General features: G+C 51.9%; 45 protein-coding genes. 19 read left to right on the top strand and 26 right to left on the bottom strand.

The features are described from left to right. Window positions 1-362: hypothetical protein (locus BM123_RS24455; protein ID WP_217642176.1), on the top strand; the 362-nt coding region annotated here is incomplete at its 5' end. A gap of 382 nt (window positions 363-744) precedes the next feature. Here BM123_RS24455 and BM123_RS16060 read toward each other — a convergent pair. From BM123_RS16060 to BM123_RS16075, 4 genes are all read right to left on the bottom strand, one after another. Then, the gene (locus tag BM123_RS16060; RefSeq protein WP_090170380.1) at window positions 745-1,761 is read right to left on the bottom strand and encodes a glutamine synthetase beta-grasp domain-containing protein; all 1,017 of its coding nucleotides are present in this window, start codon (window positions 1,759-1,761) and stop codon (window positions 745-747) included. Window positions 1,762-1,887: 126 nt separating this feature from the next. Next, entirely contained in the window at window positions 1,888-3,030 is a 1,143-nt protein-coding gene (locus tag BM123_RS16065) for an outer membrane beta-barrel protein (protein WP_090170382.1), read from the bottom strand. A gap of 278 nt (window positions 3,031-3,308) precedes the next feature. After that, window positions 3,309-4,574, bottom strand: a complete 1,266-nt coding sequence (locus BM123_RS16070) for an ammonium transporter (RefSeq protein WP_090170384.1) — start codon at window positions 4,572-4,574, stop codon at window positions 3,309-3,311. Window positions 4,575-4,845: 271 nt separating this feature from the next. Further along, the gene (locus BM123_RS16075; RefSeq protein ID WP_090170385.1) at window positions 4,846-5,184 is read right to left on the bottom strand and encodes a P-II family nitrogen regulator; all 339 of its coding nucleotides are present in this window, start codon (window positions 5,182-5,184) and stop codon (window positions 4,846-4,848) included. 219 nt (window positions 5,185-5,403) lie between these two features. Here BM123_RS16075 and BM123_RS16080 point away from each other — a divergent pair, with 219 nt between their 5' ends. The 3 genes from BM123_RS16080 (at window position 5,404) to BM123_RS16090 (ending at window position 8,570) form a co-directional block, all read left to right on the top strand. Next, on the top strand, window positions 5,404-6,900 hold the full coding sequence (locus BM123_RS16080) for a hypothetical protein (protein WP_139211915.1): 1,497 nt from the start codon (window positions 5,404-5,406) through the stop codon (window positions 6,898-6,900). 207 nt (window positions 6,901-7,107) lie between these two features. Next, window positions 7,108-7,980 (top strand): choice-of-anchor V domain-containing protein, encoded by an 873-nt coding sequence (locus BM123_RS16085; RefSeq protein ID WP_175489425.1) that lies wholly within the window; start codon window positions 7,108-7,110, stop codon window positions 7,978-7,980. 110 nt (window positions 7,981-8,090) lie between these two features. Continuing rightward, on the top strand, window positions 8,091-8,570 hold the full coding sequence (locus tag BM123_RS16090; RefSeq protein ID WP_090170392.1) for a YbhB/YbcL family Raf kinase inhibitor-like protein: 480 nt from the start codon (window positions 8,091-8,093) through the stop codon (window positions 8,568-8,570). A 78-nt stretch (window positions 8,571-8,648) separates the two neighbouring features. Here the strand turns inward: BM123_RS16090 and BM123_RS16095 are convergent, their stop codons facing one another. Beyond that, on the bottom strand, window positions 8,649-9,170 hold the full coding sequence (locus tag BM123_RS16095) for a thioredoxin family protein (protein WP_090170394.1): 522 nt from the start codon (window positions 9,168-9,170) through the stop codon (window positions 8,649-8,651). 58 nt (window positions 9,171-9,228) lie between these two features. After that, window positions 9,229-10,287, bottom strand: coding sequence for a PorP/SprF family type IX secretion system membrane protein (locus BM123_RS16100; RefSeq protein ID WP_090170396.1), 1,059 nt, complete (start codon window positions 10,285-10,287; stop codon window positions 9,229-9,231). Between the two features lie 431 nt (window positions 10,288-10,718). Between BM123_RS16100 and BM123_RS16110 the strand changes: the two genes are divergently transcribed. Continuing rightward, window positions 10,719-11,579, top strand: coding sequence for a C40 family peptidase (locus BM123_RS16110; protein ID WP_090170400.1), 861 nt, complete (start codon window positions 10,719-10,721; stop codon window positions 11,577-11,579). Between the two features lie 74 nt (window positions 11,580-11,653). Here BM123_RS16110 and BM123_RS16115 read toward each other — a convergent pair whose 3' ends face one another. Continuing rightward, on the bottom strand, window positions 11,654-12,115 hold the full coding sequence (locus BM123_RS16115) for a nucleoside 2-deoxyribosyltransferase domain-containing protein (RefSeq protein WP_090170402.1): 462 nt from the start codon (window positions 12,113-12,115) through the stop codon (window positions 11,654-11,656). A 109-nt stretch (window positions 12,116-12,224) separates the two neighbouring features. On the opposite strand from BM123_RS16115, the gene BM123_RS16120 reads away from it, so the two are divergent. Both BM123_RS16120 and BM123_RS16125 read left to right on the top strand, forming a co-directional pair. Next, window positions 12,225-12,764: a DinB family protein gene (locus tag BM123_RS16120; RefSeq protein ID WP_090170403.1), complete on the top strand. Its 540-nt coding sequence runs from the start codon at window positions 12,225-12,227 to the stop codon at window positions 12,762-12,764. Beyond that, window positions 12,761-13,234: a GNAT family N-acetyltransferase gene (locus BM123_RS16125; protein WP_090170406.1), complete on the top strand. Its 474-nt coding sequence runs from the start codon at window positions 12,761-12,763 to the stop codon at window positions 13,232-13,234. The genes BM123_RS16120 and BM123_RS16125 overlap by 4 nt, the downstream gene beginning before the upstream one ends. A 74-nt stretch (window positions 13,235-13,308) precedes the next feature. Here BM123_RS16125 and BM123_RS16130 read toward each other — a convergent pair whose 3' ends face one another. After that, window positions 13,309-14,067, bottom strand: a complete 759-nt coding sequence (locus tag BM123_RS16130; RefSeq protein ID WP_090170577.1) for an NIPSNAP family protein — start codon at window positions 14,065-14,067, stop codon at window positions 13,309-13,311. Between the two features lie 93 nt (window positions 14,068-14,160). On the opposite strand from BM123_RS16130, the gene BM123_RS16135 reads away from it, so the two are divergent. The 5 genes from BM123_RS16135 (at window position 14,161) to rpmA (ending at window position 17,910) form a co-directional block, all read left to right on the top strand. Further along, window positions 14,161-14,622 carry a hypothetical protein gene (locus BM123_RS16135; protein WP_139211916.1) on the top strand — a complete coding sequence of 154 codons (462 nt, stop codon included), beginning with the start codon at window positions 14,161-14,163 and terminating at the stop codon, window positions 14,620-14,622. A 36-nt stretch (window positions 14,623-14,658) separates the two neighbouring features. Next, complete coding sequence (locus tag BM123_RS16140; RefSeq protein ID WP_090170410.1) at window positions 14,659-16,260, top strand: M64 family metallopeptidase; 1,602 nt, start codon at window positions 14,659-14,661, stop codon at window positions 16,258-16,260. A gap of 83 nt (window positions 16,261-16,343) precedes the next feature. Then, a complete protein-coding gene (locus BM123_RS24005) occupies window positions 16,344-16,493 on the top strand; it encodes an LPXTG cell wall anchor domain-containing protein (protein WP_139211917.1) in 150 nt (49 codons plus the stop codon). A gap of 141 nt (window positions 16,494-16,634) precedes the next feature. Then, complete coding sequence (gene rplU, locus BM123_RS16145) at window positions 16,635-16,946, top strand: 50S ribosomal protein L21 (protein WP_090170411.1); 312 nt, start codon at window positions 16,635-16,637, stop codon at window positions 16,944-16,946. A 55-nt stretch (window positions 16,947-17,001) separates the two neighbouring features. After that, window positions 17,002-17,910: a 50S ribosomal protein L27 gene (gene rpmA, locus BM123_RS24940; RefSeq protein WP_406603251.1), complete on the top strand. Its 909-nt coding sequence runs from the start codon at window positions 17,002-17,004 to the stop codon at window positions 17,908-17,910. Between the two features lie 274 nt (window positions 17,911-18,184). Here rpmA and BM123_RS16155 read toward each other — a convergent pair whose 3' ends face one another. After that, window positions 18,185-19,624: a DUF1501 domain-containing protein gene (locus tag BM123_RS16155; protein WP_090170413.1), complete on the bottom strand. Its 1,440-nt coding sequence runs from the start codon at window positions 19,622-19,624 to the stop codon at window positions 18,185-18,187. Window positions 19,625-19,651: 27 nt separating this feature from the next. Further along, entirely contained in the window at window positions 19,652-22,831 is a 3,180-nt protein-coding gene (locus BM123_RS16160; RefSeq protein WP_175489426.1) for a DUF1553 domain-containing protein, read from the bottom strand. Between the two features lie 448 nt (window positions 22,832-23,279). On the opposite strand from BM123_RS16160, the gene BM123_RS16165 reads away from it, so the two are divergent. Next, on the top strand, window positions 23,280-24,527 hold the full coding sequence (locus BM123_RS16165) for a DEAD/DEAH box helicase (RefSeq protein WP_090170415.1): 1,248 nt from the start codon (window positions 23,280-23,282) through the stop codon (window positions 24,525-24,527). Window positions 24,528-24,866: 339 nt separating this feature from the next. Here BM123_RS16165 and BM123_RS16170 read toward each other — a convergent pair whose 3' ends face one another. Together BM123_RS16170 and BM123_RS16175 are read right to left on the bottom strand one after the other, a co-directional pair. Further along, window positions 24,867-26,786 carry a DUF7133 domain-containing protein gene (locus tag BM123_RS16170; protein WP_090170417.1) on the bottom strand — a complete coding sequence of 640 codons (1,920 nt, stop codon included), beginning with the start codon at window positions 26,784-26,786 and terminating at the stop codon, window positions 24,867-24,869. A gap of 56 nt (window positions 26,787-26,842) precedes the next feature. Continuing rightward, complete coding sequence (locus BM123_RS16175) at window positions 26,843-28,528, bottom strand: PA14 domain-containing protein (RefSeq protein WP_090170419.1); 1,686 nt, start codon at window positions 28,526-28,528, stop codon at window positions 26,843-26,845. 454 nt (window positions 28,529-28,982) lie between these two features. On the opposite strand from BM123_RS16175, the gene BM123_RS16180 reads away from it, so the two are divergent. After that, window positions 28,983-29,435, top strand: a complete 453-nt coding sequence (locus BM123_RS16180) for a single-stranded DNA-binding protein (RefSeq protein ID WP_090170421.1) — start codon at window positions 28,983-28,985, stop codon at window positions 29,433-29,435. A gap of 105 nt (window positions 29,436-29,540) precedes the next feature. On the opposite strand, the gene BM123_RS16185 is transcribed toward BM123_RS16180, so the two are convergent. From BM123_RS16185 to BM123_RS16195, 3 genes are all read right to left on the bottom strand, one after another. Continuing rightward, entirely contained in the window at window positions 29,541-30,746 is a 1,206-nt protein-coding gene (locus BM123_RS16185; RefSeq protein ID WP_090170422.1) for a GlmU family protein, read from the bottom strand. A gap of 96 nt (window positions 30,747-30,842) precedes the next feature. Further along, complete coding sequence (locus tag BM123_RS16190; protein ID WP_090170425.1) at window positions 30,843-31,139, bottom strand: type B 50S ribosomal protein L31; 297 nt, start codon at window positions 31,137-31,139, stop codon at window positions 30,843-30,845. 75 nt (window positions 31,140-31,214) lie between these two features. Next, window positions 31,215-31,709 carry a DinB family protein gene (locus BM123_RS16195; protein ID WP_090170428.1) on the bottom strand — a complete coding sequence of 165 codons (495 nt, stop codon included), beginning with the start codon at window positions 31,707-31,709 and terminating at the stop codon, window positions 31,215-31,217. A gap of 136 nt (window positions 31,710-31,845) precedes the next feature. Between BM123_RS16195 and BM123_RS16200 the strand changes: the two genes are divergently transcribed. Then, a complete protein-coding gene (locus BM123_RS16200; protein WP_090170430.1) occupies window positions 31,846-33,153 on the top strand; it encodes an aspartate kinase in 1,308 nt (435 codons plus the stop codon). An 80-nt stretch (window positions 33,154-33,233) separates the two neighbouring features. Here the strand turns inward: BM123_RS16200 and BM123_RS16205 are convergent, their stop codons facing one another. Both BM123_RS16205 and BM123_RS16210 read right to left on the bottom strand, forming a co-directional pair. Continuing rightward, the gene (locus tag BM123_RS16205; protein WP_090170432.1) at window positions 33,234-33,599 is read right to left on the bottom strand and encodes a four helix bundle protein; all 366 of its coding nucleotides are present in this window, start codon (window positions 33,597-33,599) and stop codon (window positions 33,234-33,236) included. A 222-nt stretch (window positions 33,600-33,821) separates the two neighbouring features. Further along, complete coding sequence (locus BM123_RS16210) at window positions 33,822-34,925, bottom strand: putative type IX sorting system protein PorV2 (protein WP_245748595.1); 1,104 nt, start codon at window positions 34,923-34,925, stop codon at window positions 33,822-33,824. Between the two features lie 222 nt (window positions 34,926-35,147). Between BM123_RS16210 and BM123_RS16215 the strand changes: the two genes are divergently transcribed. After that, window positions 35,148-35,825, top strand: coding sequence for a cell division ATP-binding protein FtsE (locus BM123_RS16215; RefSeq protein ID WP_090170436.1), 678 nt, complete (start codon window positions 35,148-35,150; stop codon window positions 35,823-35,825). A gap of 62 nt (window positions 35,826-35,887) precedes the next feature. Further along, the gene (locus BM123_RS16220) at window positions 35,888-36,703 is read left to right on the top strand and encodes a hypothetical protein (protein ID WP_090170438.1); all 816 of its coding nucleotides are present in this window, start codon (window positions 35,888-35,890) and stop codon (window positions 36,701-36,703) included. 39 nt (window positions 36,704-36,742) lie between these two features. Here BM123_RS16220 and BM123_RS16225 read toward each other — a convergent pair whose 3' ends face one another. Both BM123_RS16225 and BM123_RS16230 read right to left on the bottom strand, forming a co-directional pair. Beyond that, complete coding sequence (locus BM123_RS16225) at window positions 36,743-38,473, bottom strand: serine hydrolase domain-containing protein (RefSeq protein WP_090170440.1); 1,731 nt, start codon at window positions 38,471-38,473, stop codon at window positions 36,743-36,745. Between the two features lie 74 nt (window positions 38,474-38,547). After that, window positions 38,548-39,354, bottom strand: a complete 807-nt coding sequence (locus BM123_RS16230; protein WP_090170442.1) for a helix-turn-helix domain-containing protein — start codon at window positions 39,352-39,354, stop codon at window positions 38,548-38,550. 273 nt (window positions 39,355-39,627) lie between these two features. On the opposite strand from BM123_RS16230, the gene BM123_RS16235 reads away from it, so the two are divergent. Next, a complete protein-coding gene (locus tag BM123_RS16235; RefSeq protein WP_090170445.1) occupies window positions 39,628-39,984 on the top strand; it encodes a hypothetical protein in 357 nt (118 codons plus the stop codon). Window positions 39,985-40,119: 135 nt separating this feature from the next. Here the strand turns inward: BM123_RS16235 and BM123_RS16240 are convergent, their stop codons facing one another. The 3 genes from BM123_RS16240 to BM123_RS16250 all read right to left on the bottom strand — a co-directional run bounded on the left by BM123_RS16240 (window position 40,120) and on the right by BM123_RS16250 (window position 47,254). Continuing rightward, a complete protein-coding gene (locus BM123_RS16240; protein WP_090170447.1) occupies window positions 40,120-41,784 on the bottom strand; it encodes a RagB/SusD family nutrient uptake outer membrane protein in 1,665 nt (554 codons plus the stop codon). Between the two features lie 113 nt (window positions 41,785-41,897). Next, on the bottom strand, window positions 41,898-45,020 hold the full coding sequence (locus BM123_RS16245; RefSeq protein WP_090170449.1) for a SusC/RagA family TonB-linked outer membrane protein: 3,123 nt from the start codon (window positions 45,018-45,020) through the stop codon (window positions 41,898-41,900). Between the two features lie 566 nt (window positions 45,021-45,586). Then, on the bottom strand, window positions 45,587-47,254 hold the full coding sequence (locus tag BM123_RS16250) for a CRTAC1 family protein (RefSeq protein WP_090170451.1): 1,668 nt from the start codon (window positions 47,252-47,254) through the stop codon (window positions 45,587-45,589). Between the two features lie 109 nt (window positions 47,255-47,363). On the opposite strand from BM123_RS16250, the gene BM123_RS16255 reads away from it, so the two are divergent. Beyond that, window positions 47,364-47,672, top strand: a complete 309-nt coding sequence (locus BM123_RS16255) for a hypothetical protein (protein WP_090170453.1) — start codon at window positions 47,364-47,366, stop codon at window positions 47,670-47,672. A 48-nt stretch (window positions 47,673-47,720) separates the two neighbouring features. Here BM123_RS16255 and BM123_RS16260 read toward each other — a convergent pair whose 3' ends face one another. From BM123_RS16260 to BM123_RS16275, 4 genes are all read right to left on the bottom strand, one after another. After that, a complete protein-coding gene (locus BM123_RS16260) occupies window positions 47,721-48,854 on the bottom strand; it encodes a vanadium-dependent haloperoxidase (protein WP_245748596.1) in 1,134 nt (377 codons plus the stop codon). A 338-nt stretch (window positions 48,855-49,192) separates the two neighbouring features. Then, window positions 49,193-52,204, bottom strand: coding sequence for a VCBS repeat-containing protein (locus BM123_RS16265; protein WP_090170457.1), 3,012 nt, complete (start codon window positions 52,202-52,204; stop codon window positions 49,193-49,195). Window positions 52,205-52,347: 143 nt separating this feature from the next. Next, a complete protein-coding gene (locus tag BM123_RS16270) occupies window positions 52,348-54,228 on the bottom strand; it encodes a RagB/SusD family nutrient uptake outer membrane protein (RefSeq protein ID WP_090170459.1) in 1,881 nt (626 codons plus the stop codon). Window positions 54,229-54,242: 14 nt separating this feature from the next. Continuing rightward, the gene (locus BM123_RS16275) at window positions 54,243-57,425 is read right to left on the bottom strand and encodes a SusC/RagA family TonB-linked outer membrane protein (protein WP_090170460.1); all 3,183 of its coding nucleotides are present in this window, start codon (window positions 57,423-57,425) and stop codon (window positions 54,243-54,245) included. Window positions 57,426-57,671: the final 246 nt, after the last annotated feature.

Consider the following 57,671-nt stretch of genomic DNA (forward strand, 5'->3'; position numbering starts at 1 on the left):
CTCTCATTAACCCCACTCGTTTGCGGGGCCGCAAAGGTACATCCACCTCTTTCATTCCTGCAACACTTTTGGAAAGTATTTTAAACTTTCTTTTCGTGGTTATGAGAAGGCAAGATAGTGGGTGTCAAACTTCAGGCTGGAAGCCTGATACGATGAGTCGTTTCTCATTCGCGGGATGCAAAGATACGTCGCCCCAAAAGACATATGCAAGCTATTCTTTGGTAGGATCTTTACTTTTTTTCTCGCTCCGCAGATTGTTTTGCGTCCGGGCAAAAACCACGAAGTTTGTAGTGAGTAAGGACAAAGAAGCAAGAGGGATGGGAAGAGAAAGTTTTAATTATTTTTTGTTTCCCTTAAATTAGCTCTGTAAGGCTGTCAAATGGAGCTACAGTGATAGACCTTACAAGGTACACGCCAGGCTGAAAACAGCTCTTCCCAGCCTTAGTCTGCCCCATTCGGCCTTACTCAGTGCATCGTCCGTGTCTGCGCCCCTACCCTTCCTTTTCAGTTGTACCATATATATAGGTCTCTAAAAGAAAAACCCGGGCCACCTTTCGGCAACCCGGGAAAATCGTGGCCTTCCCCCTGAGAGGGAAGAACCTGAGCTGATTTAACCTTCTTTACCAGGGTGCAAGATGCAGGGAGGTAAGGAAGCTTACGCCAGTTTAATGGTTGCAAGTTGCTGGTTGCAGGTTGTCTATTCAACTATTCCCTGCAACGTGCAACTTGCAACCTGTAACTCTTTTACACAGAAGCAGGCTTTACCGTCTTCACGATACGTGCAGCAACCTTGTAGGGGTCAGCAGCGGAGTTCGGGCGACGATCTTCGAGCCAGCCTTTCCAGCCACGCTCAACGGTAGCGATCGGAATACGGATAGATGCACCACGGTCGGAGATACCGAAGCTGAATTCGTCGATGCTCTGCGTTTCGTGCAGGCCGGTGAGGCGGAGGTGGTTGTCGTGTCCGTAAACGTCGATGTGCTCCTTGGTGTAGGGGCGGAAGGCCTCACATACTTTTTCGTAGTCCTCTTTCTTACCGCTTTCACGCAGGAAGGAGTTGGAGAAGTTAGCGTGCATACCTGAACCGTTCCAGTCGCCCTTAAGCGGCTTACAGTGGTATTCGATAGCAATGCCATACTGCTCGGCAACGCGCTCGAGGAAGTAACGGCCGAGCCAGATCTGGTCACCAGCTTCTTTAGCGCCTTTGTCAAAGGTTTGGAATTCCCACTGACCGGGAGCTACTTCACCGTTAATACCTTCAACGATTAGGCCGGCATCGAGACAAAGGTCGAGGTGCTCCTCGACGATCTCACGGCCGTAGGCGTTGGTTGCACCAACGGAACAGTAGTAAGGGCCTTGTGGGGCTGGGTCAGTGCCATCAGCGGGGAAGCCGAGGGGCTTGTTGGTTTCGGGGTCCCAGAGGAAGTATTCCTGCTCGAAGCCGAACCAGAAGTCACGGTCATCGTCGTCGATGGTAGCACGGGCGTTGGTGGGGTGTGGGGTTCCGTCAGCATTGAGCACCTCACAAAGTACCACATAGCCGTTCTTACGACCTGGGTCCGTGCAGATAGAAACTGGCTTAAGCAGACAGTCAGAGCTACCGCCTTCGGCCTGGTTGGTGGAAGATCCGTCGAAAGACCACATGGGGCAATCGTCCAGCTTGCCGCTGAAATCTTCAACGATTTTGGTTTTACAGCGGATGTGCTGCATGGGCTCGGTACCGTCGAGCCAGATGTATTCGAGTTTGTGCTTGGTAGCCATAATGGTAGAAAAGTTGTTTCTGTGGTTAAATCAGAGGTTATGTGGATTTGGGCGCGAACGCAGGTGCAAAATAATGCTCTTTGAAGAGCCATGTTTGCACCTGCGCTCCGGCGCCCGATTAATTTTTTAGAAGCTGTAAACGCCCGCCAGGAAGAAGGCAATAGCGCTATCGTCATCTTCACCGAAGCCGTGGAAGTCGTTACTTCCGCTGTCCAGGCGAACTTCAGGAATAATGCGCATGTCACCAACCTTGAAGTTACCACTCAGGGTGAGTGCCAGTACGCTGGGCTGATCAGTATCATCACCTTCAGCAGCCGTGCTTGCAAAGTACTCTCCACGGAAGCTAAGGTCTGCGGTTTCGCTCAGGCCGGCAGTAAGGTAGAGTGCCGTACCGAAGAAGCCACCTGCGGTGGTTCCGTCAACACTGGTAGCGTAGTTGCTGCTGTTGAGACCAATCATGAAAGATTCGCTCACCTGGTAGGTAGCCGTGAGGTCTACCTGAAATTCGTTGAGGTTGTCCTCACCAGACACGTCTTCTTCCTCCGTACCCGTAATGGCGTTGAGGTAAATGCCGAGATCATCATTGCTGTAGCTGAGCTGACCGCCGAAGTGCTTACCTTCGATGGCGTCGAACTTGGAGTCCGTATCATTGAATACACCAACCATGGCACCGAAGCCTTCGCCGAAGCTAAAGTCAACCTTAGCACCAGTGTGGTAAAACGGGCCATTGCTGAACAAGTGGCTCATAGAATAATTCATATTCGCGGGTGCGTCGATCACTTCGTATCCAACGAAGGTACCAAAATTACCCAGGCTGAAGGTTACGGATTCAGATGGAGAATAGGTCACGAATAACTGCTGTACGGTACTGGCGAAATTCAAGCCGCCAAGGCCCAGGTTAGAGTCGCTGTTAGCATCTACGGCACGTGGGCCGAAGCCAATCTGACCGACGAAGCTCACTTTACCCATTGTCTTTTCTGCCAGAAGGTTGACATTACCAATACCGAAAGTGTTGGTCAGGCCCGTGAAAGAACTGCCAAAGGGAATGTAAGATTTGTCATCACCCGCTCCGTCTACGCTGCTTAGGTTAGCCTGGTAGTAGGCGTCAACGTAGCCAGTAAGGCTGAAAGAAGGCTCTTCTTCCTCCTGCTCTTCCGTTTCGGGGGCAGAAATGGGGTCATTTACTGGCAAAGTAGCCATATCCTGAGCGTACAGGTTAAAGGAAGACAGTAAGAGTGCCGTGAGGCTGATTTTAAAGATAAGTTTCATGATTTGGGGAATTATAAAGTAGACTCGTTAGTTAATTTTGGTTGACCGAATACGAGTCTGCCCCGTGGTAGTTGGGCGATTTGGATCGCTTGCTTACCTTTGGTTTTCTGCTCTGATTGAAGAGTCAGAAAGATTCCTAGTCTGGGGGCGGTTCGTCCGTTTCCGGCCGGCCCGTTGGCGTTGCAGCGCTTTCGGGCTTTTTTTGAGGTTGCAGGGTTCAAGTTGCAGGGTTCAGGTTAAGCAACCCAAAAACCTGCAACTTGCAACTTGCAACCTGATTACCCTTCAGAGGTAAGCTGGAAGATTCCGTCCTCTTTACTCAGCGTGTAAGCGTGCATGTCATGCTCGCCGATGTCAAGACCTTTGATTTCTTCTTCTTCATCGACGCGAATGCCCATAACGGCTTTGAGAGCTCCCATGATACCGAATGCCGTAACAAAGGAGAAAGCTCCGATGGCAGCAACGCCAATCAGCTGCGTCACCAGCTGGCCACCGCCGGCCATATCGCCGAAGATGCCAACGGCCAGTGTTCCCCAGATACCACAGATACCGTGGACAGAGGTAGCACCAACGGGATCGTCGAGCTTGAGCGTTTTGTCGAAGAAGACAATGCTGAAAGGAATGATCACACCGGCAATGGCACCAATGAGGATGGCATCCATGCCGCTCATCTGGTCAGCACCAGCAGTGATGCCCACCAGGCCACCGAGGATGCCGTTGAGCACCATCGACAGGTCATAGGAGCGGAACATTGCGTAAGCAACGAAGAAGGCCGCAACACCACCAGCCGCAGCGGCCAGAGAGGTAGTAACGAATACGAGAGAGACGCCGTTGGGGTCTGCACTCAGGACGGAACCACCGTTAAAGCCGTACCAGCCGAACCACAGGAGGAATACACCAATGGCAGCCAGTGGCATACTGTGTCCTGGGATAGCCGTGATCTGACCGTTTTTCTTGTACTTACCGCGGCGAGCCCCCAGAAGGATGATAGCGGCAAGGGCAGCAAAGCCACCCGCAGCGTGTACGAGGGTAGAACCGGCGAAATCGTAGAAGCCCATTTCAGCGAGCCAGCCTCCACCCCAGTGCCACATACCGGTAATGGGATAAGACAGTGCAACGAAGATGGTAGCAAAAATCAGGAATGGGACCAGCTTGATACGCTCCGCCACGGCACCAGATACAATGGTAGCGCAGGTAGCGGCGAACATGCCCTGGAAGATGAAGTCCGAGTACCCGGTGTAGGTAGATCCGCCTTCAGCAGCAGCAGCATAATCAGCAACGGAGCCCGCTGCCCAATCCATAGGAGCGAAACGGCCGATAAAACCACCGGCAAAATCGTCTCCGGGGTACATCAGGTTATAACCTACGACGTAGTACGTCAGCAGGCCAATGCTGATGATCATGGAGTTTTTGAAGAGAATGTTGACAACGTTCTTACGCTGTACGAAACCAGCTTCGAGGCTGGCAAAACCCAGGTGCATGATGAAGACGAAACACGTCGCCACCAGAATCCAAAGGTTATTTACTGTAAACAATGCTTCCATGGGGAATCAATATTTTGTAGTTGTTAGTTTTCTAAAGGGGAGTTACTGGGAAGATCAGCTGACAATTGATCGTTCCTGGAAGCAAATGACCAGGAGGACGAAGCAATAGCAGCGTCAGCAATGGTCTTATTGTGGTTAGGAGCTAAGGGGCAGGAGATGCGCGTTCTGAGAAATACGAGTGTTTGCGCTTGTGTGTAAGTGAAAGTCCTGCTAAGAAGTGGTGTAGGGGGGAGTGGTTAAATCGCCCTTGGGTAATGGTGGCAGAGTGGTATTAGATAGCACTTTCGTTTTCTTCGCCGGTACGAATCCGAACGATGCGTTCCAGATCGTAAACGATGATCTTACCGTCACCAACTTTACCGGTACGCCCGGAAGCAGTGATGGCCTGTATGATGGAATCAACTTTTTCCGTTGGCGCCAAAATGTCAAGTTGTAGCCTTGCAATGTAGTCAGCGTCGTATACGCTACCACGATAGGTTAGCTGTTCGCCACGTTGAAGGCCGAAACCTTTTACCTCGGAGAGCGTGAAGAAGTTCACGTCGATCTCAGCCAAGGCATCCCGAATGGATTCGAAACGGGACAAACGGATGATGGCTTCTATTTTCTTCATTGAATGGGTGGTTAATTAGTGTTTCCGGTGCCCCGGAAATGGACGACTAGTACGTCAGCTCGATTTTGCGGAGATCGTCATCTTCGCTGTTGATGTGACAAATGTGACACGTCCTGACTTAGTGTGAAAGAGAAGATAAGGCACCTAATATGATATCCGATGCAAATAATTTAGATTTAAACTTCGGATTATCATACATTTACGAAAAGTATTAATCCCATGTCTGACACCAAATTGCAACGACTAATAAACTCAATGTCTCCTGCAGAAAAGCGAAATTTCAAAATATACGTCAATCGCTCCGCCTCTAATTCGGGTAGTAAGTTTGTTCTTCTATTTGATTTTCTCTCCGGAAAAAGGAAGATCACGGAGGAGTTGGTGATGAGAAAACTATCCCTTAACAAGGGGAGCTATGCGAACCTTCGCCAACACCTGTATAATGAAATTCTGACCAGCCTTCGATTGATCTACATTAGTAAAGAAATAGACATTGAGTTGCGGGAACAAATTGACTTCACCCGAATTCTCTACGGTAAGGGGCACTATCTGGATGCGCTTCAGTTGCTGGAACGGGCTAAGCTTAAAGCAGTCAAACACGGGCAAGACATTTTGCACCTCGAAATCATGGAGTTTCAGAAAATGATCGAAGCTCGCCACATCACCTATTCCAGAAAAGTCGTCAATAAAATGGATCTTCTCCTTAACGAATCCTCGACGATTAGCAGAAGTATGCTCAACACCAGTGAGCTGCTGAATATGAATATTCAGATTCATGGCCGCTACATTGAGAGAGGTCATAGCCGGAGCAGAGAAGATTTTTTGGAAAATGCAGCCTTCTGGCAAGAGATACAAACCAAACGGGCAGACTCAGAATCTACCGGCAGCACCTTCCATCAGCGGATTAACCGGATGCAGGCTACCATGTGGTACTACTACATACAACTTAACTTTCAGGACGCACTGGAAGCCGCCAGAGACACTGCGGGGCTTTTCAACATGAGCCAGCAAATGATCGTTAAAGATCCGGACCTCTACCTTCGGTGCCTGTATTACGTAGCCGTATTCAGCTATCTCACCCACATAAAAAAAGATCTCAAACGCTACGTTGATCGAATGGATAGCTTTCTGCACGATGGAAAGGTGAGGCTGAACGAAAATTCCCGGCAACTGGGGCTTACCTACCTTAATCTGAGTAAGTATAATTACTACTTTTCTTCCGAAGACTGGGAATCTGCCTACCAACTATCTACTGCCTTACACCGAGACTACGAATTGAATAATTTCCGTCCTAATAATCAGCGCTGGGGTCTGTTTCTATATAAAAGCGCCGTGGCTTGCTTTCTTACCTATCGATATGATGAGGCGATAGACTATCTTATTGAGGTTGACAACATCCAGGGAGGGATTCTCAGAGAAGATCTTTTGATCAACACCCGACTGCTCCACTCGATCTGTAATTTTGAATTAGGGAACTTCGACCTGGTAGACATCCGGCTCACGAATCTTAAACGTCTGCTAAAAAAAAGCAAGGAAAGTGCGGAAGTCCACCTTCTTACCGCAGCGACTTTACGCCGCTTACTAAAGGTACCTAAAGCGGAGCAGGAGCCCATTTTTGAGGATTTACGACAGGGCTTAGGGAAGTTCCGGAAAGACCCCTTTGAGCAAAAAGCGATTGTCTATTTTGACCCCAACTCATGGCTGGACAAACATTTATAGCCAGTAAGCAGACCATTTCGCCCTGGAAGCTATTCATCAAGTAGCACAACTATTTCTCGGCAAGCGCGGGTGAGGTTTTACTCCCCTAAAAGCAAAGGCCAAGACATTTAGATTAGCTTATTACGGCCTATCTTACCCAAAGTTTTCCGGGACATCTCCATGCGTGTCCTCTCATTCAGAACAAAGACCCCGCTCTCAACATCAACTATGAAGAACTTCTCCTCTTTTCGTTTCCTCGCCATATTCTTTACCATTGGTGCAACGGTACTCTTTCTGGCCAACTCCAGCGGCCCGGCGGCTAACAACAACTTTTTCACCGGCGCGCCGAGCGCCGGAGGTGGGATGGAATCCACCTGCAGCACCTGTCATAACTCCGGCAGCTTCGGAGAACCGCAGCTAGCCATTACCTTCTCTGATGAGAATGGTGATGAAGCTAACCCGACCAGTTACCGCCCCGGTCAGACCTATACCGTCACCGTGGCCGTAGGCCACACCATGACGGCTCCGGCAGCCACTGGGTTTCAGTCTCAGATACTGGATGCAAGCAACAACGTAGCCGGTGTAATGGGTTCTCCGGGAGCAGGCGTACAGATTAGTTCTGGCCCCGCGGGCTCGGGGCGGCAGTACGCTGAGCACAGCACCCCGAATGCAGACAGTACTTTCACCTTTGAGTGGACGGCACCAGAAGCCGGTGCCGGAGAAGTTAAGATGTACGTTGTCGGGAATCTCGTCAACCGTGCCGCCGGCACGAGTGGAGACAATGGCAGCACCTCCCCCACCATCCTGACCTTTGAAGAAGGTACGCCCGTGAGTACCCGTAACCCGGGCTTCAGCGAAACCCGCCTTTTTCCTAACCCTGCTGACAGCCCCGTAAGCCTGAGTGTCCGCCCCGACGTTGCCGGAGACTATACACTTCGCGTTCTGGACATTGCCGGCCGGGAACTGAACCGCAACAGCCTTCGCCTTACGGCGGGGAATGAGACCATTGCCGTACCTACCACCAGCTTGCAGCCGGGAATCTACCTGGTGGAGCTTTCCGGTGAAAATGGGCGTTTACTCGAGCGTTTGCTCGTTCGGTAATTACTTGCCTCTATATAAAGATTAACGAATAGCCGTGCCCTTTCCGGCACGGCTATTCGATTTTGAACCCCTTTCCGCTCTCCACGTTAATTCCAAAAACACAATCGACCATGGCAGGATTTACCCTCAGCAGTAAAGAATTCAGCGGGCAGGTGCCCAATCAGAACGTATACCACGACTTTGGCGCGGGCGGCGAAAATAAGAGTCCGCAGCTTTCATGGTCCGATGCTCCGGAAGGAACCAAGAGTTTTCTCATCACCCTTCATGATCCGGATGCCCCCGGCCCCGGAGGATGGTGGCACTGGTGTGCGTTTGACATCCCGGCCTCCGTCAATGAACTGGACAATAACGCCAGCCAAACCGGAATGCCCGGCTCCAGTATACAGGTAAACAACAGCTATGGCAGTAATGGGTACGGCGGAGCCTGCCCTCCTCCGGGAGATAAACCACACGCTTATCACCTGGAGATTTATGCTTTGAAGACGGATTCCCTGGGCCTTGACGCGAACGCCTCTCCGGCCATGGTACTATTTGTTGCGGCGGAGCATGTATTGGGCAAAGCAGGTATTACGGCTTACTATGCACGGTAGATATCGGGCAGGTAGCACACGGCTCTTCAACCCTTCCCTGCACCTGCGTGCGCGCCTCAACGCTTATTTACTCATTGCTTACTTCTTCCCTAAAGAAGTCAGAAATTCCTGATAGGTCTTGGTCCGATAGTGCCCGCCCTTAATGAAGTTTAACTCATTGATGAACTTGTCAGCGGGCTTGAAACCGGGGCTGATGCTGATCCGGTCGCGGTTTTCGTCCAGATAAACGATGCTTGGGTAGCTCATCCGGCCATCGAGCAGGGCATAAGCTAGTTCGTGAGAGCCCCGCCGACCGATTTCAGTATTAAAATTGAACGTGTGCCCGTCATACTTCAAGGTTTCCTTCTGTTCGGCATCAAATTTGACGGCATAGAAGTGTTCCTTCACGTAGGCGGCGATCACGGGGTCGGCGAAGACCTTTTTGTCCATTGTTTTACACCAACCACACCAGTCGGTATAAACATCAACGAGAATTTTTTTGGGCTGCTGCCGATTCTTCTTCACCGCTTCTTCCCAACTCAGCCATTCAATTTGAGCGGAGAGAGAACAAGAGACTAAGACAAAACAAGACAACAGAAAAAGGGTACGTAAACGGTTCATTTCAAGGGGATGCTTTCTGAAAACAAGGATAACTGACGACAATATAGAGAATGAGTCGTTAAAATTTCGGGCAAGGGACGGATTCGTCATCATCCGACTGCCCCAGGTAAGCAATATTGATTTCAAAAGCTCCCTGATGGCGGCGATTGGTTTGCAGGCCGTTCAGGCCAATGTCGTAACTGAAGCCGAGAAGGAAATTGGAGATTTCCAGTCCCATAGCCGCTACGGCGCTGTCGATGCCGAATTCCTCTTCGCTGCCGACCGTTCGGAGGTAGGCTCCGAGGTGGAAAGCGGCACCATTCGAATCATTCATCAGGAAACGGATATTGCTTCCTAGGTTAGCTACGGTATGCGGCCCCTGAGCAAAGGCATAGATGCGAGGGCTTAGCTCCACCTCACGCCCCACCGGCAGGCGAAAATTCAGGTAACCGCTGTAACGGCGGTCCAGGATGTTGGTTACTTCAATGTCCTCTCCTGCCGTAGCTTCGGCGTAGAAGCTCTGCTCTGGCTCATTGAAGTGATGCAGGGCAAGACCAACGAAAATGCCAGCAGCATTTTTAGGGGCGTAGGCGTAGTTAAGCCCGATCTGGTAATCACCAAAGGCATAATTATTAATGGGGAGTTCTTCTCCGCTCAGGCCGTCGACGTAGGTAGAGGTACCATCAAAGGAATCCTCAAACGACAGTTGGTCGTAGCTGACGTTACGCTGCACCACGCCCAGTTGAAAGCCCAGGCTCAGCGTTTGGTTGTTGCGGGGATCCAGCGATTTATGAAAAGCCCCACCCACCATAATCTGATTGACGCTGTAGTTGAACTCCGACAGCCGATCACTGGCAAAGACCACCCCGACGCCGAAAGCATCTTTGTATTGGCGCTTTTTCGGGTTGACGTAGTAGTGGAAGTCGGCCGCGAAAGCCGTCGTCGTAAAGGGCGTCTCCAGGGTTTGCCCCCACTGGCTGCGGTTGGCAAAAGACACCCGGTACCGGCCGGGGAAGAGCCCAATCAGGGAAGGATTGAGGGAGACCGGATTGGAGAAGAACTGGGAAAAATGGTAATCCTGAGCCGAAAGGCTACCGCCAAGGGTAAAGAGAAGGACCAGGGTAAAAATATGTTTCATGTAATGGCTTTGGGGCCGCAAAAATACGAGGGGTATCGGAGAACTGAACGGGGAAGTTGGGCGGCTTATTTTGTGGAGGGCGCGGACGCGGGTGCAAGGGGCGTTTTTTTGAGCAAGGGAAGGTGGGCAGGATCGCTGCGCAACTGGAGGGAATAACCTCAGGTTTGGAAGAGGGATCGCTGTGTGATTGGGGGGGGGTAACCACAGAGGTGCACAGAGGTAAGCACAGAGGTACACAGAGTATGGCGGGGGAGGATCGCTGCGCGATTGGGGGTTTAACCACAGATTTTCACAGAGAGACACAGATTGTAGAGAGGGATCGCTGCGCGAAGGAGGGGTTCTCCGGAGATTTTGCCTTGAGCAAGACGAGGGATAAATGAATTTAAATCTACAGGGAAAAATATCACTGTGGCTACTATCTTACGCCCGATATGTCAAGCCCCTACGCCATTGGCCGCTATACTGCGGCTGCCATCCGGGAAAAACCCCGGGTTAATGCTGCTATGAGTAGTCAATTACTACTCGGTGAGCCGGTTTCTTTGCTGGAAGCCGGCAAAACGTTTAGTCACATTCGTTGCTGCGATGATGACTTTGAGGGCTACGTGCGTACGGATCAGTTATTGGGCGTTGACGAGCGAACCTTTCGCTTGCAGCGCGACAAGCCCGCTTTTGCCCTGGAGCTGTACTCGACGATACTGGGCGAAAAGGCCGGGCTGCCCATTACCTTCGGTGCACGCTTACCGGAATACGATGGCATCCGGCTGCGTCACGGTGAGCAGGTGTTTTCTTATTCCGGGCAGGCGGCTTTGTCAGAAGATCTGCGGACGGACGCTGAGCTGCTCATCCGTTTTGCCCGTCGCTGGCTGTATGTGCCGCAGTTGAGTGGTGGGCGTACGCCCACCGGTATTGATGCCGCCGGGCTGATCCAACTGGTTACCCGCCTGATCAATGTCCGGCTGCCGCGTACCGCAGAGGCGATGAGCCATAGCGGGGAGATGGTCGACTTTGTCGTGCAGGCACAGCCCGCCGACCTGGCCTTTTTTGACAACCGCAAAGGGCAGATCGATCACGTTGGTCTGTTACTGCCGGATAGTCAGATCCTCCACGTTCACGATCGGGTTCGCATCGATGCCGTTGATCACTACGGCATTTTCAACTATGAGCTTGGGCGCTACACCCACCGCCTGAGGATCGTGAAGCGGCTGTTGCCCGACATGGACCTGCCAAACGTGCTGCTGAAGAAACGGCAGAAGCCGGACGAGGTGGATGAGAATCAGATGGCCATTTTTTAAGGGGCAGGCCAGCCCGTTAACCACAGAAATTCACGGAGAAAACAGAACCCTCCGGGAAGATTCCACTGGAATCTTCAATCCTCAAAGTGGCGCAGAAGTAAGTCCTCCAGCTTTTCATAGAGCGGGATGCCGTATCGTTCCGCCACAATCTCCACATTGCCCCGCCGCCAGAAACCTGGCGGACAACAGACAAGCAATTTCCCACTGTTGGCATGAAGCCCTAACTCCAGCAAGGAGATGGGAGACTTGGTCTCGGGAGCCAGAAAGAGGATGATGTGATCCGCCCGCTCGAGGCCATTGAGTTCCCAGTTGACCTGTTGGTAGAATTGGGGAGAGGCGAAGGATTGCTCCCAGCTGGCGTCCCATTCATCACGCCGGGGGTTCAGCAAAGTATAGGTGGTTTTGTCAGAGAAGAAAGCCTCTACTGTTTGCTGCCAGTTCTCAGCAACCCCCATTTCAATGGAGCCCGCCAAAAACACCAGCTCAGAGCGACGATGATTCAGGGCGATACTGTTTGGTGGTTTGATGACGGTCATAATAATTAGTTTAAAAACAAAGCTAACTATTATTTGGTAAATTTTCACCCGCCATTTTGTGCTTGGAGGTGAGGCGATTACTTTCGTCAGAAATCAGATGTAAAAGCTCATGACCCCTACCCTGCTCTCGGACAACCTACGTGGCATCCTGCGCACCGTCGCCCCTTTGCTTCGTCAGCTAACGGAGGCGGAACTAAGCCGTAAAGCCTCTCCGGAAAAATGGTCAGCCAAGGAAGTGTTGGGCCACCTGATCGATTCTGCCTACAACAATCATCGTCGCTTTTTACGCGCCTTAGACCAGGAGGACCTGATTTTTACGGGCTACGATCAGAAAGCCTGGGTGATGCTCAATGGTTATCAGGAACGGGAAGGAAGCGAAGTAATCGATACTTTCCTGCTCGTCCAGCAGCACCTTGCCGCCTTGCTCAGCCGCCTGCCCGCAGAACGGGTCAATGCCCTTACCACCCGCCATGAGTTCCACCGGATGGCGATGCGCAAGGTGGCGAAAAATACACCCAGCAGCCTTGGCTTTCTGATTGAAGATTACCTGTTTCATCTCGTGCATCACCTCCGGCAAATCTTCCCCGATTTCCAGTCGACCTGGTACGCAGGCTATCAGGAGGGCGCCGATAAATTTCGTCTGTCATGAAGATCCGTAAAGCCCTAGAAAACGACGCCACCAACATGGCGCTCATATTCAATACCTACATTGGTAAAAGCCACATGGTTGTTACTCCCCGGCAAGAGGCGGAATTCATAGAACTGATTCACCATCCACGAGTATGTACACTGATAGTGCTTGACATCTTTGGTGGCATTGTTGGCTACGCCTACGTCAAACCCTACAGTGATCGCGGCGGTTACGCCGGCGCGGGGGAAGTCTCCATTTTTTTATGGGAGGGCAGGACCGGTGAAGGTTTCGGCCAAAAGCTCTATGATCTGTTGCTACCCGCTGCGGAAGCGCTCGGCTACCACCACCTCACCGCTAAAATATGGACAGAAAATACCGGCAGCATCCGCTTTCACGAGCGCAATGGCTTTCGGACGGTAGGCATCCAACACGGCATTGGCAAGAGTGGAGGCCGGCGGGTTGACGTAACGATTATGGAGCGGGTTTAGCTTTTGGGTTCGTTGGTATTTTGGGCTGCCGCGAGGGATATAGTTTGGGCCTGAAAGACCAACGAACCAAATTACTACCCAATCGGCTCCAGAAACACCTTTCGGATATTGGATACGGAATTAGCATATTTCGGCTTAGCAGCCATCTCCTTCCATTCAGGAGAGTCGACAAATGTTTTCCAGTTAGCGTTGCGTTCTTCCATGTCTTTAAAATGCAGCATGTAGACCAGACTGGGGCGGTAGGGTCCGGCGATCATGTCCCCGAAAAAGACGGGATGCAGCCCGGTTCGATGAAAGAGCGGAATTTCTTCGTCGTTGAACATAGCGATTTTCCGGCGGGTCGCGTCCTCGCTATAGCCCTCGTAAGTGCGGAGTTCATAAAGAGCAGCTTCCCTGGAATCCGTGACCTGAGGCATGCCGGTAAAAGCCAATAAGAGGGAGGAAGTGTAGCGATTGAAGATGGGCTTCTCCGGGCCAAGAGCGTCGTAGTCTGCCGAGGCAGTGCGAAAATCGACGTTCCCGGACAAATCCTGAGCCTTGACGTAAGTGGTGGCGTCGGGGTAAGCAATCATGCACCATATTTTGGCGGGATCTGCGTCGCCGCGTTCTTTAAGCACTTTCACCCAGGGGCAGCCCATGCTGCGGAGAGTTGGGGCCAGAACTTCCAGGAGATAATCGAGCAGCCGCCCCTTGCCGCTTCCGCCAAATTTAATCTCGTAGGTTCTGAGTTCAATGAGTTGCCGGTCACCTTCGGCCAGTGGGTTATTAGCTGTAGCAGCTACTGCGGTAAAGGGAAGTGCCGCGGCGGCGGCGATGAATTTTCTGCGTTGCATGATGGAGTTGTGTTTGAGGTGAAGATAGCGATCAACCGCTGTTCGTTCATAACCCATTCTCCACCTCATCTTTACGGGAAATCTTTTGAGTCCATGCGCTATCTCCCACTACTCGTTTTCTGCTGGCTATTCGCTTGCCGCCCTGCCCCACAAGCATCAGCGCCTGCACCACCACCTGCGGGCAAAGTATTAACCATCATCATGAAAGTCTTTCCGGAACGGGACACGCTGGAAGTGGTAGACATTATTCAGGGCCCGGGCCGGCTGCGGACTGATTACCCCACTACCCTTAACGAAGTTCCCGAAGATCACCTGCTATTCACCTTTACCGATGAGGAAGGTAATGCCCTACGACAAACAAGCCTGCCCTACCCTGGTCCGGCTCAGTACGAAGTACCTTCAGAAAGTGGAACCATTGAAACGGTTACGGTATCTGAAGCCGATCGGGTGATCGACCTGAGGACCCAACTCAATCGTCGGCTTCGCTGGCTGGAGGTGGCAGGCATTAACCCTGCGGGAAAGGTTATTCGTCAGCAAATTGACCTGCAGAGATAAGGAATAACTATACCTTTAAGGCCCAACTCATATTCCATGATTCGACTTTTAGCACTTAGTGCAACCTTCCTGATAACCTCCTTTTCTCTTTTTGCCCAGGTAAACAAGATCAAAGATGCCGGCCCCGATGACAAGCGGATCAATTTTGTAATCCTGGGAGATGGCTACACCCAGTCTCAACTGACGGATTTCACGTCAGATGCCAGCAGTATCACCACTGATTTTTTCAACGAGCCTCCTTTTTTGCAGTACACCAACTTCTTCAACGTACATACCGTAGACGTTGTGAGCCAGGAAAGCGGTGCGGATCACCCGAACATTGAGAACAGTACAACCCATCCCGCTCTGGAGGTGAATACGGCCCTTGATGGCACTTTCGATGCTTTTGGTATTCATCGCTTATTGGTGGTAGACAACGCTAAAGTGCGTGCCCAACTGGCTACGCATTACCCTGTATACGACCAGGCCATTATTGTGGTTAACAGCCCGTTTTATGGTGGGTCCGGCGGGTCTACGGCCGTGAACAGTACGCATGTGAGCGCCAGTGACCTGGCCATTCATGAAACGGGGCATTCCTTTATGAACCTGGCGGACGAGTATGACTCCGGCAACAATAGTGAACGGGCCAATGTCACTTCTCAGGCGAATACAGGTAACGTAAGATGGCAGGACTGGATAGGGATGAACGGCGTGGGTGAGTTTAGCCGCAATGGTTTTACCTTCAAGCCCGTAGCCGGCACTTGTATGATGGAATTCCTCAACCAGGGATTCTGTTCGGTTTGCTCCGAACAGACCATTGAGACGATCTATAATCTGATCAGCCCGATCGAAACGACCTCACCGGCAACGACGGAGGTGGATTTCCAGGGCGCGGACCTTGACTTCAGCATTTCGACCATCAAGCCCATCCCGAATACCCTGACCTACGAGTGGGAGCTGGACGGGCAGGCCTTTGCTCAGGGAACGGAAGACATCACCCTGACGGCTGCTCAACTGACCGAAGAAAACCACACCCTGCTGGTGCGTGTCTCGGATGCCACGGAGCTCAGCATGAAAAACGCGAACTACGTTTTCACCTACGAGTGGTCCATCATGAAGAGCGCCCTGCCGGTAGAATGGGTTTCCTTTACCGCCCGGGCAGAAGACAAGCTCAACCGCCTTGACTGGGAAATTGCGGAGCCGGACGGCAGCAGTCACTTCCTGGTGGAAAGAAGCATTTTGGGAGGAAGCTGGCAGGTACTGGACCGGGTTGAGCTTACCGAGGCCAGTCAGTATCGGTATTACGATGAATTTCCGCTGGAAGGCAGTAACGTTTACCGGATCCGGGCCATTGATTTTGATGGTACCATTACGGACAGCCCGGTAAGGGAGGTAAGGCAGGTGGCCCGCACCTTCTTTAAGGTGTGGCCAACGGTAACGATCGGGCCGGTCAATTACGCCGTTTACGCAGATCGCCCAAATGAGACGGTTGTTTCCGTTTACGCAGCTGACGGCCGGGAGGTCTTGCGCGAGTTAAGGCAAGGTAACGAAGGGTGGACACAGCAACAGCTTAATTTGGGTCAGCTTCCATCGGGCAGCTATACGCTACGGGTGATGGCTGGAAAGGAGATTCACCAGCAAACGGTCGTTCTTCGGTAAAAAAGCAGCATTTGGGCGCTGCCGCAGGTGCAAAGTGAGTTGATGAACAGCCATGTTAAGCAGCCACTCGGTACTTTTGTGTTATGAGACAGCTATTCCTCAAATTCCCCTCTATCCTTGCCGGCAACGGAGACGCCACCTCTTACCTGGTGTTAGCGGGCATAATACTGCTGGTGGGTGCCATCTTTTACTTTGTCTACCGGACTATGCAGGCAGACCAAGGAGCGGACTGAGAGGGCGTTCGAACATTGCCCGGTAGACTTTGCCCGGCACCTGCGGCCCCGCGCCCAAACGTCTATAACTATATTTCCTCCCCCCCTTGCCTGAAAGAAAGAATCTGCTTACCTTTGCGCCCCAATTAAATACATTTTCTAATGTTTGCAATCGTAACCATAGCCGGTCAGCAATTCAAAGTAGAGGAAGGTCAGGAGATCTTCGTCCACCGGCTAGAAGCCAAAGCTGGCGACTCCGTTAGCTTCGATACGGTCCACCTCACGTCTGGTGACGCAGGAACTACCGTTGGCACGCCGAACGTAAGTGGCGCCGGAATTGGCGCTACCGTAATTGATCACGTGAAAGGCGACAAAGTCGTTATCTTCAAGAAGAAGCGCCGTAAGGGCTACCGTAAGAAGAACGGTCACCGTCAGCAGTTCACCAAGATTAAAATCGACAGCATCACGGTCTAGTCACGGCCACATTTCTAACTTTTCCCCTTAGTGGGAAAGCCAAAATTTTTATACCATGGCACACAAAAAAGGTGTAGGTAGTACCGATAACGGCCGCGACAGTAATAGTAAACGCCTTGGCGTTAAGCTGTTCGGAGGCCAGGCCGCAAAAGCCGGCAACATTATTATTCGTCAGCGTGGCACGAAGTACCACCCCGGTGAGAACGTTTACATGGGTCGGGATTATACCATCCACGCCAAAGTAGACGGCAAAGTAACTTTCAAGAAGAGTTACCGTAACCGTATGTACGTTAGCATTCTGCCTGAAGGTGAAGTAGCCGCTCCGGCTCCGAAGCCAGCTCCGGCAAAAGCTAAGAAAGCAGCTCCGGCTCCTAAGCCCGTAGAGGCCAAGAAGCCAGAACCAGCTCCGGCACCAGCTCCTAAGCCAGAGCCCGCAGCGGAAGTACAAAAAGCTGCTGCTATCCCGGCAGAAGCTCCGGCCAAGAAGGCTCCTGCGAAGAAATCCAGCAAGATCGAGCTGCCCAGCGGCAAGAAGATTAAGCAGGATGACCTCAAAGTAGTTGAAGGCATCGGTCCTAAGATCGAAGGTCTGCTGCACGCTATCGACACATCAAAACCTGGCGTGAACTCGCTGAGGCTCCTCTGGAAAAAGTACAGGCGATGCTCGATGAAGCTGGCCCACGCTACCGCATTCACAACCCCGCCACCTGGTCTGAGCAGGCACTGCTTGCTGCTGACGAGAAGTGGGCAGAACTGGAAAAGCTCCAGGACGAACTTGACGGCGGTAAGCCGAAGAAGTAATTCTTCCCCCCCTACCCTCGTTTGCAGGTTATACCTGATAAAGCCCGGTCGTGCATCCCGCACGGCCGGGCTTTTTGTTTCAGTACGATTCGTGACCAACTTTACAGCTGAACCATTTTCCGGTTCAGGTTCGACAACTAAAGCCTGCTTACTACGTTATTGAAATACCACACGACGTCCCCAACCATTGGTTGACCCTACAGTTTATTTAAATTGGGAAGTGACTTAGGACTGTCTAGGGCGGGCCTCAAAGCCTTTGACTTGTCAGGCTTCTGAAATCCGGTGAAGATCGGGTGTAGGACAAGGGGATTACCGAACCAGACCAGCTATCCCAACCATGTTTTTTTTGAGGAGTCAAACCACTCCGGCGGGCGCGTGTGGGATTTTACTTTCGCTTTTGCGATCGATGAATCAATACCCCGCACTTCAGTATTTACTTACACCAGCAAGTCCTTGACAACATGTCCGTGTACATCCGTGAGGCGATAGCGCCTTCCCTGATGCTTAAAGGTTAGCCGTTCGTGGTCAACGCCGAAGAGGTGCATTATCGTTGCGTGAAAGTCGTGAACGTGAACGGGATCCTTAACGATGTTGTAGCTCAGGTCGTCGGTTTCGCCGTAAGTGAAGCCCGGCTTTACACCGCCGCCAGCCATCCACATAGTAAAGCAGCGCGGGTGATGGTCCCGGCCGTAGTTAGTCTCCGTAAGTTTTCCCTGGGAGTATACCGTGCGGCCGAACTCTCCTCCCCAGATCACGAGCGTATCTTCGAGCAAGCCCCGCTGCTTAAGGTCTTTAACCAATGCTGCGGAGCCCTGGTCCGTATTCTTGGCCTGATTCTTGATTCCTCCGGGGAGGTAGACGTGTTGATCCCACCCCCGGTGATACAGAGCGACATAGCGCACATCCTTTTCGAGTAGCTTACGGGCCAGCAGACAGTTCGCGGCGTAGGTTCCGGGGTTTCGGCTGTCTGGGCCGTACATGTCGAAAATATGATCGGGCTCATCACTCATATCTGAGATTTCCGGAACGGAACTTTGCATCCGGTAGGCCATTTCATACTGGCTGATGCGCGCGTCAATTTCCGGATCGCCGTAGGCGGACTTTTGCACGCCGTTAAGTTCCTTTAGATAACCTAGCATCCGGTTACGGTCGCCGGCGTCATAGCCTTCCGGGTCGTTCAGGTAGAGCACCGGGTCTTTGCCCGAGGTAAACTGTACTCCCTGGTGTTGGGTAGGCAAAAACCCATTGCCCCACAGGCGCGCGTAAAGCGGCTGACCGCCGGCATTCTTGGACTGCAGAACGACAAAGGTAGGCAGGTTATCATTCAAAGAACCCAGCCCGTAGCTCATCCAGGAACCGATACTTGGCCGGCCCGGTAACTGGTGCCCCGTATGGAAAAAGGTGATGGCCGGGTCATGATTGATCTGCTCGGTATACAGAGACTTTACGAAACAAAGATCATCAACGATTCCGGCGGTATGTGGCATCAGCTCACTTACCCATGCACCGGATTCTCCGTGCCGCTTAAAGTCAAAGATCGACGGGGCGATGGGCAGACTGGCCTGATCCGCACTCATTCCCGTAAGGCGTTGTCCTTTACGAATAGAGGGGGGCAAATCCTGCCCGAACATATCCTTGAGCTTCGGTTTGTAATCAAAGGTCTCCAGCTGAGAAGGGCCACCACTCTGGAAGAGGAAAACAATCCGCTTGGCCCGGGGGGCGAAGTGCGGCAGCCCGGGGATTGCCTTAATAAGATCCTCCTGGCTTTCAGCCTTCATCAAATTACTGAGAGCCAAAGCACCGATACCAAGCGTAGCCTTCGTGAAGAAGTTTCGCCGGTCCATCCGCTGCTGCGCCTTAAAGAGTTCGTTGAGCATATTCGTTTATTGTAATCTTCAGGGAAATTAGCGCTTGGTAATCACGGCATCTGAGTTAATGATAACGCTGGCCAACACGGCATCGGTGGCAACTTCTACGCGGTCTAGTTCGGGGTTCACCCGGGAGAAACCAGCCGTCAGCCAACCATCTGCTTTGGCCGGATTTTCACTGAAGGCCAGCCGTTCGTTTTCTCTGATTTGCTGCAGCAGGCTTACTTCTTCCTCAACCGGAGGCCGGCCACTCAGGTGAGTAAATATTTTCGTAATGGCTTTGCCCTTGTCAGTAGATTCCGTGATCTGAGCGCCAAGCACCCTGGCGGCTTCCACAAAAGCAGGATCGTTCATCAGTACCAGAGCCTGCAAAGGGGTATTCGTCTCCTGCCGGCTTACCGTACACTCATTTCGGTTGGGTACATCAAAAGTTCCCAGCGTTGGATGAGGGACCGTTCTTTTCCAGAAGACATACAGACTACGTCGATAGAGCGCGTCTCCTTCATCCTGCACGTAAGTAGCATTATTCATTTTCCAAAGACCTTCTGGCTGGTAGGGTTTTACACTTTTGCCACCGATTTTGGCGGCCAGTAATCCACTTGCGGCCAGTGCATTGTCCCGGATCATCTCTGCCTCCAGTCGCCCGGAAGGGCCACGGGCGAGCCATACATTGTCTACATCCGCCAGTCGTTGTTCTTCACTTATGGGTTTAGAACTTTGCCGGTAGGCACGGCTCATCACGATTAGTTTCTGCAGGGCTTTTGTGTCCCAGCCATTATTTTCATATTCAATGGCCAGCCAGTCAAGTAGTTCCGGGTGGGTAGGCAACTCTCCCTGGTTACCAAAGTCAGCAGCTGTTTTTACGAGCCCGCGGCCAAAGAATTGCTGCCAGTAACGATTAATGGCTACCCGGGCCGTCAGCGGATGCCCGGGCTGAAAGAGCCATTTTGCCAGCCCAAGCCGGTTGGCCGGAGCGTCTTTAAGTGGTGGCATTAGCCAGTTCAGTGTTTGGGACTGAACGGGGTCAGTAGGAGAATCATACAGTCCCCGATCCAGAATATGAGATTGCCGGGGTTTATCCATCTCCTTCATCACCATGATTTCCTGTACGCCTTCCAGGCTATCAACCAGTTTTTGTCGTACAGCGTAGAGTTCCTTAAGCCCTTTGGTGTAGTTTTTCGATTGTGTTGCCAGGTAATAATCCGTTAAGTCCTCTCTTTCAGTCACTGACAATTGTCCGGGAGCTTTCGCCAATGTAGTTGCTAACCCGGCAGGATCCCCGAGTTGTTGTACTTCTACTGACGATAATTGACGGTCATAGACCATGACGTTATCAATAGCAGCTCCTTTAATTCCCCGGCCTCGCCAGCGGGCACCGATTTGCAAACCCGGTTCAATAGCGTCTTTGTAGATAGCATCCCGCATTTCATTAAAGATGATATCCCGGGTCAGGTCATCGTTCTTTACTTCCGTATCCAGTTCCCGTCCATTGAAATACAAGCGATATCCGGCTGCAGAACTCGAGCCGTCATAAGTGATCATCAGCTGAATCCACTCCTCTCGCGGCAGGTCAATTTCCGCGAACTCGACGATCGAATTACCTGGGTTTACGTGCGCCATCAGGAGCTGAAGCCCGGTACTGTCCAGATATAAATGATAGCCTCGTTCACCATGCAGGCGGGTGCCCTGCCCCTTATGGAAGATAAAGCCCGTTTGCAGCTCGGCAGGAATTTTTATGTCCAGGCCGATACTAAAGGGTTCGTGGCGACTGAATACACCGACGGGCTTGAGGTCAAGCCAGGCATCTCCATCCAGTGCCAGCCCCTTACCTGTTCTGCCTTTTGTCAGAACGGGCACTTCATTATTGGAAAATTTACGGTCCATTCGTCCTTTCTGTCCGGGCCGAACGGAGTTTTTCAACTGAGTATCGTCAAGGGCATAGTGCGCTACTTTACCAATGGGTTGCCCCAGCCGTTGGTAGGCTTTTCTTTCGATCCAGTTTTGCGCATCACTTTGTTCATCAGCAGTAATGCCCGCAATGGTACCTTCTGTCTTCTTTTCCAGTTGCTTTAAAAAAGTAATAATGCTGTCTTGCCGGGGTGTTGGAAGGTCAAGCCGTGGAGATGGGGTTGCTCCGTCCCAGGGAATCAAGCCTGCTTCATCAACGTTGTTGAAGTAGCTGTATATCTCATAGTAGTTTCGTTGGCTGATGGGGTCAAACTTATGATCATGGCACTTGGCACAAGACAGCGTAAGGCCCATGATTCCCGTCCCCAGCACATCTGCCCGATCCGCTACATAAGCGCTTCTGAACTCTTCCTCGATGATTCCACCTTCCAGGTTTTGTGGGTGCAGGCGGTTGAATCCCGTTGCCAGAATTTGCTCCCGGCTGGCGTCGGGCAGTAAATCACCGGCCAGTTGCCAGGTCACGAACTGGTCATAGGGCATGTTTTCATTAAAGCTTTTAATGACCCAATCCCGCCAGGGCGACATATCCCGATAGCGATCAACGGTGTAGCCGTGGGTATCTGCATAACGGGCCAGATCCATCCATTGCACCGCCATTCTTTCCCCGTACTGAGGGCTGGCCAGCAGTCTGTCCACCTGTTTTTCGTAGGCGTCCGGGCTATTGTCATTAACGAATGCCGCAATTTCCTCCGGTGTAGGAGGTAAGCCCGTGAGGTCAAAACTTACTCTGCGCAGCAGTAAGTCCCGGTCTGCCTCAGGAGCAAAGCCAAATTTCTTTTCCGATTGCTTCCGTCTTACAAATTGATCAATGGCGGTTTCATTCCATTCTGCTTCCGCTACTTGTGGCGGGGTCGGACGGCTGGGTGGGGAAAAAGCCCAGTGATCGGCGTAGGGCATTCCCTGGTCAATCCATTTAGCGATAACGGCTTTTTCGTATTCAGAGAGTGGAATTTTAGCGGATGCTGCCGGCATTACGAAATCAGGATCATCACTGAGAATTCGTGCCAGGATATCCTTTCCACTAGCATGTCCGGGTTCATCCAGCCGAAGACCAGCATCCCGCTTAGCTTCATCAGGCCCGTGGCAGAGGAAGCATTTGTCCGACAGTACCGGCTTGACGTGAATATTGAAATCCAACTCCTCCGGCAATTCATCATACGCGACGGACACTCCCTCTGGCAAACCGGGGCCACAACCGTAAAACAGAAGGGTAAACGACACAATAGCGGTAGTCAATAGAAATCTCATGCTTCCAAAGATAGCTGCTATAAGGCAGCGCAATTACCACAAATGGCCAATAGTATTATACGGATGAACTATCCCTGATATGGAGAACGCTTATAACCATATGTTAGGGCATAAGGTGATCATTAGGCGCTACCGCAGGTGCCGGGTTTGACTGAAGGGCAAAGAAAGTTAAGTATAGATATTTCCCTTCCTGCTAATGATTGAGATAGACGTAAAGAAAAATCGACACAAAATGTCTCAACCAAGAGGGGCCGCAATTCGTTACTTGGAATAGCAAAGAGCAGCAAACTAAAAATGTGTACCTTTGCGGTCAAATTCCGATGAGCGGGTCTTTAGCCCTGTGGATTACTGTCGGTCTCAGCGCAGTTAAGCGCCTTTTATCTTTCAACCTCGGATCCTGAGCGTGTTGTAATCCCGCTGATCTCAAGGTTCTCCCCTGAATTACCTTATGAGTAATAATCGTTCCGGTGGTGGCAATAGCCGCCCCAATAGCTCCCGTCGTAAAAAATCTAACGGCGGAGGCGCTAACCGTGGCCGTGGTGGCCGCCCTGACCGCCGCGGAAGCGGTGGTGGCCGATCTAAGCACAACTACAAGCCCATTGCGGCTGAACTGATGGTACACGAAGCGGTACCGATGAAAAAAGTAGAGTACATCTCTAAAACCGTCTATGACGATTGGGATCTTCACCCTAAGCTGAAGATTGCCATCCGTAATGCGGGCTGGACCCGCCCTACACAGATTCAGGAAGAAGCCTTTTCTGCTATCGTTGACCTGAGAGACGTAATGGGTATTGCCACTACGGGTACCGGTAAAACGGGTGCTTTTCTTATTCCCGTCATTGATGCCTTGCTGAAGGACGAGCCGTTCCAAACGCTTGTTCTCGCTCCTACCCGCGAGCTGGCCCTGCAGATTGAGCAAGAGTTTATCACCCTGACTAAGGGCATGACTTTCACCTCCATCACACTTATCGGTGGCCGTAACATCAACACTGACATCCAGAAGCTGCGTCGTGACTATGACCTGGTAGTCGCCACCCCCGGCCGACTTAAAGACCTCCACGGCCAGAAGAAGATTGACCTGAAGGAAGCTTCGGTTCTTATCCTTGATGAGTTCGACCGGATGCTCGATATGGGCTTCCAGAAGGACGTTATTTACCTTGCCGACCAGATGGGCGAACGGGACCAAACCATGCTCTTCTCCGCTACCCTGGACAAAACCCAGAAAAAGATCATCGATCATTTCCTGGACGACCCCGTAACGGTAGCCGTCAGTAGTGGTGAGGCTTCTGCGGAGCACATCAACCAAACGGTTCGCTACGTTAGCGGAGACGAGAAGTTCAACGAACTGATCTCCCTGCTGAAAGAGCCGGAACTGAAGCGCGTTTTGGTCTTCGCTGAAACCAAGCACCGCGTGAAGAAGATCACTAAGAAACTGAACCAGGCGGGTATTTCTGCCGACGAAATTCATGGTAACAAGAGCCAGAACTACCGGCAGAAGGCGCTCAAAGCCTTTAAGCACGGTAAGGTGAAAGCACTCTGTGCTACTGACGTTGCCGCTCGCGGCCTTGACATTGATGACATCACCCACGTGATCAACTTCGAAGCCCCAACGGACTACGACGTTTACATCCACCGGGTTGGCCGTACGGGCCGTGCTGGTAAGACGGGTGAGGCGATTACGTTTGTGGACGCTTAGGCAGTATGATCGTAATGGTAGTAGTCATAATATGATAGTAGCTACCGCACCTTGGAGGTTTTGCCTCCAATAAAATAACTTTGATAGAGCACAGGGCTGGAACCGGAAGGTTCTGGCCCTGTGTTTTTACATTTCAAAAGAATAACAGGCTCCGCCCGCCGCTTTAGCTGCCTTCTGGCACGCCAGTAGCGGTTCTGTCTAATAATGGTGCCTGGCGCCAAACTAGTGCAGTGTAAACTAAGTATTCGTTGGTTTTTCCCGTGAAGGGCTACCGTACTTACCCGCTCCGGGAGCCTTCGGCCCCGTTCGCCGCTGACGGCTGAAGCCGTCGCTACAGACCTACTCCACCTTTAGCACTCCTCTCATGGATTGATAGTGCCCCGGGACGGTGCAGATGTATTCGTATAGACCGGGTTTTTTGGGTGCTTCGAAGTAGATAACGTCATTGGTATCCGGCTCTACGAGCCGGGTGTGGACCAGTACCTCATCCATATCAGGGATATAGCCTTCTGCGAGGCCCTTAAGGCCGAGGCCTTCGGCGGCTTTACCGACGACGTTACCCTTTTTGCCGGAGGTGAGCAGGAAGTTGTGCTGCATGTCATCCGGGTTACGGAAAGTGAGTCGCACTTTAGCGCCAGCCTTAACGGTGAGGAAGGTTTGCTTAAACTTCATACCGGGAGTAGACTCCAGCAGCAGCTCGGTGTCCACCTTTCCGTTCCAGGAGGCGGGCATTTCGGTGGGCCGCTTGGCGGCCACGTATTCACCGGTCATTGCTTCTGAAGTATCGTCTGCACCTGCGTCCGCGCCCCCTCCTCCACCAGGAATGGCATTGAGGGTATAGTAGCCGAAGTCGTGTAGCAGGCCCGTACCATCAGCGGCGCGTATGTTTTTCAATTTAACTTCATAGATGAAGCCCGGACGGAAGCCGGCCAGTTCCAGGCGAACCGTTTTTCCATCGGGTAAGAGCGTAGCGGACCTGATGGCGTTGTCTTTAATGTCCACCACCGGCGAGCCATATGCCTTGCGGTACAGGTAGGTGAAGTTTTGGATCGTGAAGGCCGAAGCCCGTACGGTAGCCGGATTGACCGGCTGGGTGAACTCAACCTCCAGGCCATTTTCAGTTGCCTTGATCTGGTACATCTCGAAGGGAACTTTTCCCGTCCAGCGCAGGCGCTCTAAGGCGAATTCTTTTCCTCCCGTTGCGGACCAGCCACGCGCGGTCTGGCCAGCGTACAGCGTATTGTCTTTATTGAAGTTCATGCGGAGAAGCCCGGAAGCAAATCCTTCCCGGAAAGGAAAAACAGCTCCCTGATATTCCCCTTCTACTTTTTCGAGGCTTACCCGCATAATTTTACTCTGTCCCTGGTCACTAACCAGCATCTGCCCGGCGAAAGGGCCGAAGCCTCCTTCCGTCCGGTCGGTAATGATGGCGGCCGTAGAGATGCCCAGAATACCGTGAGGGAACCAAACGGCCGGGAGTTTTACCGTACCGAGTGCTTTGCGGGCGGCATACATAGTCTTATGGTCATCGTGGATGTCCTCCAGGCGCGTTTTCACCTTTGAGCCGGGCTGATCGGCCCAGACGAGACTCTCCCGGTGGCCGGCGAAATCGCCTTCGGCCAGGTGGGTAATGCGTCCGGAGCCAATCCAGTCGCCCTGGTTTTCAGCGACAAAAATGTCTCCCTGAGCGTTCGTGCCAAAACCTGCCGGGCTGCGGAGGCCCGCTGCGTAAGGCTTTAGTTCTTTTGCGTCAACGTCGTACCGCATCATCCAACCCCGCCACTTAACGCGACTAACTCCGCCGCCTTCCCAGCCGACGTTCATAGTCGCCATCATGGATCCATCGGGACGAAACAAGGGCCCGTAATGATACTCATGGTAATTGCCCGTAAGCGGTAGTTCATAGACGGTTTCGAAGCGGTCCGCCCGGTCGTCACCGTTGGTATCTTCCAGTTTAGTAACTTCTCCCCTTTGGGAAACATAGATGGCTCCGTCCCTGACGGCTAAGCCAAGAGGTTCGTGCAGGCCGCGGGCAAACTGTACGTAAGAGGCTTCCTTTTCCAGATCGCCAATCAACCAGATTTCGCCCCGGCGAGTACAGACGGCCAGGCGGCCGTCCGCCATAAAGTCCATTCCTCCGACTTCCAGCTCTACTCCTTTGGGAATGCTTACTTTTTCAATTTTATAATAGTCGTCTTCCCGTTGGGCAGACAAGGACAAGCAAAGTAAAACAGCCGTAATAGATAATAAATAACGCATCAGACAAAATTTAGGGAAGCTCTGAAAGCTCCCGATAGTTCAATAATAGAGAGTGCTTACCAATCAATACGGTAGCGAATATGCCCCTTGGCCGGTATCTGAGCGATGAGACGATCCATTCCTCCACCGCGTTGCAGTGACAGGCCTTTACCGTCATAACTTTCAATGGTGATCTTTAGTCCGGGCCCTCTTAGCGCATATTGGCCGGGGGCTGTTTCAGTAATCGTCCGTGCAGCGGCAACCTGGGTGAAGGCCTCCGGGTTCCCGCCGGCGGTGAAGGTGAGTTCGCGGAGTAATCCAGTACCGTCAGGGACAATTTTGTCCGACACTTCCCCCGGCCCGAAACTGTACAGGAAGGTAGGTCTGCCCGCTTCATCCAACTCGTGCGCCCGGTGGGCGAAGTCGTCTTCGTCCGGGTCATCGGGGAAGGCAGGCCAGGAACTGCTTGCGGAGGTTGCCCACTGCATCCGGCCGTCAAGGACAAGAGAATTACCTAATGGCTTCATTACCTGTGGCTCTCCGCGTCCGTCCCACATTTCGTGAACGTCGGCAAAGCCGCCGCGCCAAACCTGGAGTAAAGCCCCCGATTGAAGATCAAGCGAGTAGTGAGGCCCCTGCCCTTCTCCGACACTTATGACGTGAGTCCGCTTATCGGAAGCTTCATAGACTTTGGGAGCCGGGTAGTATAAAAAGCTGCGGAGCAAATAAGGATACTCATCCATTTCCACCTCAAGTGTACTCGTGCCGCCCGGGCGAGCAATTGCTTTGGGGCCATCCATGCTGTTGAAGGACATTTTCCCCTGATTGCCGACCAGATAACCGAGGTTGAAGGCATTCCACCCTCCTTTTTGTATGTAATCCACGCGAACATCATGTACGCCTTCGGACAGGCTAAGGGTCTCGTTTGCCCGCCAGGTAGATTGGTCACCTCCCCGATGAAGCCTTTCATCACCATCGACATAAAAGCGGCCTCTGGCGGGGTTGGAGGTCCACATCTGAAAAGTATACTCCTCCGTTTCAGGCACATGAAGCTTTCCAAAAAAGCGTAGCGCGAAAGCATTCTTCCCTTCCCGGAGGTAATTGATGTCAAAGCGGTTCGTATATCCCGTTACGACGGGTTCCATGGACGCCCAATCTTTTACGTCTTCGGTTCCGGGCTCCAGGTCATACAATTCGTACCGTAATAAAGGAACGTTCAAAATGATGTTACCGGCAGGGTCAACGGTTGAACCCCGGCCAGCACTTCTGCTATACTCTACGTCAGCAATTTCTACCTGACCAGAAACTAATTTAATGCTAAGGGGCCCGTCGGCCTTTTCTTTCAGGGGTTGCTGGTAGTAAAGCAAATTTCCGTTTAGATAAGCGGCAACGATTAGTGCGGGGTTGTCATCCGTTGCGGTTTTATAAGAAATCTCTATGTCCTGCCAGGAGTCGGGAGTGACTTCCATTTTTGTGCGAGCGGGCATATCCTTCAGGCGGGCCTGATCCAGGGAAAAAGCATATTGGCCCTCTAACAAAAGATCAGCCTTGCTTCCTTCGGTGAGGCGATAAGCAAATTTTATGGTCAGGTCTTCGTGCTCATCCAGCAAGGTCTGGTCCTCTGACATAGCTCCTTCAACTATTCCTTCTATAGTCTGAAGACCGGTTTCGGCGGTGGCCTCTTTGGTTTCTATTACTTCGAGAACCAGTGGGTCCCGCGAACAAGCAGCCAGTAAAAATATAAGTGGTAGGTATCGTAGCATGATCTGTGGGTATGCGATAAAAGTAAGCCGACAATATCAAACCCCTAACTACTTAGTTTTATAAAGAACATATGAAGTAAGGAAATCTACATGAGGCATCCAACACAGAAGCAGCGGTGCGAAAGGATGCCAAATGAGTTAGCGAGGAGCCAGACCGGCAAAAATTCGAAAAAACGGCTAATAAACGGTATAAATATTTTTCAACCAGGAAAAACACAACACACTGATTATCAACAAACTGAGCCGTATTTATACGTATAAAAACGTTTATAAACGTATATAAACGTAAGTATACGTATAAAAAACGGCTACGGCTATTGCTTGCCCCCACCTTTGCATCGTCACCGATTGAAAGGGATGTTATCACAGACTTGCCTTTCCTGACGTGGCTCATTTACCCACCCGGGTCGTGTTTTCAACAACCATACCAACGCGGTCCATTAACTATTATCTTATGCAAGTTCGCAATTCCATCACGCTCATTGGCAACCTTGGCAGCAACCCTAAAACGGCTACGCTACCGAGTGGCCGTCTGGCTACTGAGTTTAGCCTCGCCACGAATGATTATTACAAAGACAAAGACGGGAATCGCCAAACCCGTACGGAGTGGCACAAGATCAAAGCCTACGGTAAACTCGCCGAAGTATTTGACAAGCACCTCGTACAGGGAAGCCAGGTCTGCATTGCGGGTGCCCTGCGTTACAGCAAGTGGATCGATAAGCACGATCAGGTTCGGGTAACGGCAGAAATTGTTGCTGACAGCTTTACTTTTCTAAGTGGCGGCCGGCAGGCCGCTGCGGAGCAGGAACTGGAAGAGGAAGTTATTCAGCCTTCCACTAACAAGCCCGCCAAAAAGCGCTCCAGGAAAAAAGCAGTCGTTGCTACTGAAGATGTCATCCCGTTCTAGAAAAGAGGTAACACAAAATAACAGCAGTGTATATCCTTAACGCTATTAACACACCGCGGGGGCGTAGCCAATTGGCTGCGTCCCTGCCTTTAGTTGTGAGGCCCGTTACTTGTTCTTCTCCCGTAAGTGCTTACTCTGCTCGAAGATGTGCTCAAAAATGGCTTTATCATCTTCGCTTAGTGACCGATCACGGCGTTGCATCATGCGGTCTGCGGTAAGCATTGCCTTATCCACCCGATAGGAGGTCATTTTTTCTGCTCCTCCCCAACTAAAGGAAGGAATAAAAACGGGTGGAAAATCAGCTCCAAAGACATTAGCAGAAAAGCCGACTACCGTTCCGGTATTGAACATTGTATTAATACCTGCCTTAGAATGATCCCCCATGATAAGGCCATGAAACTGCCTTCCGGAGGCGACCCTTCTCTCTGCAGCATAAGACCAAACTTTGATGTCACTGTAGTCATTCTTCAGGTTAGAGGCGTTTGTGTCTGCGCCAATATTACACCATTCACCAATTACGGCATTACCGAGAAAGCCATCATGGCCCTTGTTGCTATTGGCCTGAAACACCACGTTGTTGATCTCTCCCCCCACTTTAACGGAAGGTCCGAGCGTAGTGGCGCCATAAATTTTTGCGCCCATCTTAACGACGCTCTTCTCATTAGCCCCAAAGGGCCCCCGGATCATACTTCCTTCCAGGACAACAGCGTCTTTTCCGAGATAGATCGGCCCGTTCTCTACGTTGAGAATACAAGCTTCTATTCTGGCCCCTTCTTCGATGAATAAGTTTTCCTGCGGTCCGATGAGGGTATTCGTAGCGGATAAGGGAGCTGACTTTCGGCCTGCGGTTAGCAACCTAAAGTCTTGCTGAATGGCCTCGCCATTGATCGCGAAAATATCTGCCGGTCGGTTGATTTTCAGCAGCGATATTGCTCCTGGGTTAATAAGCTCAAACTTGCCAAGGTCAGCGTCATTCTTAAAGGAGATAACAGATTCCTCATCAAGACAAGCAGCCAGTAGTTCCCCATCTTTCAAGCAGGCCTGGCCCGGAGAGAGTTGCCTGATCAGCTTAACGAACTCTTCGGTGGGAAGAATACTCCCGTTAATGAGCAGGTTAACTTTTCCTGATTGCAGCGGGAACAGGCCCTGCAGGTAATCCTGGGTTAAGAAAGAAGCAGGCATACCGAGGTGCCGTTCCCATTTCTCCCGGATGGTCAGGATTCCAACCCGGAGATCGGCTACCGGGCGGGCAAATGTCAAGGGTAGCAAATGGGTGCGCACTTCAGCGTCAAAAAGTATAATGTTTGCCATCTCGCGGGTATCGGGCCAATAAAAGAAATAGCGAAAGCCCGAAGTGAAAAAGGTTCACTTCGGGCTTTCGGCTAATCGAAAAAGCTGCGGGAAGGTTTAGCCTTCAGTCGTTGCTTCTTCGCTTCCGTCCATCTTCTTAGCGAAGCGGCTCTTGCCAAACTTCTTGTTGAACTTATCGATACGACCAGCCGTATCTACGAACTGCATCTTACCCGTAAAGAAAGGGTGAGAGGCGTTAGAGATTTCAAGCTTGAGCAGCGGGTACTCATTACCATCTTCGTAAGTGTCCGTGTCACGCGTTTTGGCGCAACTGCGTCCTAACCAGGATACGTTAGCGTTGATATCGCGGAAGATTACCGTGCGGTAAGTATCGGGGTGAAGATCTTTTTTCATTGCTTTGTTATTTTCGGAGCGCAAAGATACGGGTTGTGGTTTTGTTTACCAAACCTAAAGCAGAGAATATAGAACTCAACCTTTCTCGTTCAGGTCTACATCTCCGTAGAAGTCGAGATCTAAGTCACGGAGGGCCTTAGTCTGATAGATGATCTGGCCGGTGTGATAGCTCAGGTGTTCAACAACGTGCATTACGATAAAGGTTGCGTCGTGGACATAGGCCTGTACGGGGCGCTCCTGGGTCATTTCTTCCGGGCTCAGGGAACTAATGATGGTTTTGGCTTCCTGGATCACAGTGGACAGTTGATCGAGCAGTATGTCGGCGGTTGGTCCGTTGACCGCAGCAAACTCTGCATCGCGTACCCGCACGTCTTCTTGTTTCCCAAGACCAGCAACGATCCATTGGCGAATATTGCCCTCCAGGTGCAACAGTTGGTTGCCAATGCTGTTGGAGTTGGCGTTAGGGCGAGCCCATAGTTGGTCTTCCGTTAGTTCCTTCAAACAGCGTTCAATGCGTTCCAGGTTCCAGTCAAAGAAATAATGGGCGGAGGATTTGAAACTGGCTAACATTTGGACTGGTTTTATGATCTGCAAGATAATGTCTTAGTCAGCGTTCCCTATTGTTCCTGCAACAAATAATTGCACCTGCGTGCGCGCCCTTGTTATCTTTGCCCGCCAAAATTTTATTCCCCCCAATACTTCCTCTATGTTAAACGCTGATCTCAATATCTTCAAGTTTGGTGGTGCATCCATCAAGGATGCGGCATCCATTCGTAATGTGGCTAATATTTTACAGGAATATAAAGGTCAGCAGCTGGTAATTGTGGTTTCTGCAATGGGCAAAACAACCAATGCGCTGGAGGTGGTAGCCCGGGCCTATTATGAAGGAAATGTTGAGCTGGCTAATCAACGATTGACGGAGCTGCGCAACGCTACTTTCACCACTATTCAGGAGCTTTTCGGAGAAACGCCGGATAATCTGGCAGCGGCGGTCAATGATTTGGTCGTAACCATCGAATGGGTTTTCGACGATCCACCGAGTGAGAGCTACGACTACGACTATGACCAGATCGTCTCTCTCGGAGAACTCATCAGCAGCCACATTGTCACGGCCTATCTCCGTCATTCGGGCCTGCCGTCCGTTTGGCTGGATGCACGCGATTGCATCATTACTGACAATACCTATCGTGAAGGCTGGGTGCAGTGGCCCGAAACCCAGCAACGGGTGAAGCAACACGTGACGCCCATTCTGGAAGCCGGAAGTATGGTGGTTACGCAGGGTTTCATTGGTTCCACTACCGAGAACTTCACCACTACCCTTGGGCGGGAGGGCTCTGATTACTCCGCAGCGATCTTCAGCTTCTGTCTGGATGCCGGGAGTATGTCGATCTGGAAAGACGTTCCGGGCGTGCTTACCGCTGATCCGAGGATATTTGAGAACGTCACTAAGCTGGACCGCCTGAGCTATAAAGAAGCGATTGAAATGACGTATTACGGTGCCAGCGTCATTCACCCAAAGACGATCAAGCCGCTACAGAATAAGAGTATTCCCTTACACGTACGCAGCTTTGTAACGCCGGCGGAGCCTGGCACCGAGATTTCATCGGACGCCGGAGATGTCTACCCACCCATGGTTGCCGTTGAAAAGGAGCAAGCTCTGGTTAATATCAGCACGCGTGATTTCAGCTTCGTGGCCGAACACCACATCCGGGAACTTTTTGAGCACATCACCACCACCCGGCTTCAGGTAAATATGATGCAGAATACAGCCATTAGCTTCAACGTAGTCGTTAATGATATCGATGATCGCATCGAACGATTTTGCGCCCTTATCGAAGACGATTTTAAGACCACTGTCGACCGGGGGCTGGAACTCATCACGATCCGCCACTATACGCCGGAGGTCCGGGAAAGCATGCGCCGTGGGAAAGTTACCTTGCTGGAAGGGCGGCTACCGCTGACGATTCAGATGGCGGTGAAGGAGGTGGCGGTGATTGCGCGGAAGGAGGGGTAGTTTAGTCTGGTGGTCTGGTAGTCTTGTAGGCTACCGCATTTTGAAGGTGTTGGAGTGACTCTGGTTATAGGATCCCGCTTTTAATACCTATCTGGATGTTTGCTCATGTAGGATAATAGCATGCCTACTTCTTCAGAAGCTGACAAATATCTGTCATAAACCTCTTTCTCAAAGTAACCACAGTCGAGGGCTGCATCCAGCCATGCCTGGGTTTCATAGTTTTCTCCGCTGGCATCGGTCAGCTTTGCCTGAAAATGTTTGGGGTAACGCCTCTTTGCAAAGCTTTCTGCAAGGTTTGCACTCACTGATCTTGAGGAACGCCGGATTTGATCAATTAAACTGTATTTCTCCTCCTTGGGAAATTGAGCCGTAAGTCGGAAAATTGAAGCAGATAGTTTTCTGCTTTGTTCATATGCTTTCCAGGAGCGAAATTTCGAAGAACTCATAGTAGCTGATTTGTTTCCCGCAAACCTATGGGACTACCTTCTGGCTAGTCGTTCTTTAAACGAATACTTACGTTTATAAACGTTTAAATACGGCTAAGGAAGCCACTATATTCATCACTTTTCCACGCCCAACCTCATGCGGCATTCTCCCACGCCTACAACATGCGGTAGCCTCCAGCACCTACAACATGCGGTAGCCTACAAGACTACAAGGCCACAAGACTACCTCTCCCCCCCAGGCTTCAGCCCCAACTTCAAAGAAACGATATGGCTGTAAGTAGACCGCCCGTCGTCCTCTCCGAGGTCGGTGTAGGCATAGTCTACGTTCAGTTGACCAACCTTGAGGCCAAGACCGATGGAAGGGCGTGAATTGAGCCGTTCCTGCATATCGAAGTCTTCGATGCGCTGCAACTGAGAAACGCCGGCACGGAGGTAGATGAACTCGCCGTAATCAGCTTCCAGGCCGAAGGCCGGGTCTACGCTGACGGGATCAGCGGAAAGCAAGGTGTTTCGCTTACCATCGGTGGTGGCGATGAGGTCGAGCTCGGCCGTCAGGTTGATATTATCCGTGACGGAGAACTTGCGGGCAGCAGCGAGTACGAAGGTTGGGCTGGTGCTTTCCAGACTGTTAATGGGTACGAGATTATCCGTGATTTGCAGTGTTTCTTTTTCGCTTTCGGTAAAGCTGAAAGACCAAAAATTAAAGGTGGAGGTGATGTCCCGGCCTAAGAGCGCGAAGGTCCAGTTTTTCTTTTCCAGCTGTGCGCCCAGGTCGAGACCGAAGCCCCAGCTGTTGGCAAATTCCCCGATGGTACGGTGTACAACCTTGACGTTACCGCCAAGGTGGAGGGTACCGTTGGCCTTCGGGTACGCCCGGGCGTAAGTACCCAGAAAGGCGTAGTCAGCCGCCGAAAACTCGGTTACATTATCGAAGTTGATCGTTCCGTCCGCTTCGTAGAGCGACAGGGTATTGGGGATATTATCGATCCCAAAACGGATGAGGCTGAAGCCGATTCGCTGGTTTTTGCCGGAGAGCGGCAGCGTAAAGCCCAGGTAATCGTAGTTGCCTACGCCACCGAACCATTCGGCGTGCATGGCGCCGATCTCCAGGCCGGCATCCGGAGAAAGGCCCGCCAGGCCGGCGGGGTTCCAGGCCGGCGCGTAGACATCCTGCTGGCTGGCCGTGACGGCAGTGCCCATACCGTGGGCCCGGGCGCCCACGCCGATGGTCAGGAATTCATTGCTGTATTTCTGGGACATGGCATCCTGCGGAAGCGCCCAGATCATTATGATTAGCAGGCTTGGATATAGTAGTCTTAAAGTCATGCTGTCAATAGTGAGGATAGTCTTGTAGTAGTGATAGTCTGATAGTAGTGGTCGTATGGTAGTAGCGAGGTTCCAATGTGCGGTAGCTACTATCAAACTACCATTACCATCACTACTATCATACTAATAAACGGCGCGGACGCAGGTGCAAGGTACGTTTGCACAGCAAAATGATACCACCGAAAGCCATTTCGTTATCTTGCGGACACTAAAGTTATACCTATGGCAACGGCAATTGTGGAATTGCGGGGCGCAAACATCCGGCAGGGTGAGCGCAATATTCTGGAGAAGGTTGACCTCACCATCGCCGAAGGCGAGTTCGTTTATCTGGTCGGGAAAACGGGTGCGGGGAAGTCGAGTCTTCTCAAAACGCTCTACGCCGCCCTTCCCCTGGCTGCCGGATCGGGTACCGTCAGTGGCTTCCATCTACACAAAATAGGCCGACGAAAAATCCCGCAACTCCGCCGTCAACTGGGAATTGTCTTTCAGGATTTCAACCTGCTGATGGACCGCAGCGTAGAAGACAACCTCCGCTTCGCCCTGCGCGCCACGGGCTGGAAGAAAGGCGCTGATACCGAAAAACGGATCGACGAGGTGCTTACCGCCGTCGGCCTGGCTGACCGCCGCCGCTCCATGCCCCACACCCTGAGCGGTGGCGAGCGGCAGCGGGTCGCTTTTGCCCGTGCCCTGCTCAACAAACCTGCCTTGCTCATTGCCGATGAAGTTACCGGCAACCTAGACCCCGAAACCAGCCGCGAAATCCTCACCCTGATGCGGCAACTAGCTACAGAAAACGGCTCCGCCGTTCTTTTCGCTACTCATGACTACCGGCTGCTGGACACCTTCCAGGCCCGGGTGGTGAGATGTGAGGCGGGGCGGGTTTTTAATGCAGAAAATTAAGCTTATATTAGTGTTAGTTTAGTAGCAGCCAAGTGTATATCACCAACCTAAAATCCAAAAGAATGAAATACCTCCACCTCCAGGTTTTTAGCATCCTTGCACTCCTCTTCTTCACCAACTGTGAGCAAGAGGAAATTATACCACAGGCCAGTCCGGTTCCGCTTTCGGGAATTGTTCCCGTAAGAATTGATCACCTCGGTGGTGTGATCCGTTATAGTACTCAACTTAAATACGTAGACTGTGTACTTTGGCAGTACAACGTACGTCCATTTGAAGAGGATACTATTTTAAGTGAATTTGAAGATATTTATACGACCGATCAATTTAAGTACGGCAATGAAAAGATCACTACAATCACTGCCGACCAAAACGATTATGAAATCTTCATTTACGACGATGGAGGGCAAATAGAAAAATCTACCCGATTCCGCAGAGATACCGCTACAGGAGAGTTCTTAACGGTAATGAACCGCGTGTATACGTTTGAGAGGGAAAAAATCGTCCGAATCGAAGATAGCATAAACGACCGCATTGAAACTTTTTCCTATTTCGAAGAAAGTGGAAATCTGCAATCTGTGTTAACTCACAACACGGCAGGCGTACTGCTGAGGGAAGAACAATTCCTTAGCTACGACACGATGAACAACCCTAATAAGAACCTACCGCTCATCCATTTAGACATTTCAAAATGGATCCGTGAGAGAACGCCTAATAATAATCTGGAAAGAAGAGTAACCACCTATGGCCGTTCTGAGAATACCTATACCACCCGGTATCGATATACCTATACCGATTCTGGCTACCCATTGGTACGTAGTATCATCTCAGGGTCCCTTTTTTTAAACGACGTATATCATTACGCTTCGTGTGGAGAGTAGGGTAAATCGGTTCATTTTCCTGGCGAATAGTCTCCATCTTTACTCGGCGAAAACAGGTAGCAGATACTCCTCAATAATTACCTCCGGCTGCCAGTAGCGGCCATTGCGGTAATTCCCCGAAGTGATCACGATGACCAGTTCGAGATCAGGGATTACGCAGATGTACTGTCCGCCAGCCCCTCTGGCTTCGTAGGCCCTGACCTTTCGTTCCCCCACCTGATAGCTTCTGAGCCAGAACAGGTAGCCGTACCCATTTTTCTCGCTGGTGTTTTCCAGTATGCCGTATTGGGTAAAGGATTGTTCGATCCAGGAGGGGCTTAGTATTTGTTCTCCCTTCCATACCCCACCCTGCCGGTACAACTCTCCGAACTTAAGCATGTCCCGGGGTCCGAGGTAGGTCCCGCCACCAAAGTAGAACCGGCTATCCGGGTCGATCGGAATCGAGTAGTTTTCAATCCCCAGCGGACCGAAGAGTCGTTCGTGAAAGTAATCTTCCACTGGTTCTTCCAACGCATGATCAAGTACTACCCCGAGCAGGAAGGGATTAGCGGAGCCATAGTTACAGTGTTCCCCCGGCTCGTAAATCATGGGCGCGGTGAGAACGGTCTCGATCCAATCCCGGGTCATTTGGTAATTATCTTCCGTGGCCTGCCCTACCCGATCAATGCCAAAATCAATGGCATCGAGGCCGGAGCTCATCGTCAGAAGATGTTTGAGGGTAATCCGGGCCTTTTGCTCGTCTTTGGTGGCCTGATAGTCTTCCGGCAGATAGTCGTAGAGAGCATCATTTACGTCCTGAAACACTCCATCCTCCAGGGCAATACCGATTATGGCTGAGGCAAAGCTCTTGGCCGCCGACCGTTGATCGTGGGGAAGGTCAGGCTGAAAGCCGTTAAAATAGTTTTCGTAGACCAGGGTTCCCTGGTGTGCCATCAAGACGCTGTGTACGTGCGTAAGGGCTTCAGCCTCAATGCTATCGACCATACGATCAAGGGAAGCCTCACTATTCGAAACTTTAGCCAGGGGGCCGGTTGGCCAGCCATCATTTTCCAGGTCTGGATGGCGTGGCTCCTCCGGGCTGTAATCCGTAGTAGCTCCAATCTTCCAGTCTTCCGTAGATCTTGTAAAGGACATACCCCCGACTTTACCACCACCAATGTATACCTCCATCAGAATAGTATCTCCCCGCAGGAAGCCTTTAAACGAATAGCCGGTTCGCCGGTCAACAAAGCTGATCTCGTCCGCTGACTTCTGGAAATCATCGGCGTAGGTACCCCGGTAACGGTTATCGGGCAGAATGGGATAGGCCTCATAGTTATTTCCTTCCCCGTTTTCTATGGACAAGTATAATTTCGCCGGCTGAAGCTTAGGGACGTATAAACTGTTCCACTTACCCGAGTAGCCCCCTTTACCGTTATCGCGCAGGGTGAGTCGGAATTTAGTGTAGGTCGTTTGCAGAAAGCCTGAGAGTACCTTTTCATCTTCGCTCAACTCTCCTGAAAAACGTAAGACGTCGCCAAGCTCCAGGGCTACCTGTCCTTTCTCTCCCGAAGAACTAAGCAGTTGTTCATGTGAAAAGACTTTATTGCCCATCTTCACCCGCCATTGATTGCTGGCTTCCGGAGTGAACGTTAATTGGTGGCTGAAGGTCCGGGCAGAAAGCTCCGCTTCCCAATCTCCGTTGTAGGATTTCATGTCGTTTGGCTGAGCCGGTAAACAGCGTTGGAATAAGGCGAAGAGGATAAGCAGGGCGATGAAGTGTCTGATCATTAAGAGCTGGTTTGTTAATTCATGCCAAAAGTAGGTACGACCTGCTGCCCCTGATAGAACGAAATTAACGTGGGCTACACCCCGGCCTGCTTCCGAAACCGTGCCGGCGTTTTCCCGTAATAAAATTTGAATACTCTGTTGAAATGGCTCTGATCAGAGAAGCCGCTTTCAAAGGCAATCTGGGCCAAAGATGCCTCCTTGCTCAACAGGAGAGGTAGCGCCTTACTCACCCGGAGTTTGCGCCTGTACTCACCCAATGTACTGTCCAGAAAAACAGGTACCGTTCGGGAGATATGAACGGGATGAACACCCAGCTCAGTGGACAGTTCCTCCAGGCTGAGGTTTTCAGCACTGCCGTGTAGTATTTCTTTAAGCTGATCCATCCACAGAGGTGGATGCTTCAGCGGAACGATGAATTTATTGGTTAACAGACCACAAAGCTCCAGCACCAGTAATTCAATGGAAAGAATTGAAAAATTATCCGCCTGCCGGAACTCATAGTGAATCTTACTCAGCTGCAGGTGAAAGTCGGGGTGATTCAGGACCTGGCTCCCTTCCCAGAGGCCGGCATTTATTTCCTGAGCCTCCAACCATTTCCGCTCGATCTGCAAGTGGAAACCGCGGCCCCGGTTGGATTTTTTCTCTGTACGGTGCACCTCCTGCCAGTTAAGGAACATCAAGCTGCCCGGAGGCAATAAAGAAGCTCCCGATTTATTGACATCAACCATGTTCCCCGCGATCACGTACATGAAGTAGGGGTTCTCGTGGTAATGCATCGGCGTACCGGGATCAAAATAATCGTACTCCGAGAGGCTAATGCCCTTGTGGAACAACTCCCGGCGTTGCACGCCAAAATATTCGTTTTGGGTAAGAATTTGCAAGCCACGGAGAATTGAAGTAAGACGAAAAGCAGGCGATGTCAGGTCCGCCGACTTTGTACGATAGCGAAGGAATACCAATCACAGCATCCTGCGTTTGCGCCCTGTATTACAAAGATAATGACCTCGGGTTTAGTATACTTTCGGGGCGTTTTAGCGCTGCCATCGTTACTGAGCTTACCGAATGTGCAGGTGCAATGAAGAGACAAAAGCGCGGAAATTTCTACGCCGAAATTTAGGTCTATCTTCGCTGCCAATTATAACTCCCCCACGCCTATGCCCGAGTTTTGGACTAATCTTTCCTATACCACCAGGTTCTCCGCCATTGGTTTTGTGGCCACCTTCATCCTCGGTTTCATTAGCATGGGAATGCTGGGCGCGGTACTCTACTATCCGGTTTCGTTCGTCCTACGTGGCTATCCGTGGATCGACGACCTGCACGGTGACTGGATGTGGCCTGCGGTTATCATGATCGGTATGGGATGGTCCTTTAGCTTTTTATTCGCGGGCGCCGCCTGGCATTTTCTGGCACCAAGTATAGATTCGGTCGTGATTCTACGGATTATTTACGGCCTGATTCTCTGGGCCTGGGCCGCCTTTCTTTGGTGGTGGATTTTGTACAGTCAGGCTTAGAGCCACGCTCCGACTCTCTTAAGCACTACCTCAAAACCAAGCATCCCGAACTTTGACGACGTCAAAGTTCGGGATGGCTCAGTAATCTTCTATTAGAAGTACCCATTCAGATGGAACAGGTCGATCTATTCCTGATTAAGGGTTTTGGTCATCAGGCCCCAGATTCGGGTTGGTGTCCAACTCCCGTTGCGGGATTTTGAAGACCCAGGAAGGGTTGACGGAAGGCCGGTCCTGGAAGTATCCTTCCTGGTAAAGGACCTGAGAAGCACCGGAGCCGCCATCGGCTGCGTGATCGATGGGATCATCCCAACGAATTTTGTCCTGGAACAGGAATCCTTCTCCCCAAAGCTCAATGCCGCGCTGGAACTTAATGTGCTCCATAAACGACTCCTGAGTGTCAAAAGCCGTCACGTCGTAGGCGCTGTCACGCTCTTCGCCCAACGGGCGCAGGGCTTCCTGTGCGCCATCGATGTCACCCATCATTGCTTTCGCTTCCGCTTCGATCAGGTACATCTCTGAGGCACGCATGTAGATGATATCGTCTGGCTCAATTCCTCCTGGTACCTGCTGACGCAACTTCACGTGCATGTAAGGGTGAGCGTTATGACGAGAGGTCCACCCCCAGGTTGCTTCAAGTTCGGCTCTTGCCGCATTAAACTCCTCTTCTGTAGTATACAGCGGGTTGGTGTTATTGGCGAAGCCTCCCATGCCATTTGCTGCGGACAGGTTAGTGTTGGGCGCATCGATCAAAAACATATCTTTTCTGTAGTCAGTGTCAGGTACAGCGTCGATCAGTCTACGGTCCGCAATCTTAGGATTATTTCTTACCTGGCTACCATTAAAAGTGTTGGAAGCTAAGTAAAAGTAAGAACGGAAAAAGGTTGTTTCCGTGGTGATCACGTTACTTCCCCAGATTACTTCGGGGAGTAGTGTAGAGTTAAATCCGGCTTTCCAGTCATCTTCTCCCATGATCGGATAGTCCTGGCGGGCATTGACTGCTGCAGTAGCTGCGGTAGCCCAATCTCCGGTAGCAAGTGCGGTTCTGGCTTTCAGGCCCCACGCTACGTCGATGTTTAGATTCGCTTTGTCAAAGGCACTACCTGATGGTCTATCAGAAGCCTCTCCAAAAGCAGCGATGGCTGCATCGAGGTCACTGTTAATCTGGTCGTAAACGGCTTGTACGGTTTCTCTGGGGCCGCTGGCGAAAGGAGAATCTGAAGAAAACAGAATCGGCACACCCGGATCAGTGCTTGGGTTACCAATTAGATAGCCCTTAGCGTAGTGCTGAACCAGCGAGAGATAGGCATAAGCCCGGTAGGCATATGCCTGACCTTCAATCTCTTTCAAGCCCGGTGTTACCGGTAGTACACCTTCATTGATTCTATTAATCAGCGAATTAGCGTTCGCAATAATATTGTAACGGTGGTACCAAAGAACGTTGACGGTGTTTGACGTCTGCAGGGTATGAGAGTTCCATTGAGCCTCATCCCGCCATCCCAGGTTATTAGCATTTGCACTATGGATCAGGCCTCCGGCGAGGTTGTCCCCCATTGGCACCCAGTAGTGTTCGTTTGCTCTGGCGGTAGTAGCTACTGCACTACCACCGGGAAGAACCGTTTGTGACTGGGCGTACATTGTACGATGCATCCCGTTGATCACCAGGGCCATATTTGCCTCCGTTGCAAGTGCATCCGCTGAAGCGATGGCATCAGTCGGCGTGGTATCTAAAAATTCTTCTTCACAGGAAAAAGCTATTAATGCGACGAAGAGTAGAAACGAGTGTTTTATATATGATAACATCTTTATTGAATTTAGGTGATACATCAGCGGTAAAGCCGGCAACACTCCTGATTGTCAGTAAGTACTGACCGTTCAGAGGCTATTGACTCTACCGCTGATATACCAGCTGTTTTTTAAAAGTTTGCGTTCAGTCCGGCAGAAATAATCCGTGCAGGATTAAAGTCGTTACCTGCGCCAGTTCCGCCCAGGTTGTACTGTGGGTTCAAACCGCTTCTTTCGCTCTTCAGGAACAGGTTTTCTCCGGTAAGGGAAACTCTTAAGCCTCCGAGTCCGATTTTATCGGTTATTGCATTGCCGAAAGTATAGCCAATGTTCACGTTACGCAAAGCGACAAAGGAAGCATCGGTTAAGAACCGGGAAGATTGGGTCAGGACCAGGTTGGGGTTACCGTTTTCCAGTCTTGGCACATCCGTAATGTCACCGGGCTGACGCCATGCGTTAAGGATATCCGGGTGGAGCGAACGGCCGTAGGTACCGCTGTGCATCATGGCGGAGTATCCGTTGTCCAGAACCTTTCCTCCAATACCGTAATTCACCAGGATGTTCAACGAAATTCCTTTGTAGTTCAGACTGGTAGAAACCGATCCCAACAGGTCAGGAATAGAACTGTCTCCTGTGTAAACTCTTTCCGTTTCCTGCCAGTCATTAGTTGTTGCCTGGTTTCCGTCCCCGTCCATTACCGGAATACTGTTACCATCTTCATCAAACTCGTACATGTTGAACAACTGATCTCCTGTTTGTGGGTCAACGCCAGCAGTTTCGAGTAAGTAGAAATCAAATCTTGATTGACCTTCAGCCCAACGCTTAGAACCATTGATGATGGGGTCCGGCAGATTGGTAATTTCGTTTTTGAAGGTCGATGCTGTCGTTGACAGTGCCCATCTGAAATCAGCCGTCGTTACCAGGTTAGCGGTCAGGCCTAACTCGATACCAGAGTTATACATGTCTCCAATGTTCGCCGGGAAGGCGTCCGCACCGTTACTCAGTGCAATGGGCAGGTCATAGAGCAAGTCCGAAGAGTTTCTGCGGTAGTACTCAATGGAGCCATCCAGGAAGTTGTTGAACAAGGTGAATTCCAGCGCTACATCAAAGTTTTCGATGGTTTCCCACTGCAGCAATTGGTTACCAATCGTTGAGAAAAGGATGGCCGGGTTTCCTGCATTCGAAGACAGGGCGTAGCGAGGCTGTGAAAGGAAGAAATCTCCCAGATTATCGTTACCCACTTCACCGTAAGAAGCACGCAGTTTCAGGCGATCAACGAAGTCCACACTCTCCATGAACGCTTCGTTTGTAATCCGCCAGGATGCTCCGACAGAGTAGAAGGTACCCCACCGGGACCCCGGAGCGAAAACGGATGACCCATCTCTACGCGCAGACACGCTGAGGTAGTATTTCGTATCGTAGTTGTAATTCGCTCTGGCGAAGTATCCTTCAATTGTTTTAACGGTAGTTGACCCTCCTACGGATACGGGAGTAGCGAAGTTGGCGAATTCAAAAATTCCTTCTGCAGTCTGATCAACGGCCAGTGCATTATTACTGGTAAATGTCCGGTCGTAGCTCTCGTGCCCCAGCGTGAAGTCAAGGTTATGAATCCCCCCCAGGCTTTTCTGGTAAGTCAGCAGCTGGTTGAAGTTTTCTACCTGTCTTCTGAATCGCGTTTCGCTATACCGCCCGGTTGGCTGAGCGTCTCCGATAATGTTGTTCTCGTAGCCTTTATTCACGCCTTCATTGATGTCCCGACCGTAATTGAGCGTGAAATCAAGCCCTTCGATAAGATGGAAGGTGGAGTAAAATCTGAAGCCGTAGGTATTGTTGAAGTTTCGCTCATCGTTGAGAAGTAATTCCTGAAGCGCGTGTCTTCCCTGGTTGATGGGTCTTGAACCGACGTTGAACTCAGGGAAACCTTCCCCTGAATCAAACACCGGGTTGCCACCTGCGTCCCGAACCAGGTTACCGTCCTGATCGTTGACGAATACCGGGTAAATGGAACCGATGTTTTTGGCAAAACTGAAAGGGTTCACAATGCTACCGGTACCTCCCGAAGCGGGTCCGGCCTGATTAGCCACCGTAACGTTTGCACTACCACCAACAGAGAGCCAGTTGTTAGCGTCAAAATCTGCGTTTACCCGGGAAGTCAGACGGTCATACTCAGACGTTTTGACGTATCCACCTTCGTCCAGGTAGGAAGTAGAGAAAAATACGCGATGGTTGTCGCCTCCACTGGATACGTTCAGGTTGTAGTTCGTTCTCGTGTTACTTTGCTCCAGTTCATCATACCAGTTTAAGCTCTGGTAAATCAAATTTGCGTTAGGGTTCAGCATTCCATCCGTGCCGACAATCTGGTCGTTTGCTACATCGAAAGGGTTATAACCGAGGCTATTGAAGATATTGGCGGAAGCAAATTCGGCATCTCCATCGGCAGCGCTCGAATTTTTCAGCGCTTCCCACATCGTCTCGTAGTACTGGCCGGGGGTAACTTCATCATATAGCTGAATGCCTCTGCTTACCGTACCATGTTGCACAGATGCTGAAACCTGCGTTCCGTTTTTCGTGCCTCTTTTGGTTGTAATTAAAATAACCCCGTTGGCAGCTCTGGAGCCGTAGAGGGAAGTTGAGGAAGCATCCTTGAGAACCGTCAGCGACTCAATGTCTTCCTGGTTAATGTTGTTCAGGTTGCCTTCAAACTGCACACCATCAACAATGATCAGTGGGTCTGAGCTACCGTTAAGCGTACCTACACCCCGAATTACGATACCTGGTGAAGAGCCAGGTCCTCCGGAAGGAGAAGTAAACTGTACACCGGTAGCCTTACCTTCAATGGCCGCCAGCGGAGAAGTAACGTTTCGCAGTTCCAGATCTTTAGCACCAATAACATCGGCAGAACCCGAAAAGGCTTCTTTAGTCGTCACCCCGTAAGCAGTAACGATAACCTGCTCCAGAAGCTCAGCGGAAGTCTCCATCGTTATGTCAATGTTAGACCGATTGTTAATTTCAACAACCTGGTTAGCAAAGCCCGTATAGCTGAAAACCAGCACGTTACTCCCTTCCGGGACGCTAATGGTGTAGGTGCCATCAATATCTGATACCGTACCCGTCGTTGTTCCTTCAACAAGAATACTAACCCCAATCAGGGATTCCCCTTCTTCGTCGTTTACCGTTCCGGTAACGGTCCTTTGTGCCATGGTAACGCCCATAACAAAAAGCAGTAGCCCTAGGACTAGTGAGAATCGTCTCATACTGTAATGATTTTATGAATATATTTCAAGTGAACTGCTCAAAGGCATACCCCCACTACAATCAACAAACGGTCTGTTCCTCCTGGGGAGAAATTATATCAGTAACTACTGCAGTTACAGGATGGCTAAACGAATGGGTTATACTTTCAAGAAGAAATTAGTGAATGAAAAGTGTATTAGGCTACCTTCAACGGGCAGCTGGTATTTGTCTCGTGTATAGTTTTAGTCTAGTCAAAAAGGCTAAAATAAATGCCCAAAAGGGAAACGCAAACGGACGGCCAGGTCAAAAGTAAAGTTTGGTTAAGTGTAACTAAATGTGTTTGGCCATCGTAAAAACCGAACGAACACTCAGCGTCAAACGCTGCTCGCAAAGGTAAAAAAAATTTAGTATTCAGTTAAAGAGCTTTGTCTATTGCGCCCGCAAGCAAATGCACAACCGTCTGGCACCATTAGGTTTCCCCGTGCTTTCTCCAGAATATTGTAACCATTTCTCTTAGCTCAGCCAGAAAGGGCGCGAACGCAGGTGCAGGCAAATAAATAAGGAGCAATATCGCTTGTCTCAGTGGCTACCGCTGCCAACGTAAATAGCCCGAGCCCAGCAGGACTACAGCAATCAACCCTACCACCCACCAGGGAAATCCGCTTCGCGGTATACCTCCGGGAATTTCTTCCACCTCCAGCAACTGATTGGCGGGCACTTCGGTCAGTAACTGCTCCTTGCCCCCGTTCCAGGCGATCAGGACCGAGTCCGCTGTCTCCGATGTTCCAAGGCCAAAATGGACGATCGGAGAATTTTGGGACAAATGACTGCTGCCACCTCCATCGACCTCACGGATCATTTGTCGGCCATCGGAGAAAACAGTTACCCGACTGCCCAGTCCGTTCAGTTCAGAGGTTAGTCCTCTTAGCCGGACCTTCAGCCAGTTACCCGTTGCGCCGTCGTTGCGAAAAAGACGGGTAATCGATTCAACCGGATAATTGGGTAAAACCGCTTGCTGACCAACCACCAGCAAGTCCAGATCGCCGTCATTCTCCAGGTCAAAAGCCACCGAGCCCCGGCCAATGCCATAATCCCCCGTGCCGTTGGTTTTTGCGACATCTTCAAATTTACCTCCGCCGAGATTGTCAAAGAAATAGTTAGCCATCGGAACACAGTTAGGGTTCAGGTCACCGTTACTCACGAAGAGATCAAGGTCGCCGTCGTGGTCAAAGTCTGCCCAGTTAGCGCCCCAGCTGATGGAGACGAAGTTCATGTTCGCTTCCTTGACCTTGTTCTCAAAGGGCTCCCCTTTGCCTGCTTGCACCATGAAGCGATTAAAACGGATGTTGGTCATATAATAATCCAACAGCCCGTCCCCGTTTGGGTCGCCAACCGCGGAGCCCATGGCGTTGATCCGCAGATCAAGCTCCAGTTTCTCACTGACGTCGCGGAATTCCTTACGCGGGAACCGGTTTTCATAGACGATGCTCGGGATGGCTTTATAACCAAAGTCGTTGTTCACGATCAGATCCTGATCGCCGTCGTTATCGTAATCCGTAAACACCCCGCCGAAGCCGAAGCCCCGATGGTAGGCCTTGTAGTCTTTGGCGACGTCGACGAAGCGTTCGCCACCTTCATTCAGGTAGAGATAATCGTAAGCCGTTTGATTGGCCCCCACGATGGTCGCGTCACTGATCACGCTGAGTTCACCTTCGTAGCCGATGAAATAGTTGCCCACAAACAGGTCCGGCCAACCGTCAATATTAAAGTCTCCAAAACTGCCGCCGGTGCTGAAGCTGTAGCCATCCGTCAGCCCAAAAGCGTCCGTTCCGTCCCGGAAAGTGCCGTCGGCCTGGCCCAGAAACAAAAGGTTTCGGGCACGGGGAATGGTGCGCGCGCTGTCGCGGGCGGTAATGGTCGTCACCAGCAGGTCAATGTAACCATCCCGGTTCACGTCTGCTCCGCTTACCCCCTGGGTGACGAAGCGACGGGTCAGTTCCAGACCCGAGCCTTCGAAGACATTGGTCAGGGTTCCATCGCCGTTATTCCGCAGCAATTGGTCATCAACGGTGCCGCCGGTAACGTAGACGTCCTCAAAACCGTCCTGATTAAAATCTATCACGCAGGCACCGCCACCAAACATGCCTTCCAGGACCCGAAACTGGTGATTCAGACCGGCCGTGTCAGTTATGTCGGTAAACTGGGCGGAGAGACAAAGCGGAAAAAGCAGGAGGAGTAAAGAGAAATAGCGCATGACCCCGACAATATAGGCACAGCGACCATTTTGGGCGACGGTGCGCGGGTGCAATTTTTGGACTAAAGGCAAGGATGGCTATCTTATGCCCGGTCTAAAACTCAGCTAAATGCTTATCTACTCCATCGATCTCACAGGAATTTTAATTCTCTTGGCAATCCTAATCGGGTCGGGCGGATTCCTGGTGGCTTTCCTGAATTACATCTACGCATTATGGTCAGAGCCTGAAGCAAGCCCTGCCAACGAAGGTGAGCTAACCGGGTCAGCGGATCAGGTTCCTCCGCCAACCGCTGATGCCTCCTCGCCAACGTTTAGTTTCTGGAGCGGTATCTACTGGTTTATCACCCTGGCGTTTGTCGTAATACTCATCTTAATTTTTGTTACCACCATCAGGGCTTATGGGGAAAGTTGGGGGTAATTCCGCTTTTACTGCGCTTCGCTTGCTAGCAGGCGGCTGAAGCCGCCGCTACCACTTCATTGCAGTAACATTCGCCGCCACCTCCCTACCCTTCTCCAGGCCGCGTTCGTTGTCCTGCGGCGTGTGAATGCCGCCGTAGAAGCGGGAGTCGGCCGTTTCGAGGGCAACGTCCCAGAAGCGGGTAAAGGGGCGCTCCACGAAGCCCGTCTCCCGCACTTCGTCGTAGGGCCGGCCGACGTGGCTGCGGTCGGTGAAGGTGAACTCCGGGCCGTGCAGGTCCTCCAAAACGGCGGCGGCAGCCGCCGCCTGGATGGCATGCCCCGAAGGGAAGGCCGGGAATGGCGGGTCTGGCCAGAAGCTCTCCCATTCCTCATCGATGTAGGCGGGGATGAAGGTATTCGGCCGTTCCGTAAAGAACTGGTACTTCCACCGCCAGCAGAGGATAAAGGCATCAGCTACTGCTATCCCTACCCGAGCGTAAGTTTCGGCGCGGGTGATGAGCTCAGCGTCCTTTGCTCTTAAAAACTCGCTGGCGATGTAATAGGAGTGTCCCGGCGGTGTAAAAGTCTCATCCGGGTCATCCCCCCACCAGATGGCAATCTCTTTTTGCTCCTGCGTCAGCGCCGTATCCGCTTTATAGACCGCCAAAAATTGTTCGTAATACGGTGAACCCGGCGTTGTATCGTGAGGGATAATGGCAGGGGCCTGCATACGGTAATTGGCCGGAATGAAGGGGCGGTTTTGCCCCCAGAACGGATGCAGGGGGTGGTGGCTGAACGACTGCGCAAACAGCGGCGGCTTCCAGCCGCCCGGCCGGTCAGGGTGCACCATCCCTTTTTCAAAGTTACGCAAGTAGGCCCGGTGCCCGCCGTCGCTTTTAGACCACTCAAAAATGGCCCGCGCCATTCGCTGACCGAAGGAAACTGATCTTTTCCTGACCTCGGCCGGCACGTCTGCTGACAACATCAGCTCCAATTCCCTTTCCAGGGAATCAACGCTGGCCTTATTAAGGTCTGAGGTGTGGTTATACAGTTTGCGTAAAATTTCGGCCTGCCCTGCGTTCATGGCCAGGGCGTAGTTATAGCTTACTTCAGGGTCCGGTGCCGGCAGTATCGTCAATTCGCTCAACTGCCCCGCCAGACTGTTCCGCTCCGGGTAGCCCGGGGCTAGCGTTTCGTACATGGTCAACCCGATGTAGCCAAGGCACCGGGAGGCGTAGGTCGGACTGTTTCCGGGGGTGTACTGGGTGAGTCTCAGCGTCATGTCCGCCCACTGGGAGGCCATCTCGGCTTCGGAGTGGGGCGTTTTTCCACAGCTCAGTAGAGTAAGGAAAAAGCATAGCCCTAAAATCCGGACACACACAGGAACGCAGGACTTCGCTGCGCTCCGCACTGCGTACCCTCGAGGCCCTGAACAAGACCAATTGTGCCAGGCCCCCCGAAGCGTTTTCAGCCGTAAAGCCGGAGGCGAAACTGCTGAAGTCCTTTGAGCGTCCGGTTGGTAAGCAGCTGTCTTCATCATCAAAATTCCGTTCGTTGTTGTTGATAGGCCCGGGCTTTCTCTCCCCGAATACCAAATAAAAGCAAGTCATCCATTTTCACCACGCTACGCACATCGCCGCGCAGCCGGAAACCGGACTCGGCTTGTGGTACATACTCAAAGCCACCGGCGCCGTTGCCCCGCAGTAATATTCCTGCGTTGGCGTCCGACTTCCCCCACCGCTGTTTTTCCTGGCTGTCATTACCACAAAGCAGAAGGTCGGTATTGCCATCGCCATTGTAGTCCAGTTCCGTGATGGTGTGTACCGGAGCGTACTGCACTTCCGCCGGCAGCGGAGCGAGGCCGTAGGTGCCGTCCGGCTGGCTGAGATAGAGCGTTGTTTCCAGTCGGTCCGCCCTCAGGTGAAGTGTCTCGTCCGGCCAGCTGGGAAAAACTTCGTCCAGGGTTTGGCTGGCGTAACGCTCGTAGTTCGGGTAACGTTTGCGCAGCCCCGCGAGCTGTCCGAGGAGCTCGTCCCGCGTAGCGTCCGGATAGCGTTTGCCATCCGCGGGGTCATAATAACTCAGGATCGGGTCGATGCTACCGTTTTGATCCAGATCTGCGGCGTGCAGCTCCACCGGCCGGGCTTTGCTGGCCGTGAAGGTGTTATTGAGGCCCTGGTTCCCCACCAGAATGTCGGGCCTGCCGTCACCGTTGAGGTCCGCCAGATGGAGGGCATTGTACCAGCCTGAAGGGCTATCGGGCAGGTATTTTTCTGTCCGGTCAATGAGCTTCCCTCCCACGTACTCATAAATAAGTACCGGCGTCCATTCTCCGGCAAGTATCAGTTCTTCCGCACCGTCGCCATTAAGATCGGCGCGGGCGGCAGCCTTAATTTTCCCGATCTTTTCCAGAGATTCGGGCAGTTCGCTCAGGGGCTTCCCATCAATGGAGACACTTAACTTGCCCAGACGGGGATAACTCGCGGGCACATATTCGTTGCCGGTGACAGCTACCGAAGGGCTGCCGCCAGCCAACACTTGCCGCCATAATTCTCTATTGCTTATCCGCCCATTTTCGTCCAGCCATGGTCCTGTATGGGTATAGGCTCTTGGCAGTAATAACTCCCCGTCAAAGTCTCGCTTTGCGGAGGCTTTGTGCTTAAAGTCAAGCGGAGATTTTACCTCCACAAAAACGGGCTCAATGCTCTTTTTTTCCGGCCGATCCATGGCTTCTGAACGGCGGAGAACGATGTCCTGGTTCGCCTCAATATTCTTCAGGCGCTGAACCGCGCCGTCCGGCCATCGGACGAGCAAACTTTGCACCTGCGCTGCGTCGCCCAAACCGAAATGCAACTCCGGCTCCACACTACTCAGGTAGCCGCGGTTGGGAAACTGTTCCCGTGTTTGGGTGACGCCCCCGGCCCTAATCTCCACCCGTGCCCCGATACCCGCCAAATTTCCTCCAGCACCTTCCAGACGGACCTTCAGGTAATGGTTTCCTTTGCCGTTATTCCTGTAAATAAAGGCGGATTGATCAAGGTTACTCACCACCAGGTCGAGGTCGCCGTCGTCGTCCAGATCAGCGTATACAGCACCGTTGCTGTTGGACGGACGGGCCAGCCCCCAGGCTTTCGTCTGGTCCGTAAAAGTACCGTCTCCACGGTTGCCGAAGGAGTAGTTATTCACATCAGAAGCGGGCATCTTTTCCAGCAGCCCCCTGAGATCAGCGCGTTGCAGCCGACCACGTTCGGCCACGAAATCTTCCATGTATTTAATAAAATCCATGTTGGTATAATCCTTAAGGTAGCCGTTGGTGACGTGTAAATCCTGCCAGCCATCATTATTAAAATCAGCCAGCAGAGCGGACCAACTCCAGTCCGTCATCGACACGCCCGCCAGGCGGCCGATTTCAGCAAAAGAGCCATCTCCCCGGTTGATCTGCAACATATTGCGCATTGTCTGGTGGTGAAAACCATTGGCCAGATTCAGGTCGAGTTTGGAGCGGTTATCATCAGCCATCAGCAGTTTGCTTCTTCGATTATCCGCCGGGAGCATATCAAGGGTTAAGATGTCCGGATGTCCATCATTATTAACGTCACCAATGTCGCTGCCCATCGAGAAATGGCTCGTATGCCCCATCTGTTGGCCAAGCCGGTCGGTGAAGGTTCCGTCACCGTTATTATAATAGAGGTAGTCAGGGACTTCATAATCATTCGAGACATAAAAGTCCGGATCACCGTCATTATCCAGATCCGAAATGGCCAGCCCCAGACCGTAGCTCAGCGCCGAGCCGTTGATCCCTGCTTTTTCGGTTACGTCCCGAAATTTGCCGCCATCGTTCCGGTACAGGCGAAGCCCGCGTTCCGGGTCTGGTTGGCCCAGCAGCTGTTTTGTTTTCACCGGATTTAAGATGGGCAGAGACTTGGGGTTATGATTAAGCAGTAAGCCGTCGAGATCACCATCCTGATCGTAGTCAAAGAAATAAAGCTGATTACTGAAGGCGGTGCTGGCCAGGCCATAGGCCGCGGCTTCGTCCTTGAAAAGAGGCACGCCATCGGGGTCGTTGCCCTGATTGATGAAAAGCTGATTGGCACGTTTCGCGGCGGGCAGAGCGCCCGAGTAACAGAGGTAGAGATCGAGTTTTCCGTCGGCGTTCACGTCGGCCATCGTTACCCCTGTCTTCCAGGGGCCAGGGCGCCCGCCGGCGCCGCTCAGGGTGGTTACGTCGCGAAAACTCAGGGCACCATCGTTTAGGTACAACTTGTTTTCGGCCATGTTAGCCGTGAAGTAGAGGTCTGTTTTCCCATCTCCATTCAGATCACCCGCTGCAACACCACCGCCGTTGTAGAAATATTCATACATCAGGATATTTGTGTTCGGCCCTTCGGTCAGTCGGTTCTCAAAATCCACGCCCGTTTCAGAGGTGGTCAGCAGCGTAAAAAGCATCTCTGCGTCGGCTTTTTCGGGCGCGGTCGCAGGTGCAGCGTCCGAACAACGGAGCAGGGTAAAAAGGCATAAAAGCGGGAGGAAACTTCTGATCGATACTGGCATGAATAGACTTGAGGGGCGGGCGTAATCCGCAGGTCCGCTAAAGTAAGAAAACCCGCCAGCTTCCAAAGAAGAAACTGGCGGGCGGTACCGCTGACTTCCGTCAGCGGGTTCTGGTTTTGCCGGCTAACGCCGGCGGCGAAAATTTAGTACCCGGGGTTCTGGATCAACAGCGAGTTCCGGTTAATCTCATCCCGGGAGATGGGCCGGTAGTACATCTTATTGACCCAGGTTCTCGTCTCGTTCTCCGTGTTTTCAACTACTGTGTACGTGTAGTCATAAACGTCGGTATCATAGCGATACGGAGTATGAGGAGTAGCTCCGGGTTTGAGAGTCGCCCTGATGTCAATCGTCTGGATAATCCGACCCAGCGTCTCCGGTGCGATCAGCCAGCGACGGGCATCGTGGTAGCGATGCTCTTCGTAGGCGAGTTCCACGCGGCGCTCGTTGCGATAACGCTCGCGCAGAGCATCTCCGGAGTCGGTTACGGCGGGCATGCCTACGCGATAGCGGAGCCTGCTGAGCCACTCTCTGGCAACGTCTTCTTCACCCAGCTCAATGCTGGCTTCCACGTAATTGAGCACCGCCTCGGTGTAGCGAATAAAAGGCCAGGGAACGGTCTGTGCATTCGACTGATTGTCTGGTAAAGCGGGGTCCGGATCGATGAATTTCCGATGGTAATAATGCGTCCGGCTACCGTTCCAGTTCTCGATGGAAGATTCGCGGGTATCGACACCGTTGATCGTTCCGCCGGCACCGTCATCGTAGTAGCCCGTCTGGATCTGATCCACCATATCAAAGCTTCTGGAGGCAGGGGGACGGGGTTTCCAGCTTGCGCCGTCGTGCATAACGGAAGCATATAAACGTGGGTCACGGTTATCGTAGGGCGCAGCAGCATGCTCGGCGTTGTCCCAGTCGAAGTAGGAACCGTCCATCATTTCATAGTCATCCACCATTTGCTGAATGGGGGTATTACCCGCCCAGTTGTTGTAGCCGTTCGGCCCGTTATTGATACCATGGTGAATACCACCCAGTGGCCAGTTATCCTCAACGGTGTAAAGAGGGGTCTTGGTCCGTTCGAAGATCAACTCGACGGCAGCCGATGCATCCCCTACGGCACTACCACCCCCCATGGCGATGGAGACGTAGTTTTGCTTACCTTCTTCAGCACTTACCGGTCCGCTCAGGTCCAGTTTGTAGCCCGTGGCTGCATCCACGACGAGCTTGGCCGCGTCGCGGGCACGACGCCACTTGGCCGCACGGTCGCCGGAAGGGGAGGCAACCAGCTCTATGTTGGAATAGCCGGAGAAAACACCCGTTACCAGATCAGATTGGTGCAGGTCCGACGCATCATAGAGCAGAACCCGTGATTTAAGTGCCTGAGCGGCCAGGTCAGTCGCCCGACCCGGCGTTACGGTTTTGCCGGCCAGCAAACGAGCCGCTTCATCCAGATCAGCGACAATGAAATCAACCGTTTCTGCCCAGGTACCTCGCTCAACGGAATAGTCCTCGTCAAGGCCGTAAGGCCGGTCAATCAAAGGTACACCGCCATAGAAGCGGGCGAGCTGGTGGTAGTAGTAAGCCCGCAGGAAGTGCGCTTCGCCAAGAAGCCGGTCCCGCAGCACATCGTCGGTAAAGGTGGAAGTAGGCAGGCGGTCAATGGCTACGTTGGCCTGGCGGATAGCCAGGTACATCTGGTCCCATTGGTAGGTGGCGCTCATCCAGGCGGTGTTGGTCGCATCTTCCGTTCCTTCATTGAAGGGACGGATGTTCCGCCCGGCGTGGGTAAACATAGCTTCATCGGTAAGAGAGGAAAGCCCCTGCTCTTCAAAGCCACCATATCCCAGGAAGGAGTAGACGTTAAAAATGAAGGCCTGAGCCAGCGGCCCGTCCGCCCAGGTTGCTTCGCTGGAAATGCTGTCCAGCGGCTCGGTGTTCAGGAAGTCTTCCTTACAGCCCGTAAGCAGCAGGAAGAACAGGGCCGAAGCAACGACACCCTTCCCCAGTATTTTAATGAATTTTTGCATGATAAAATGATAGTTTAGAATGAAACATTTAAGCCCAGATTAATGATCCGGGTTTGGGGGTAATAAACACCGCTACCAGCGGTTGATTCGGGGTCAAAGAACTCAAGGCTGTCGAAAGTGACCAGGTTAAGTCCGTTCACGTAGGCCCGCAGGCTACCAATCCCGATTCGATCCGTGATGTTGGTGGGAAGGGTGTACCCGACTTCGAGGTTCTTGAGTCGGATGTAGTCCTTGCTGAACTGGAAATAAGTATTCTGCCCATAGTTACCGCCCGTGTAATAAGTATCGCCACGGCTGGCCAGGCGCGGATGCTCCGAACTTGGGTTATCAATGCTCCAGCGGTTATCATGGCTCCATTTCAGGTAATTACCGATATCACCGGATTCTGTCTGAACGCGCAGGCTGGCTCCGGTAGCTCCCTGTAAAAGAGCGGTAATGTCGAATCCTTTGTAGCTGGCCGTAAAGTTGGCGCCGAAGTTGAACGTCGGCGTACCGTTATCGTCAATGCGCACCCGGTCATCTCCATCAATTCTGCCGTCACCATTTACGTCCTCGAACTTCATGTCACCGGGAAGCAAACGAGCTGTCACAGCGCTGTAGTCCAACTCTTCGGCATCGATTTCTGCCTGATCGAGGAATACCCCGTCGGATTGGTACACCAGGAAAGCGCCAATGGGCTTACCCTCCATGAGTTGATATTCAGGAGCTCCGGGAATTTCATCCATAAAGATGACCTTGTTTTTGGCGTAGCCACCATTGATACCAAAACGGAACTGGAAGGGGTTACCCGCTTTACCGTTATAGCCCAGATTAAATTCGAAGCCTTTGTTTTCCACCTCTCCGGCGTTGACCGGAGGGAGCAGGCTGTTGATGCCTGAAGAAGCAGGTGTAGAGCCTGTTTTCTGAATCAGGATCTGGTCGCGCCGGTTCACGAAGTACTCTACCGTAGCGTCAATCCGGTTATTGAACAAGATAGCGTCTACCCCAAAGTTGAGGTTATTGGCCCGCTCCCAGGTGAAGCTGGGGTTAGCCAGCAATTCCTCCCGCAGGGTGGTTTCCACTACGCTGTTGATCGGGTATTCCCCGAAGCCATAGGTAGACAGGTAGGCAAACTCCTGCAGCTGGTCGTTGAAGAACACCTGATCATTGCCCATTTGCCCGTAGCTGGCCCGTACTTTCAGGAAGTCGACACCGGAAACGTTGAAGAAGTCTTCATTGGTCACGTTCCAGCCGGCGAGTACACCGGGGAAAAAGCCGAAGCGATCTTGCTCGGGGAAGATGTAGGAGCCGTCATAACGGAAGATGAATTCCAACAGGTACTTCTCTTTATAGTCATACTGCGCCCGGCCGTAGTAACCGAGTCGGGCCCGTTCGTATCCGGAGCCTCCGGTTTCCTGTTGCAGAGAGCCACCTGCGAACAACTGATCAACGGCCGTAGAGATGTAGTTGCGGCGGAAGGCGAAGAAATTCTCCCCGGTAAAAGTCTCCCGCGTTACGCCGGCCATCAGGCCAATGGTATGATCACTACCGATACGGGTATCGTAGTTAATACGGGTAGAAAGGTTGGTATTGAGCGTAGAAGAGTTGCCCTGGGTTAAGCGGGGGTCCGTGAAGTTCGAGCGAACGGCAGGTTCCACTACCGGAGTCCCCTGAGCATCGCGGGTTACCCGATCCCAGTAGTACAGTTCCCAGGGTGTTTCCCAGCGCTTTAACTTAGTATTGGAAAGGTCAGCAGCACCGGAAAAAGTAATTCCCAGCCCCTTGATCCAGGGGTTAGTAACGGTCACTGAGCCATTGGCCTGCAGATAGTCCGTTGGGCTTTCTTCGTAACCGGTTGCATTGGTCGTGATAACAATCGGGTTCTGGCCATTCTCAATGTCAGGCCCCGGTAAACCATTAGGCCAAACGGCAGGCTCCGTTGGGCGGCCACGCATGAGCATCCGGAAAATTGCGTTTGCATCCTGGGTTGGGTAGCGACGGTCTTCGCGGCGGGCGGTGAATCCAAGTTGAGTGGTTACGTAGGGACTAACGTCCGCATCCAGATTAAGGCGCAGGCTGTACTGCTTGTACTTGGTAGCGGTGTTCTTATAAAAGGCTTCCTGGTTAACGTGCCCTAAAGAAGCAAAATAGCGTACGGCAGAAGTCCCCCCACGTACGGAAAGGTTATGCTGGCTTTGAGGTGCCCATGTACGGAAAGCGTCACCGAACCAGTCCGTATCCGGGAATCCCCATGGGTCATCACCTGCGGCGTGCTGCCGCACGGCGTCCGGGCTGAAGTTAGCATTAACCGTGCCTACACCCGCCGTTGGTGAGTCGTAAGTTCCGGAAGTGCGGATAGCTTGTGAAGCGGCGGACCATTCATTGACGGGTACCGTCTGATAAATCGGCAGCTCATTCATAATATTGGCGTACTCAACGGCGGAAGCCATCTCCGGCAGAACTGTCGGCTGAGACCAGCCCTGATTGAAGTCATAGCTGATCGTAGGCTTGCCCGTCGTGCCCCGCTTTGTCGTTACCAGAATAGCTCCGTTGGCAGCACGGGCTCCGTAGATGGCCGCCGAGGCATCCTTCAGTACAGAGATGGACTCAATATCCTGCGGGCTCAGGCGAGCCAGGCCTCCGGCCCGGTCCGGGATACCGTCAATAACCACCAGCGGGCTACTGTTTCCGAGTGTGTTCTGCCCACGAATATTAATCAGGGCGTTATCATTACCCGGCTCACCGCTGGGCTGAATAACAACTACGCCGGGCAAACGGCCGGCCAGAGAAGCCCCCAGGTTTACGGAAGGGGACTGCCTAAGCGCTCCACCTTCCACCCCCACAACGGCCCCCGTTACGGTCGCTTTCTTTTGCTTGCCGTAGGCTACAACGACGACTTCGTCGAGAATCTCACCGCCCGACATCTGCAGACTGTAGTTTGCATCAGGGCCAACGATTACCTCCTGTGAAGCATAGCCGGTGTATGAATAAATCAGGACGTCGCCCTCTGAGGCCTGGAGGGTATAGTTGCCGTCGAAGTCAGTAACGGTTCCGCTCGAGGTTCCCTTAACTAAGACGCTGGCTCCTATGAGCGGATCTCCGGTATCAGCGTCCACCAGGGTACCGCTAATCGTAGATTGTGCAAAGGTGAATGCACTACATAATAATAGTGCTGCGAAGGCCAGCAGGCCCCGCAAACTTAAATGGGTGTGTTTCATGATCAACTTCTGAATGAATAAACTAGTGGTAAAATGCTGAGTCCATTTGGACTCAGGGATCGATTAAGCCTTATGTATTCAGATAGTCTTTTGGGGGGTAAATAGCAATAATATACTCAAAACTTATAATCGTCAAAGTTAGATGTTTAATCTTGTCAAACCAAATTTGTTACAGGTATAAAGAGCAATTTCCCCAAAAAATGGAATCGATTGTTAAGCTAATTTTTCCGACCTTTCCCCTCCGAT

Source organism: Neolewinella agarilytica (assembly GCF_900110645.1).
GTDB classification, from domain to species: Bacteria; Bacteroidota; Bacteroidia; order Chitinophagales; family Saprospiraceae; genus Neolewinella; species Neolewinella agarilytica.

Bases quoted from the DNA above. Each gene is read 5' to 3' on its own strand.
- BM123_RS16060 (WP_090170380.1), bottom strand. From the start codon at position 1,761: ATGGCTACCAAGCACAAACTCGAATACATCTGGCTCGACGGTACCGAG.
- BM123_RS16065 (WP_090170382.1), bottom strand. From the start codon at position 3,030: ATGAAACTTATCTTTAAAATCAGCCTCACGGCACTCTTACTGTCTTCC.
- BM123_RS16070 (WP_090170384.1), bottom strand. From the start codon at position 4,574: ATGGAAGCATTGTTTACAGTAAATAACCTTTGGATTCTGGTGGCGACG.
- BM123_RS16075 (WP_090170385.1), bottom strand. From the start codon at position 5,184: ATGAAGAAAATAGAAGCCATCATCCGTTTGTCCCGTTTCGAATCCATT.
- BM123_RS16080 (WP_139211915.1), top strand. From the start codon at position 5,404: ATGTCTGACACCAAATTGCAACGACTAATAAACTCAATGTCTCCTGCA.
- BM123_RS16085 (WP_175489425.1), top strand. From the start codon at position 7,108: ATGAAGAACTTCTCCTCTTTTCGTTTCCTCGCCATATTCTTTACCATT.
- BM123_RS16090 (WP_090170392.1), top strand. From the start codon at position 8,091: ATGGCAGGATTTACCCTCAGCAGTAAAGAATTCAGCGGGCAGGTGCCC.
- BM123_RS16095 (WP_090170394.1), bottom strand. From the start codon at position 9,170: ATGAACCGTTTACGTACCCTTTTTCTGTTGTCTTGTTTTGTCTTAGTC.
- BM123_RS16100 (WP_090170396.1), bottom strand. From the start codon at position 10,287: ATGAAACATATTTTTACCCTGGTCCTTCTCTTTACCCTTGGCGGTAGC.
- BM123_RS16110 (WP_090170400.1), top strand. From the start codon at position 10,719: ATGTCAAGCCCCTACGCCATTGGCCGCTATACTGCGGCTGCCATCCGG.
- BM123_RS16115 (WP_090170402.1), bottom strand. From the start codon at position 12,115: ATGACCGTCATCAAACCACCAAACAGTATCGCCCTGAATCATCGTCGC.
- BM123_RS16120 (WP_090170403.1), top strand. From the start codon at position 12,225: ATGACCCCTACCCTGCTCTCGGACAACCTACGTGGCATCCTGCGCACC.
- BM123_RS16125 (WP_090170406.1), top strand. From the start codon at position 12,761: ATGAAGATCCGTAAAGCCCTAGAAAACGACGCCACCAACATGGCGCTC.
- BM123_RS16130 (WP_090170577.1), bottom strand. From the start codon at position 14,067: ATGCAACGCAGAAAATTCATCGCCGCCGCCGCGGCACTTCCCTTTACC.
- BM123_RS16135 (WP_139211916.1), top strand. From the start codon at position 14,161: ATGCGCTATCTCCCACTACTCGTTTTCTGCTGGCTATTCGCTTGCCGC.
- BM123_RS16140 (WP_090170410.1), top strand. From the start codon at position 14,659: ATGATTCGACTTTTAGCACTTAGTGCAACCTTCCTGATAACCTCCTTT.
- BM123_RS24005 (WP_139211917.1), top strand. From the start codon at position 16,344: ATGAGACAGCTATTCCTCAAATTCCCCTCTATCCTTGCCGGCAACGGA.
- rplU (WP_090170411.1), top strand. From the start codon at position 16,635: ATGTTTGCAATCGTAACCATAGCCGGTCAGCAATTCAAAGTAGAGGAA.
- rpmA (WP_406603251.1), top strand. From the start codon at position 17,002: ATGGCACACAAAAAAGGTGTAGGTAGTACCGATAACGGCCGCGACAGT.
- BM123_RS16155 (WP_090170413.1), bottom strand. From the start codon at position 19,624: ATGCTCAACGAACTCTTTAAGGCGCAGCAGCGGATGGACCGGCGAAAC.
- BM123_RS16160 (WP_175489426.1), bottom strand. From the start codon at position 22,831: ATGAGATTTCTATTGACTACCGCTATTGTGTCGTTTACCCTTCTGTTT.
- BM123_RS16165 (WP_090170415.1), top strand. From the start codon at position 23,280: ATGAGTAATAATCGTTCCGGTGGTGGCAATAGCCGCCCCAATAGCTCC.
- BM123_RS16170 (WP_090170417.1), bottom strand. From the start codon at position 26,786: ATGCGTTATTTATTATCTATTACGGCTGTTTTACTTTGCTTGTCCTTG.
- BM123_RS16175 (WP_090170419.1), bottom strand. From the start codon at position 28,528: ATGCTACGATACCTACCACTTATATTTTTACTGGCTGCTTGTTCGCGG.
- BM123_RS16180 (WP_090170421.1), top strand. From the start codon at position 28,983: ATGCAAGTTCGCAATTCCATCACGCTCATTGGCAACCTTGGCAGCAAC.
- BM123_RS16185 (WP_090170422.1), bottom strand. From the start codon at position 30,746: ATGGCAAACATTATACTTTTTGACGCTGAAGTGCGCACCCATTTGCTA.
- BM123_RS16190 (WP_090170425.1), bottom strand. From the start codon at position 31,139: ATGAAAAAAGATCTTCACCCCGATACTTACCGCACGGTAATCTTCCGC.
- BM123_RS16195 (WP_090170428.1), bottom strand. From the start codon at position 31,709: ATGTTAGCCAGTTTCAAATCCTCCGCCCATTATTTCTTTGACTGGAAC.
- BM123_RS16200 (WP_090170430.1), top strand. From the start codon at position 31,846: ATGTTAAACGCTGATCTCAATATCTTCAAGTTTGGTGGTGCATCCATC.
- BM123_RS16205 (WP_090170432.1), bottom strand. From the start codon at position 33,599: ATGAGTTCTTCGAAATTTCGCTCCTGGAAAGCATATGAACAAAGCAGA.
- BM123_RS16210 (WP_245748595.1), bottom strand. From the start codon at position 34,925: ATGACTTTAAGACTACTATATCCAAGCCTGCTAATCATAATGATCTGG.
- BM123_RS16215 (WP_090170436.1), top strand. From the start codon at position 35,148: ATGGCAACGGCAATTGTGGAATTGCGGGGCGCAAACATCCGGCAGGGT.
- BM123_RS16220 (WP_090170438.1), top strand. From the start codon at position 35,888: ATGAAATACCTCCACCTCCAGGTTTTTAGCATCCTTGCACTCCTCTTC.
- BM123_RS16225 (WP_090170440.1), bottom strand. From the start codon at position 38,473: ATGATCAGACACTTCATCGCCCTGCTTATCCTCTTCGCCTTATTCCAA.
- BM123_RS16235 (WP_090170445.1), top strand. From the start codon at position 39,628: ATGCCCGAGTTTTGGACTAATCTTTCCTATACCACCAGGTTCTCCGCC.
- BM123_RS16240 (WP_090170447.1), bottom strand. From the start codon at position 41,784: ATGTTATCATATATAAAACACTCGTTTCTACTCTTCGTCGCATTAATA.
- BM123_RS16245 (WP_090170449.1), bottom strand. From the start codon at position 45,020: ATGAGACGATTCTCACTAGTCCTAGGGCTACTGCTTTTTGTTATGGGC.
- BM123_RS16250 (WP_090170451.1), bottom strand. From the start codon at position 47,254: ATGCGCTATTTCTCTTTACTCCTCCTGCTTTTTCCGCTTTGTCTCTCC.
- BM123_RS16255 (WP_090170453.1), top strand. From the start codon at position 47,364: ATGCTTATCTACTCCATCGATCTCACAGGAATTTTAATTCTCTTGGCA.
- BM123_RS16260 (WP_245748596.1), bottom strand. From the start codon at position 48,854: ATGTACGAAACGCTAGCCCCGGGCTACCCGGAGCGGAACAGTCTGGCG.
- BM123_RS16265 (WP_090170457.1), bottom strand. From the start codon at position 52,204: ATGCCAGTATCGATCAGAAGTTTCCTCCCGCTTTTATGCCTTTTTACC.
- BM123_RS16270 (WP_090170459.1), bottom strand. From the start codon at position 54,228: ATGCAAAAATTCATTAAAATACTGGGGAAGGGTGTCGTTGCTTCGGCC.
- BM123_RS16275 (WP_090170460.1), bottom strand. From the start codon at position 57,425: ATGAAACACACCCATTTAAGTTTGCGGGGCCTGCTGGCCTTCGCAGCA.